Origin of the sequence: Actinospineispora eucalypti (assembly GCF_039543365.1) — a bacterium.
Taxonomy (GTDB): Bacteria; Actinomycetota; Actinomycetes; order Mycobacteriales; family Pseudonocardiaceae; genus Pseudonocardia; species Pseudonocardia eucalypti.
Window position 1 is genome coordinate 155,345 of sequence record NZ_BAABJP010000010.1, and the last position, 57,671, is coordinate 213,015.

At 71.5% G+C, this 57,671-nt stretch carries 49 protein-coding genes; 35 read left to right on the forward strand and 14 right to left on the reverse strand.

The features are described from left to right. Positions 1–1,236: 1,236 nt before the first annotated feature. The 6 genes from menE to ABEB12_RS14440 form a co-directional block, all read right to left on the reverse strand. Positions 1,237–2,358, reverse strand: coding sequence for an o-succinylbenzoate--CoA ligase (menE, locus tag ABEB12_RS14415; RefSeq protein WP_185063956.1), 1,122 nt, complete (start codon positions 2,356–2,358; stop codon positions 1,237–1,239). A gap of 171 nt (positions 2,359–2,529) precedes the next feature. Beyond that, positions 2,530–3,501: a LuxR C-terminal-related transcriptional regulator gene (locus ABEB12_RS14420; RefSeq protein WP_185063957.1), complete on the reverse strand. Its 972-nt coding sequence runs from the start codon at positions 3,499–3,501 to the stop codon at positions 2,530–2,532. A 36-nt stretch (positions 3,502–3,537) separates the two neighbouring features. Further along, positions 3,538–5,745: a N,N-dimethylformamidase beta subunit family domain-containing protein gene (locus tag ABEB12_RS14425; protein WP_185063958.1), complete on the reverse strand. Its 2,208-nt coding sequence runs from the start codon at positions 5,743–5,745 to the stop codon at positions 3,538–3,540. Next, positions 5,742–6,101: a hypothetical protein gene (locus tag ABEB12_RS14430; protein WP_185063959.1), complete on the reverse strand. Its 360-nt coding sequence runs from the start codon at positions 6,099–6,101 to the stop codon at positions 5,742–5,744. The genes ABEB12_RS14425 and ABEB12_RS14430 overlap by 4 nt, the downstream gene beginning before the upstream one ends. A gap of 59 nt (positions 6,102–6,160) precedes the next feature. Continuing rightward, positions 6,161–7,075 (reverse strand): 1,4-dihydroxy-2-naphthoyl-CoA synthase, encoded by a 915-nt coding sequence (locus ABEB12_RS14435; RefSeq protein ID WP_185063960.1) that lies wholly within the window; start codon positions 7,073–7,075, stop codon positions 6,161–6,163. 89 nt (positions 7,076–7,164) lie between these two features. Next, entirely contained in the window at positions 7,165–9,681 is a 2,517-nt protein-coding gene (locus tag ABEB12_RS14440) for a thermonuclease family protein (protein ID WP_185063961.1), read from the reverse strand. Positions 9,682–10,321: 640 nt separating this feature from the next. On the opposite strand from ABEB12_RS14440, the gene ABEB12_RS14445 reads away from it, so the two are divergent. The 5 genes from ABEB12_RS14445 (at position 10,322) to ABEB12_RS14465 (ending at position 16,784) form a co-directional block, all read left to right on the forward strand. Continuing rightward, a complete protein-coding gene (locus tag ABEB12_RS14445) occupies positions 10,322–11,020 on the forward strand; it encodes an FCD domain-containing protein (protein ID WP_185063962.1) in 699 nt (232 codons plus the stop codon). 94 nt (positions 11,021–11,114) lie between these two features. After that, on the forward strand, positions 11,115–11,927 hold the full coding sequence (locus ABEB12_RS14450) for an MBL fold metallo-hydrolase (RefSeq protein ID WP_185063963.1): 813 nt from the start codon (positions 11,115–11,117) through the stop codon (positions 11,925–11,927). Continuing rightward, complete coding sequence (locus ABEB12_RS14455) at positions 11,924–13,213, forward strand: iron-containing alcohol dehydrogenase (protein ID WP_185063964.1); 1,290 nt, start codon at positions 11,924–11,926, stop codon at positions 13,211–13,213. Before ABEB12_RS14450 ends, ABEB12_RS14455 begins: the two co-directional genes overlap by 4 nt. A 99-nt stretch (positions 13,214–13,312) precedes the next feature. Continuing rightward, the gene (locus tag ABEB12_RS14460) at positions 13,313–13,855 is read left to right on the forward strand and encodes an FmdB family zinc ribbon protein (RefSeq protein ID WP_185063965.1); all 543 of its coding nucleotides are present in this window, start codon (positions 13,313–13,315) and stop codon (positions 13,853–13,855) included. A gap of 4 nt (positions 13,856–13,859) precedes the next feature. Then, complete coding sequence (locus tag ABEB12_RS14465; protein WP_345702819.1) at positions 13,860–16,784, forward strand: FAD-binding and (Fe-S)-binding domain-containing protein; 2,925 nt, start codon at positions 13,860–13,862, stop codon at positions 16,782–16,784. Between the two features lie 4 nt (positions 16,785–16,788). Here ABEB12_RS14465 and ABEB12_RS14470 read toward each other — a convergent pair whose 3' ends face one another. Continuing rightward, positions 16,789–18,435 carry an ATP-binding cassette domain-containing protein gene (locus ABEB12_RS14470; protein WP_185063966.1) on the reverse strand — a complete coding sequence of 549 codons (1,647 nt, stop codon included), beginning with the start codon at positions 18,433–18,435 and terminating at the stop codon, positions 16,789–16,791. Between the two features lie 86 nt (positions 18,436–18,521). Here ABEB12_RS14470 and ABEB12_RS14475 point away from each other — a divergent pair, with 86 nt between their 5' ends. From ABEB12_RS14475 to ABEB12_RS14490, 4 genes are read left to right on the forward strand one after another with little or no spacing between them, the layout of a single operon-like run. Beyond that, entirely contained in the window at positions 18,522–19,349 is an 828-nt protein-coding gene (locus ABEB12_RS14475; RefSeq protein WP_185063967.1) for an aldo/keto reductase, read from the forward strand. A 27-nt stretch (positions 19,350–19,376) separates the two neighbouring features. Beyond that, entirely contained in the window at positions 19,377–19,922 is a 546-nt protein-coding gene (locus tag ABEB12_RS14480) for a YbaK/EbsC family protein (protein WP_185063968.1), read from the forward strand. A gap of 6 nt (positions 19,923–19,928) precedes the next feature. Then, entirely contained in the window at positions 19,929–21,620 is a 1,692-nt protein-coding gene (gene menD, locus ABEB12_RS14485; RefSeq protein ID WP_185063969.1) for a 2-succinyl-5-enolpyruvyl-6-hydroxy-3-cyclohexene-1-carboxylic-acid synthase, read from the forward strand. Between the two features lie 31 nt (positions 21,621–21,651). After that, positions 21,652–22,320 (forward strand): DUF3592 domain-containing protein, encoded by a 669-nt coding sequence (locus ABEB12_RS14490; protein ID WP_185063970.1) that lies wholly within the window; start codon positions 21,652–21,654, stop codon positions 22,318–22,320. Between the two features lie 6 nt (positions 22,321–22,326). On the opposite strand, the gene ABEB12_RS14495 is transcribed toward ABEB12_RS14490, so the two are convergent. After that, positions 22,327–23,148: an inositol monophosphatase family protein gene (locus tag ABEB12_RS14495; protein WP_185063971.1), complete on the reverse strand. Its 822-nt coding sequence runs from the start codon at positions 23,146–23,148 to the stop codon at positions 22,327–22,329. Between the two features lie 301 nt (positions 23,149–23,449). Between ABEB12_RS14495 and ABEB12_RS14500 the strand changes: the two genes are divergently transcribed. Both ABEB12_RS14500 and ABEB12_RS14505 read left to right on the forward strand, forming a co-directional pair. After that, entirely contained in the window at positions 23,450–24,586 is a 1,137-nt protein-coding gene (locus tag ABEB12_RS14500; RefSeq protein ID WP_185063972.1) for a glycosyltransferase, read from the forward strand. A gap of 11 nt (positions 24,587–24,597) precedes the next feature. Next, complete coding sequence (locus ABEB12_RS14505) at positions 24,598–25,704, forward strand: glycosyltransferase (protein WP_185063973.1); 1,107 nt, start codon at positions 24,598–24,600, stop codon at positions 25,702–25,704. Between the two features lie 8 nt (positions 25,705–25,712). Here the strand turns inward: ABEB12_RS14505 and ABEB12_RS14510 are convergent, their stop codons facing one another. Then, on the reverse strand, positions 25,713–26,138 hold the full coding sequence (locus ABEB12_RS14510; protein ID WP_185063974.1) for a PIN domain-containing protein: 426 nt from the start codon (positions 26,136–26,138) through the stop codon (positions 25,713–25,715). A 5-nt stretch (positions 26,139–26,143) separates the two neighbouring features. After that, complete coding sequence (locus ABEB12_RS14515) at positions 26,144–26,410, reverse strand: ribbon-helix-helix domain-containing protein (protein WP_185063975.1); 267 nt, start codon at positions 26,408–26,410, stop codon at positions 26,144–26,146. Positions 26,411–26,464: 54 nt separating this feature from the next. On the opposite strand from ABEB12_RS14515, the gene ABEB12_RS14520 reads away from it, so the two are divergent. The 19 genes from ABEB12_RS14520 to ABEB12_RS14610 all read left to right on the forward strand — a co-directional run bounded on the left by ABEB12_RS14520 (position 26,465) and on the right by ABEB12_RS14610 (position 47,810). Then, positions 26,465–27,157, forward strand: a complete 693-nt coding sequence (locus ABEB12_RS14520; RefSeq protein WP_185063976.1) for a demethylmenaquinone methyltransferase — start codon at positions 26,465–26,467, stop codon at positions 27,155–27,157. After that, a complete protein-coding gene (locus tag ABEB12_RS14525; RefSeq protein WP_185063977.1) occupies positions 27,154–27,876 on the forward strand; it encodes an alpha/beta fold hydrolase in 723 nt (240 codons plus the stop codon). Before ABEB12_RS14520 ends, ABEB12_RS14525 begins: the two co-directional genes overlap by 4 nt. Before the next feature lie 21 nt (positions 27,877–27,897). Further along, positions 27,898–28,902 carry an SMP-30/gluconolactonase/LRE family protein gene (locus ABEB12_RS14530; RefSeq protein WP_221498482.1) on the forward strand — a complete coding sequence of 335 codons (1,005 nt, stop codon included), beginning with the start codon at positions 27,898–27,900 and terminating at the stop codon, positions 28,900–28,902. 484 nt (positions 28,903–29,386) lie between these two features. Further along, positions 29,387–30,697 carry a geranylgeranyl reductase family protein gene (locus ABEB12_RS14535; protein ID WP_185063978.1) on the forward strand — a complete coding sequence of 437 codons (1,311 nt, stop codon included), beginning with the start codon at positions 29,387–29,389 and terminating at the stop codon, positions 30,695–30,697. Between the two features lie 100 nt (positions 30,698–30,797). Then, complete coding sequence (locus tag ABEB12_RS14540) at positions 30,798–31,163, forward strand: NADH-quinone oxidoreductase subunit A (RefSeq protein ID WP_185063979.1); 366 nt, start codon at positions 30,798–30,800, stop codon at positions 31,161–31,163. Positions 31,164–31,181: 18 nt separating this feature from the next. Beyond that, the gene (locus tag ABEB12_RS14545; RefSeq protein ID WP_185063980.1) at positions 31,182–31,730 is read left to right on the forward strand and encodes an NADH-quinone oxidoreductase subunit NuoB; all 549 of its coding nucleotides are present in this window, start codon (positions 31,182–31,184) and stop codon (positions 31,728–31,730) included. Positions 31,731–31,732: 2 nt separating this feature from the next. Further along, complete coding sequence (locus tag ABEB12_RS14550; protein WP_185063981.1) at positions 31,733–32,494, forward strand: NADH-quinone oxidoreductase subunit C; 762 nt, start codon at positions 31,733–31,735, stop codon at positions 32,492–32,494. Continuing rightward, on the forward strand, positions 32,491–33,813 hold the full coding sequence (locus ABEB12_RS14555) for an NADH-quinone oxidoreductase subunit D (protein WP_185063982.1): 1,323 nt from the start codon (positions 32,491–32,493) through the stop codon (positions 33,811–33,813). Before ABEB12_RS14550 ends, ABEB12_RS14555 begins: the two co-directional genes overlap by 4 nt. Beyond that, on the forward strand, positions 33,810–34,589 hold the full coding sequence (gene nuoE, locus ABEB12_RS14560) for an NADH-quinone oxidoreductase subunit NuoE (RefSeq protein ID WP_185063983.1): 780 nt from the start codon (positions 33,810–33,812) through the stop codon (positions 34,587–34,589). Before ABEB12_RS14555 ends, nuoE begins: the two co-directional genes overlap by 4 nt. After that, positions 34,589–35,893 carry an NADH-quinone oxidoreductase subunit NuoF gene (gene nuoF, locus ABEB12_RS14565; protein ID WP_185063984.1) on the forward strand — a complete coding sequence of 435 codons (1,305 nt, stop codon included), beginning with the start codon at positions 34,589–34,591 and terminating at the stop codon, positions 35,891–35,893. Before nuoE ends, nuoF begins: the two co-directional genes overlap by 1 nt. Further along, on the forward strand, positions 35,890–38,406 hold the full coding sequence (locus ABEB12_RS14570) for an NADH-quinone oxidoreductase subunit G (protein WP_185063985.1): 2,517 nt from the start codon (positions 35,890–35,892) through the stop codon (positions 38,404–38,406). Before nuoF ends, ABEB12_RS14570 begins: the two co-directional genes overlap by 4 nt. A gap of 1 nt (position 38,407) precedes the next feature. Further along, complete coding sequence (nuoH, locus tag ABEB12_RS14575; RefSeq protein WP_185063986.1) at positions 38,408–39,745, forward strand: NADH-quinone oxidoreductase subunit NuoH; 1,338 nt, start codon at positions 38,408–38,410, stop codon at positions 39,743–39,745. Beyond that, positions 39,738–40,280: an NADH-quinone oxidoreductase subunit NuoI gene (nuoI, locus tag ABEB12_RS14580; protein WP_185063987.1), complete on the forward strand. Its 543-nt coding sequence runs from the start codon at positions 39,738–39,740 to the stop codon at positions 40,278–40,280. Before nuoH ends, nuoI begins: the two co-directional genes overlap by 8 nt. After that, positions 40,277–41,095, forward strand: a complete 819-nt coding sequence (locus ABEB12_RS14585; protein WP_425572247.1) for an NADH-quinone oxidoreductase subunit J — start codon at positions 40,277–40,279, stop codon at positions 41,093–41,095. Before nuoI ends, ABEB12_RS14585 begins: the two co-directional genes overlap by 4 nt. Then, on the forward strand, positions 41,092–41,391 hold the full coding sequence (gene nuoK / locus ABEB12_RS14590; protein ID WP_185063988.1) for an NADH-quinone oxidoreductase subunit NuoK: 300 nt from the start codon (positions 41,092–41,094) through the stop codon (positions 41,389–41,391). The genes ABEB12_RS14585 and nuoK overlap by 4 nt, the downstream gene beginning before the upstream one ends. A gap of 264 nt (positions 41,392–41,655) precedes the next feature. Next, complete coding sequence (gene nuoL / locus ABEB12_RS14595) at positions 41,656–43,626, forward strand: NADH-quinone oxidoreductase subunit L (protein ID WP_425572251.1); 1,971 nt, start codon at positions 41,656–41,658, stop codon at positions 43,624–43,626. 7 nt (positions 43,627–43,633) lie between these two features. Then, positions 43,634–45,259, forward strand: coding sequence for an NADH-quinone oxidoreductase subunit M (locus ABEB12_RS14600; RefSeq protein ID WP_345702820.1), 1,626 nt, complete (start codon positions 43,634–43,636; stop codon positions 45,257–45,259). Then, positions 45,256–46,797, forward strand: a complete 1,542-nt coding sequence (gene nuoN / locus ABEB12_RS14605) for an NADH-quinone oxidoreductase subunit NuoN (protein WP_185063989.1) — start codon at positions 45,256–45,258, stop codon at positions 46,795–46,797. The genes ABEB12_RS14600 and nuoN overlap by 4 nt, the downstream gene beginning before the upstream one ends. 5 nt (positions 46,798–46,802) lie before the next feature. Further along, positions 46,803–47,810, forward strand: a complete 1,008-nt coding sequence (locus ABEB12_RS14610; protein ID WP_425572248.1) for a polyprenyl synthetase family protein — start codon at positions 46,803–46,805, stop codon at positions 47,808–47,810. 309 nt (positions 47,811–48,119) lie between these two features. Here the strand turns inward: ABEB12_RS14610 and rarD are convergent, their stop codons facing one another. Then, complete coding sequence (gene rarD, locus ABEB12_RS14615) at positions 48,120–49,055, reverse strand: EamA family transporter RarD (RefSeq protein ID WP_345702821.1); 936 nt, start codon at positions 49,053–49,055, stop codon at positions 48,120–48,122. A 95-nt stretch (positions 49,056–49,150) separates the two neighbouring features. On the opposite strand from rarD, the gene ABEB12_RS14620 reads away from it, so the two are divergent. Continuing rightward, positions 49,151–50,047, forward strand: coding sequence for an alpha/beta hydrolase (locus ABEB12_RS14620; RefSeq protein WP_185063991.1), 897 nt, complete (start codon positions 49,151–49,153; stop codon positions 50,045–50,047). Here the strand turns inward: ABEB12_RS14620 and ABEB12_RS14625 are convergent. Further along, on the reverse strand, positions 50,044–50,694 hold the full coding sequence (locus ABEB12_RS14625) for a WHG domain-containing protein (protein WP_185063992.1): 651 nt from the start codon (positions 50,692–50,694) through the stop codon (positions 50,044–50,046). The genes ABEB12_RS14620 and ABEB12_RS14625 overlap by 4 nt on opposite strands. A gap of 110 nt (positions 50,695–50,804) precedes the next feature. Here ABEB12_RS14625 and ABEB12_RS14630 point away from each other — a divergent pair, with 110 nt between their 5' ends. The 4 genes from ABEB12_RS14630 to ABEB12_RS14645 are packed head-to-tail and all read left to right on the forward strand — an operon-like array spanning position 50,805 to position 54,556. After that, complete coding sequence (locus tag ABEB12_RS14630; RefSeq protein ID WP_221498483.1) at positions 50,805–51,629, forward strand: ABC transporter permease; 825 nt, start codon at positions 50,805–50,807, stop codon at positions 51,627–51,629. A gap of 11 nt (positions 51,630–51,640) precedes the next feature. After that, positions 51,641–52,450: an ABC transporter permease gene (locus ABEB12_RS14635; protein WP_345702822.1), complete on the forward strand. Its 810-nt coding sequence runs from the start codon at positions 51,641–51,643 to the stop codon at positions 52,448–52,450. A 9-nt stretch (positions 52,451–52,459) separates the two neighbouring features. Next, the gene (locus ABEB12_RS14640; RefSeq protein ID WP_185063993.1) at positions 52,460–52,972 is read left to right on the forward strand and encodes a monooxygenase family protein; all 513 of its coding nucleotides are present in this window, start codon (positions 52,460–52,462) and stop codon (positions 52,970–52,972) included. A gap of 21 nt (positions 52,973–52,993) precedes the next feature. After that, on the forward strand, positions 52,994–54,556 hold the full coding sequence (locus ABEB12_RS14645) for a DHA2 family efflux MFS transporter permease subunit (protein ID WP_185063994.1): 1,563 nt from the start codon (positions 52,994–52,996) through the stop codon (positions 54,554–54,556). A 3-nt stretch (positions 54,557–54,559) separates the two neighbouring features. Here the strand turns inward: ABEB12_RS14645 and ABEB12_RS14650 are convergent, their stop codons facing one another. Together ABEB12_RS14650 and ABEB12_RS14655 are read right to left on the reverse strand one after the other, a co-directional pair. Beyond that, positions 54,560–55,630 carry a thiamine pyrophosphate-dependent enzyme gene (locus tag ABEB12_RS14650; RefSeq protein ID WP_185063995.1) on the reverse strand — a complete coding sequence of 357 codons (1,071 nt, stop codon included), beginning with the start codon at positions 55,628–55,630 and terminating at the stop codon, positions 54,560–54,562. After that, the gene (locus ABEB12_RS14655; RefSeq protein WP_185063996.1) at positions 55,627–57,591 is read right to left on the reverse strand and encodes a 2-oxoacid:acceptor oxidoreductase subunit alpha; all 1,965 of its coding nucleotides are present in this window, start codon (positions 57,589–57,591) and stop codon (positions 55,627–55,629) included. Before ABEB12_RS14655 ends, ABEB12_RS14650 begins: the two co-directional genes overlap by 4 nt. Positions 57,592–57,671: the final 80 nt, after the last annotated feature.

Sequence of the window (57,671 nt, forward strand, 5' to 3'; positions counted from 1 at the left end):
GGCTGGATGCGCTGGGTGGGGTGAGCGCGTCGGGTGGGCTGGAAACGTTGGGTGCGCCGGATGGGCTGGGGAGGGCGGGTTGGCCGGTGGCGGCCGGTACTCCGGTGTCGACCGGGACGGGGGTGTCGACGGGGACGGGGGTGTCGGCGGGGAGGGGAGTGTCGGTGGGTGGGGTGGTGAGGGCGGCCAGGTCGGTAGTGGGGGCGGTGCCCTTGGCGTCCACGGTGCTCAGCGGGCCGCCGGTCCACAGGTAGGTGACCTGCACCTTTACCGTGCCGCGCAGTTTGAGCGCGGCGTAGAGCGCGTCGGAAAGATCGATTCCGGCAGGGTTGAGCACCTCGCGGCCGCCGCCGTCCTCGCCGTCGTTGTGGTCGTCCTCGAACGCCGCCTGGGCCTGCGGCATCCCGCGCGGGAGGTCCTTGAAGCGTTCACGGTCCGCGTTCCAGTAGTCGTCGTCGATGTTCCACGGGCCGACGTCCCACACCGGCGCCCAGGCGCAGAAGCCGCCGGTCGCGCACACCTTCACCGAGTACTCGCCGCTGTCCCGCCCGGAGAGCGCGCGCTTGGAAGGCAGGGCTACGAAGTAGTCGTCGCGGGCGATCCGGTGGCCGTTCGCGGTGCGGCCGTTCACCAGGCCCTCCCGGGTGGCGAACACCGAGTAGCCGACCGGGCCGCCGTCACCGTCGGTGCCCGGCCCGCTGGCCGGTTCGGTGTGCACCGACAGCCCGCGCAGTTCGGTGTCGGCGCCGGCGTAACCGGCGCCCTGGGGCGGGCGTCCAGTCTGGCGCCCGCCGGTGAGCACCACCCGCAGCTGCAGTCGGACGCTCGGCCGGATCGCGGTGCCCGGCCCGTCGGGCTGGTTGGCCAGCCACTCCGTCCACCGGCCGTCGGCGAGCTGGCCGCGCACGTCCACGCGCACCGACGCGCCGGGCGGCACGGTGGCGTCCAGGCGGGTGGTCACCAGGCCGACGGGCTGGGGCGCCGGGTAGGCCGGGGTGAGCAGCATGCCGGTCGGTTCGGTGAGCCGCAGCGCCCCGCCGGTGAACGCCACGCCGACCGCCTGCCCGTGGGTCAGGTCCACCGTCCAGTCCGGCGCGTCGGCGGGACCGGTCGCGATCGCACTGGTCAGGGAGACCAATACGGAGAGCAATCGACCCAGCACGCGGGCCAGCACATATCACCAACGGATCAAGGTCAAAGCGACTCACCGCGACCATTAATCACCACATGGGTGAATCAGGTCGCTGTTTCGTCCAGTAGCCGGGTGACGGCGGCGCGGTCCGGCTTGCCGACGCCGCGCAGCGGCAGTTCGTCCAGCGTGCGCAGCAGGCGGGGCACGGCGGGCGCCCCGAGCTCGGTGCGCACCGCGTCGGCCAGCGCGGCGAGGTCCGGCGAGCCCTCGGCTACCAGTGCGGCCGCCACCAGCTGGCCCCATTCCGGGTCCGCCACGCCGACGACGCACGCGGCCCGTACCCCGGGTTGCGCGGCCAGCACCCGCTCCACGGCCGCCGGGTGCACCTTCTCGCCGCCGGTGGTGATCACGTCGTCGGCCCGGCCGAGCACCCGCAGCCGGCCGTCCGGGGTCCATTGGCCCAGGTCAGAGGTGCGGAAGCGGTCTTCGGCGAACGCGTCGGCGGTCATTTCCGGCAGTCCCAGGTAGCCGCTGGCCAGCACCGGGCCGGCCAGGGAGATCCGGCCGGTCTCGTCCAGGGAGACCACGACGCCGTCCAGCGGGCGCCCGTCGTAGACGCAGCCGCCCGAGGTCTCGCTCATGCCGTAGGTGGTGACCGCGTTGACCCCGGCCGAGCGGGCGGCGGCCAGCAGAACCGGGGGCGTTGCGGCGCCGCCGATCAGCACCCCGTGGAAGGTGCGCAGCGCGTCCAGCGCCGCGCCGCCGGCGGTCAGCACCCGGTGCAGCTGGGTGGGCACCAGCGAGGTGTACCGGCGCCCGTCGGGCAGGCGGTCGACGGCGGCCGCGAACCGCTCCGCGCGGAACCCGTCCCGGCTGTCCAGCACCACCGGCCGGTGGCCGGCCAGCAACCCGCGCACGATCACCTGCGCCCCGGCGACGTGGTGTGCGGGCAGCGCGAGCAGCCAGCACCCGGGGCCGCCCAGCCGGGCGTGCGTGGCCTCGGCGGACGCGCGCAGCGCGGAAGCGGGCAGGCAGACCCGTTTGGCCGCGCCGGTGCTGCCGGAGGTCTCGATGAGCAACGCCGCGCCCAACGGATCCGCGTCGGGCAGAGCGGGCGCCGCCCCGGCGTAAGGCACCACCGCCGCCCCGCCCTCCAGCGCCGCCTCCAGCGCATCCGCCAGCGCACCGGCCGACGCCGGCGAACCGTCGCACCCCACCAACCTCACCCGCCTACCCTACGGCGCACCACCCACCCGCCCGGCACAAGCGCCACCAGGCCGGCGCACGAGCCACCCGGCCGGCGCAGGAGCCACCCGGCCGCACACGCGCTTTGGCGCTGGCACACGTGCTGCAGAGCATGTGCCAGCGCCAAACGGTGTGTGTCGGTTTGGCCGTGGTCAGTCGGGGAGGAGGCGGAGGCCTTGTTCCACGGCCAGGCGGGCGGCGGAGGTGCGGCAGTCGGCGGCGAGCTTGTGCAGGATGTGCTCCACGTGGTGGGCGACGGTGCGCGCGCTGATGTCCAGCCGCCGGGCCACGGCCGCGTTGGGCAGGCCCTCGGTGATCAGTGTGAGCACCTGCAGCTCGCGTGCGGTGAGCGGGTGCGCCGGTTCGTCCGGTTCCACCACCAGCAGCGTTCCCGAGTCCAACCCGGCCACTTTGACCCGCAGCCAGCCGCCCGCGCCGAGGTGCCGGAACCGGCCCTCGCCCGCACCGGCCGAACGCCGGCGCAGCACCCGCCCGACCAGCGCTTCGTCCCAGTCGCCGGAGTCGGACAGCGGGACGACCTCGCCGGCCGGGGAGACCACCGCCGCCCGCCCACCGGGGGGCAGCTCGCCCAGGCCCAGCCGCAGCCGCCGGGTGACGTCCACCGAGGCGGCCAGCAGCGGCGCCGCGTGGTGCAGCGCGCGCAGCAGCTCGTCGGTGGGCAGCTCCACCGCCTCGGTGCTCACGTGCAGATCACCCACGTAGCGGCCGGAGCTGGTGACCAGCCGCGCGGTGGCCCCGCCGCCGTAGCCGGCCGGCCGCAGCACCCGGGTGGCCGAGCGGGAGGAGGGGTAGTCCACCGCCGCGTCCCGCCAGCCGCGCGCCCGGCGCTCCGGCTCCCGGCGCAGCAGCCGGTAGCCGACGTCGTCCACCAGGAACGCCGGCGAGCGCAGGAAGTCCAGGACCGGGCGCGGGTAGCTGGAGCAGAGCGCGCGGTGCCGCCCGGTGAACGGGTCGTACCGGACCAGCGCGGCCGCCACCACCGGCTCCGCCGCGCACAGCTCGCCCAGCACGTCCTGGGCGGCCAGTTCCGGATCGTCGCGGGCGTGCGCGGCGGTGGCCAACCGCAGCGAGAGGTCCAGGGCGGAAAACGGGCCGGCTGCCATAGGCGGCACCTCCGAGGGGTGAAGGTGCCGCTAAGCCTAGAGCGGTTCGAGGGGCTCCGGATCGGCGAAGCGGCGCAGGACGTTGCCGGTGAGACGGGAGATGTCGTTGTCGTACCCGTTGTGCGCCAGGCTTCCCGACCACGCGATGGAACCGGTGGAGAACACCCCGCCGCCGCCCGCCGTGGTGAAGTACACGACGTCCGCGCGCACCTGGAAGCTGTCCGTGCCGCCCATCCCGTCGAACGGGAAGTAGATGTCCTCGGCCACCAGCGGATAGTTGTCCGAGTGCCGGCCGGCACTGGTGGCCAGCAGCAGGGTGTGCGCCGGGGTGCCCAGGGCCAGGTCGTAGCGGTCGCACTCGTGGCCGGCCGCACCGCCGCCGACCAGCCCGTGCGCGCCGATCTCGGTCGCCCCCTCCAGCCCGGAGATCAGCCAGGAAACCCGGGGGTCGGCGAAGTCGGACAGCGTGCTGTACGGCACGGAGTGGTCCATGCCCTCGGTGGTGAAACCCACCCCGAACAGCTTCTGCGGGGCGCGCCCCCGGTTGCGCCAGATCCCGCCGCGCTCCCCGGTGAACGCCATGTGCAGCTCGCCCGGCCGCGCCTGCCAGGCCCGGCAGCCGGCCTCGCCCTTGCGCACCTCCAGCAGGTGCGGCTTGTCCGGGTGCTGGGCGGTGACCCAGTAGAAGCCGTTGCCGCCCAGGTACATGGCCCGCCCGCCGCCGCCCAGGTAGGCCTCCCAGGCGTCCAGCATGCGCGCCGAGTAGTACTCCGGGTGGCTGCCGGTGAGCACCACGTTGTACCGGCCCAGCAGGTCGGCGCCCTCGGCCTCCAGGTCCTCGTCGGTGGCCACGTCGAACTCCACGCCGGTACCGGTCAGCCAGTCCACGATGTGCAGGTCGGCGGGCAGCTGCCAGAGTGAACCGGTGGCGCTGCGGTAGCCGGGCCGCATGTTCGGCACCGGGCGCAGGCGGCTGGTGTGCGCCACCCCGCTGCCGTCCGCGTGGTGGTCGTAGGTGGACAGCCCGTACTCCGGGTGGGCCAGCAGGTGCAGGTCCGGGGCGGCGAGCACCGAGGTGTGTCCGAGGATCGACTGCGCGACCGGCACCTCCGGCACGATGTGGTCGTTGGCGTAGGCCAGGTAGCTGTGCGTGGGAAACAGCAGCAGCACCCGCGCGGTGGCGGTGCCCCGGGGCGGCAGCACCCAGAACGGAATGTGGTCGGTGGTGTCCGCGTAGCGCACCCGCAGCGCGTACACGCCGCTGGGCAGCCCGTCCGGGACCACCAGCGTCACGTCGGTCTCCCAGCCGGCGTCCTCCAGCGCGTCGGCGTGGAAGTGCAGCGCCCCGTACTGGTCGGGCGCGTGCCGGTAGTTCTCCTCCCGGCCGGTCCAGTTGTGGCCGGTCATGCCCCGGTAGGGGGAGTTGTGGCACCGGCCGTGCAGCCCGTGCGGGCCGGTGTCCGTGCACCGGTCGGTGGTGACGCCTTCGGAAGTGATGTCGGCGCCGAAGTCCCAGGCCGCGATCACGCCGCCGGGGCCGGAAACGGCGGGGGAGTCCAGCTTGCCGTTGTAGTAACCGACCGGACCGTCGATCCGGGAGTCCCAGGCCGCGCCGAGCACGGCCGGCGCATCGGCCGCCGTGGCCGACCCGGTGCCTTCCCCGGAGGTCGCGGCGGCCAGCCCGACGGCCGGGCTCCAGATGCTGTTGGTCGAGGTCAACGTGGGTTCGGCGCGGACCCGTGCGGTGCCGTCGGCCCAGCTCGCGGTGATCGCGTACCAGACCCAGGCGTGCAGCGGCTCGTCCGAGACGGTCTGGTGCACGGTCTCCCCGTCGCCCAGCCGCAGCGCCAGCCGGCCGCCGTCCACCAGGCCGACCCACCAGCCGCGCCGCGACGCCTCGTCCCACCGGGAGAGAAGCGCCTGCTCGCCCGCGCCGGGCAGGGTCGGTTGGGCGTACCCCCGCACCTCGCCGGCGCCCTCCAGCGCCAGCGCGCCGCCGCCGTCGGCCACGACGACCGCCGCGCCCGGCCGGATGACCTGGGTACGCGCCGGATAGTCGCCGGTCGCCGGGGTGGGCACGACCTCCTCGAGGAAGCCGGGGCCGGCGGGGTTGGTGTCGCCGTTGCGCAGCCGCACCACCTCGGCCCGGAACTCGCCGCCGCCGGAACAGCTGATCCTGAACTCGATCGGTTCGCCGGGGGCCACGGAGAACCGGTCGGCGTAACCGACCACTTCGACGGTCATCGCGCGACCGGCCCGGACTCGGACCGCAGCTCGGCCACCCGGCGCAGGAACACCGCGTGCATCGCCTCGGCCTCGGTGCCGTACGGCCCGTCGTCCAGCACGGCCGGCGCCTCGCCGCGCACCCCGCTGAACACGCCGATTCGGTACTCCCGCCAGGGGCGGGTGGCCACCACGACGTACTTGCCCGGCAGCGGGGCCCGGCGCAGGTGGCGCAGCACCCGTTGCAGCACGTCACCGTGCGGCCCGGTCGGGTTGGCCGCGTGCTCCGCGATCACCTCCTCGGTGACCAGTGCGGCCGTCCTGGCCCGCGCTCCCGCGTCGAACAGCTGGTACACCTCGAGCTCTCGGTCCCGCATGCGGTTAGCGAACCGTCCCGCGCGCCGGCCCTCAATGGGCAGGATTGCCCATCTGAACCTCAGTAGTACCAGGGGAAACGGGACCAGTCGGGTGCGCGCTTCTCCAGGAACGAGTCGCGGCCCTCGACCGCCTCGTCGGTCATGTAGGCCAGCCGGGTGGTCTCGCCGGCGAACAGCTGCTGGCCGACCAGGCCGTCGTCGATCAGGTTGAACGAGTACTTGAGCATCCGCTGGGCGGTCGGGGACTTGCCGTTGATCTCCTTGGCCCACTGGATGGCCCCGGCCTCCAGCTCGGCGTGCGGGAACACCTCGTTCACCGCGCCCATCCGGTGCATCTGCTCGGCCGAGTAGGTGCGGCCCAGGAAGAAGATCTCCCGGGCGAACTTCTGGCCCACCGCGCGGGCCAGGTAGGCCGAGCCGTAGCCGCCATCGAACGAACCGACGTCCGCGTCGGTCTGCTTGAACCGGGCGTGTTCGGCCGAGGCCAGGGTCAGGTCGCACACCGAGTGCAGGCTGTGCCCGCCGCCGGCCGCCCAGCCGTTCACCACGGCGATGACCACCTTGGGCATGAACCGGATCAGCCGCTGGCACTCCAGGATGTGCAGCCGGCCGGCGCGGGCGGGGTCGATGGTGTCCGCGGTCTCGCCGCTGGCGTACTGGTAACCCGTACGGCCGCGGATGCGCTGGTCCCCGCCGGAGCAGAAGGACCAGACGCCGTCCTTGGGAGCCGGCCCGTTGCCGGTGAGCAGCACGCAGCCGACGTCGGAGCTCATCCGGGCGTGGTCCAGGGCCCGGTACAGCTCGTCCACCGTGCCGGGGCGGAACGCGTTGCGCACCTCCGGCCGGTTGAACGCGATGCGCACGGTGCCGTGCTCGACGTGCCGGTGGTAGGTGATGTCGGTGAAGTCGAACCCGGGAAGCTCGCGCCAGGCGGCCGGGTCGAAGGTCTCCGAGACGGAGTCGTTGGCGGTCACGAAGGATCACCATATGGTGCTGCCCGAACCCGGCGGGGCCTGGCCGGGTTCGGGCAGCAGATTGGGGGTGCCCTCTGGGGGAGGGTTGACTAGCGGGGGCTCTCCTGCACGTTGGAGACCGTGCGGGCCGGCGGCTGGGTGCCGCCGGTCGAGGCGCGGGAGTTGCTGCCGGTACCCGTGCCGCCCAGCTTGCCGTTGCACGGCGTGCCCCAGAAGCCGGCCTTGTTGCTCTTGGCCTCTTCCTCGGCGGCCTTGATCTCCGCCGCCCTGGCCACCGGCTGCGGGCTCTCGTAGTAGCGGGCCATGCCGGCGCGCACCGCCATCTCCGAGTAGTCGCCGCCGTCGGCCAGCCGCACGAACGCCTGCTTGCGGCCGGACTTGTCGGTTGCCGCCTGGGAGGCGTCGGTAACCAGCGTGACCTGCGCGTTGTGCAGGGTCTTCACCGCGTAGGCCTTGGCCGCCGTGGCGCCGCACTGGTTCTTGTCGGCGCGCGGGGCGACGATGCCGAGCACCACCACCGGACCGGTCACCCCGGGGCCGGCCACCTCCACGGTCTCGCCGTCGATCACCTTGGTCACCGTGGCCGCCGTGCCGACCGGCTGGTCGATCGAGGCCGCCGGGGCCGGGCTCACCGGTGCGGCCACCGGCTGCGAGTTGGTGGAGATCAGCTTGGCGCTGCCGATCGCGGCCAGCCCGATCAGCCCGGCCGCGCCGGCGCCCAGCCAGATCCACTTCTTGGTGTTGCGGCCGGACGGCTTGGACGCGGGTCGCAGCGGCGTGACGTTGCCCGCCTTGTCCCCGTCCTTCTTGTCGGCCTTGTCGGTGGCGGCCAGCAGCGCGGTGCTCGACTCGGTGGCCTTGCCCTCCTTGGCGGCGCCCTTGCCGGCCGCTTCGGCCGGCGGCATCCGCCAGGTGATCGGCTTGGGCCGGTCGGCGGCGTCCGCGTCGTCCTTGAGCTCCGGCTCGTCGGTGCGCTGGGTGACCAGCTGGCTGACCGGCACCTCACCGGCGATCGCGGTGGGGCTGCCGATGGCGTCGGCGGAAACCGCGCTCGGCGGCAGCGGAGCCCCCGGCACCGGTGCGGCCGACGGCGCGAGCACCACCGGCTGCGGCTGGTTGGTGCCGCTGTCGGCCAGCATGGTGACCGGCACGGCGGCGGCGGTCAGCGCCTCCGCCGAACCGAACGCGGCCACGCGCTGCTCCAGCCCCTCCACACCGCCGGCCTGGGTCGGCACCGGGAAGACGGCGCTGCCCTGGGCCTGCGGGATGCCCACTGTGCTCGCCTGGGTCGGGAAACCCGCCTGCTGGGCCGGGAAGCCGCCGCGCGGCTGCCCGCCGCCGGGCTGTCCCTGCTGGCCGGGGAATCTCGGCTGCTGCGCCGGGAAGTTCCCGCTGGTGGGCTGCTGGGCCGGGAACCCGCCGCTCTGTGGCTGCTGGGTGCCGCCCTGCGGCTGCGCCGGGAAGCCCCCGCTGGCCGGCTGCTGAACGGGGAAGTTCCCGCTGGCCGGCTGCTGCGCGGGGAAGTTCCCGCTGGCCGGCTGCTGCGCGGGGAAACCCCCGCTGACCGGCTGCTGCGTGGGGAACGATCCGCTGGCCGGCTGCTGGGCCGGGAAGTTCCCGCTGGCCGGCTGCTGGGCCGGGAAGGATCCACTGGTCGGCTGCTGCGCGGGGAAGGATCCGCTGGCCGGCTGCTGGGCCGGGAAGGATCCGCTGGCCGGCTGCTGCGCCGCGTAGGATCCACTGGCCGGCTGCTGGGCGGGGTAGTTCCCGCCGGCCGGCTGCTGGGCCGGGAAGCCGCCGCTGGTGGGCTGCTGGGCCGGGAAGTTTCCGCTGGCCGGCTGTTGCGCCGGGAACTCGCCGCTCGGCGCCTGCGCTCCGAACGGGTCGCTCTGCGGCTGGGCCGCGAACGGGTCGCCCTGCGGCTGGGCCGCGAACGGGTCGTTCTGCTGGGCCGCGAACGGATCGCCCGGCGGCTGGGCACCGAACGGGTCACCCTGCGGCTGGGCCGCGAAGGCGTCGCTCCTCGGCTGCGCCAGGAAGCCGTCGCTGTTCGACTGGCCGGAGAAGCCGCCGGGTTGCTGCGCCGCCCAGGCGCCGCTCCACGGCTGCTCACCACCGGGCTGCCCCTGCTGGGCCGGGAAGCCACCGTGCGGCTGGCCCGGAAGACCTCCGGAGGCCGGCTGCTGCGCGGGGAAGCTCCCGCTCGCCGGCTGCGCCGGGTAGCCGCCCTGCGACGCCAGGCCGCTGAGCTGCTGCGCCGTACCCGCGGTGACGTGTACCGGGAAGCGGGTCTGTCCCGGGATGCCGGCAGGGTCCCCACCCGCCTGCACCGGGAAGCCACCGGACTCCAGCCCGGAGTGCTCCTCGCCGAACAGCTGCCTCGGTGCATTGCGGGCGATGAAGCCACGCAGCACGGCGACCACGTCGGCCCCGTCCGCCAGCGGCACGTCTCGCAGTTCGGCGACGCTGTTCGAGTCTCTGATGGTGATCGTCCCGGTGATCCCGTCGACCGTCCAGTCGGCTCCGGAGAGCCGCTCCACCGGGTAGCCCTCGCTGGCCTGCCCGCTCCGCCCGTCCCGCAGCAGCAGGACACGGTGGTTCGTCACGGCCAACAGTCCGGTGCCTGTCCCATAGACTCCGGACGTCATCCGTGCAACGGTCTCGCCATCCCTAAGGTAGGCGTCTAGCCGCCTGATCTCCCGGCTCACGTCGTGCCCGGAAGTCATGCGCACAGCAGCGGTCGCAATGTCGGACCTGAGCTCCATGGCGACTTCCCCCAATCGCATTGCTCGGGTCGGCCGCGTCTTGCTTGCGGCTCGACTTCATATGGAGTAACGACCAATTGCGGGCCTCGATACTGGCGACAATCCTTTCCCGAGCGTCATCGGAAAGTCGCGGAACGTGAACTCCGCCATCCGTGCCGTTAGGCCATTTGAATTAACGGATCGAATTTCACCGATGTAATTTAACAGCTGAGCAGGGGTTTTGCCCGCGATCTTTATGGCTGGATGTGACCGCGATCGCACATCATTCGCGCACGCAAGTCTCGATTCGGGGGTGTGTCGCTAGCGTGCCGAGGCTTTCGAAGCCAGCACATCACCCGAAAGGACTAGCGTGTCGTGTTGCGCAGCCCACAGTTGGAGCATCAACGGCCCGGCGGCCCGCCGGAGCACGCGCCACGCTGAGTGACCATGCCGGCGCGCAACCTTGGCCGGTGGCATGGCCCATGGCACGATTCTGACCCTGATGAAGCAGGTAGAGCCCACCGCAACAGTCAACGAGCAGGTGTTGGACGCCCTTCGCGCGGCCGTGATCACCGGTGAGCTCCCGCCGGGCACGCTTCACTCGGTGCACACGCTGGCCGAGCAGCTCGGCGTGTCCCGCACCCCGGTGCGCGAGGCGCTGATCAAGCTGGCCCAGCTGGGCATGGTCCGGTTCGAGCGGAACCGGGGCGTGCGCATCCTGCAGACCTCGCTGCACGACCTCGAGGAGGTCTTCGCGCTGCGCCTGCTGCTCGAGGTGCCGGCCACCCGGCGCGCGGTGCGGCTGCTCGGCTCGGACGGCCGGCGCGAGCTGCGCGCGGTGTTCGAGGCGATGCGCGGCGCGGCAGTGGCCGACGAAGAGTACGAGATGTGGCAGCACGACCGGCACTTCCACCGGGTGCTGCTGGAGGCCTCGGGCAACGGCCGGCTGGCCGAGTACGTGGACAGCCTGCGGGACATGGTGCTGCGCCGGGGCGCGTCCACCGCGCACCGGTCCCGCTCGCTGGACGACATCGTGGAGGAGCACCGCGCGGTCCTCCACCGGGTGGAGGCGGGCGACGCGGACGGCGCGGCCGACGCCATGCGGGCGCACATCCTGCACACCGCCGAGCTGCTGGTCGCCCAGGAGGCCGGTGAGGCGCCCGGCGCCGTCGACCTGGATCTCGGCTGGACCCGCCCCTGACGCAACCATCCCGCAACCATTGACGGGTGGCATGTGGCATGCCACCGTCGGGTGTTGCCGCTCACACCCTTTCAGCGCCGAAGGGACCCGCCACATGGCCACCGCGAACAAGGTCAGCATCATCCCGTGCGGGGCGATGTCCGCCGACCTGACCTGGCTGCTGCTCAAGCCGGGTCGTTCCATCACCGACCGGAGCCACAAGAACGACCCGGCGCCGTGGGTGGACGTGCCCACGCACTGCGTGCTGGTGGAGACCGACGAGGGCAAGCTGCTGTGGGACACCAGCTGCCCGAGGGACTGGGAGGAGCGCTGGGGCCCGACCGGGCTGCAGGAGTTCTTCCCCTACGACCGGGTGAGCGACGAGGAGTACCTGGACTCCCGGCTGAACCAGATGGGCGTGGGCCTGGACGAGATCGACTACGTGGTGCTCTCCCACCTGCACTTCGACCACGCCGGCAACGCCAACATGTTCAAGGAGACCAACGCCAAGCTGGTCTGCCACGAGCGGGAGAAGGAGTTCGCCTTCGGCTTCGACGGGCTGTTCACCGGCGCGCACCTGAAGACCGACTACGAGCAGCTGAACTTCCAGACCGTCAACGGGGACACCGAGCTCCTGCCCGGGGTCACCCTGATCGAGTCGCCGGGGCACACCGTCGGCTGCATGTCCATGCAGGTCGACCTGCCCAACAGCGGCACGATGATCTTCACGTCGGACGCGGTGTACATGGGCGAGAGCTACGGCCCGCCGGCCACCCCGGCGGCGATCGTGAACAACCTGGAGCAGTTCTACGCCTCGGTGGAGAAGCTGCGCGGCATCCAGGAGCGCACCAACGCGACCATGGTGTTCGGCCACGACGCCGAGCAGATCCACAAGCTGCGCACCGCGCCGGAGGGCTCGTACACGTGAGCGCCCCCGAGCTGACCGAAGAGACGATCTTCACCTGGGGTGCCCCGCCGCTGAAGTTCGGCGCCGGTGCGGTGGACGAGGTGGGCTTCGAGATGTCCGCCTACGGGGCACACCGGGTGCTGATCGTGACCGACTCCGGGGTGCACGGGCTGGGCATCCCGCAGCGCATCGCCGACAACCTGCGCCGGTACAAGATCGAGGCGGAGATCTTCGACGGCGTGCACGTCGAGCCGACCGACGACTCGATGAACAAGGCGGTGGAGTACGCCCGCGCGCAGGGTGACTGGGACGGGTTCGTCGCGGTGGGCGGCGGCTCGGCGATCGACACCGCCAAGGCGATCAACCTGCTGACCACCTGTTCCGGCGAGCTGATGGACTACATCAACCCGCCGATCGGCAGCGGACGGGTGCCGGACGGGGCGCTCAAGCCGCTGATCGCCATCCCCACCACGGCCGGCACCGGCTCGGAGTCCACCGCGATGTGCGTGCTGGACATCCTGTCGATGAAGGTGAAGACCGGGATCAGCAGCTGGCGGCTGCGGCCCACCCTGGCGGTGATCGACCCGCTGCTCACCCTGTCACTGCCGCCGCAGGTCACGGCGGCCTCCGGGATGGACATCGTGTGCCACGCGGTGGAGTCCTACACCGCGCGCTGGTACACCACGTTCGACCGGAAGCAGCCGGAGCAGCGGGTCACCTACTGCGGCTCCAACCCGGTGTCCGACCTGTGGTGCGAGCGGGCCATGCAGCTGCTGGCGCGTTCCTTCCGGCGGGCGGTGCACGAGGGCGCGGAGAACCTCGAGGCCCGCTCGGACATGATGATGGCGGCCACCTTCGCCGGCATGGGGTTCGGCAACTCCGGGGTGCACATCCCGCACGCCAACGCCTACCCGATCGCCGGCATGGTGAAGGACTACATCCCGGAGGGCTACCCGCCGGACGAGCCGATGGTGCCGCACGGCCAGTCGGTGTCGCTGACCGCGCCGGAGGCCTTCCGGTTCTCCTTCGAGAGCGCGCCGGAGCGGCACCTGAAGGCCGCCGCGCTGATGGACCCGGACGCGGAGAAGCACAACGACCCGCGCGAGCAGCTGCCCTCCGTGCTGATCAGCCTGATGCGGGACATCGACATCCCGAACGGCATCGGCGGCGTCGGCTACACCGAGTCCGACGTGCCCGACCTGGTCCCTGGCACCATGAAACAACAGCGCCTCCTGGCCACCTGTCCGCGCACACCGACGGAGGAGGACATCGCCGCCATCCTCACCAAGTCCGTCCAAAACTGGTGATTCAGTGCCTTCAGCAGGGTGATTCAGTCACTTCAGCACAGTGATTCAGTGCGTTCAGCAGGGTGACTCAGTCACTCCAGCAGCGTCGAAGGGGCTCGCATGCCGATCTACGTCTACCGGTGCGCGCCGTGTGAGCTGCGCTTCGAGCGGCTGGCCACGTTCGACGCGGACGCGCCCGGCTGCCCGTCCTGCGGCGGCGACACCCGGAAGGTGCCGGCCGGATTCAGCCTCGGCGGGCAGGCCGAGCGGTCCGGCGCCGGCGGGCTGAGCCGGGACCAGATGCCGCAGACCTGGCGCGGCACTTTCAACGGCAACCGGGAGTACGTGACCGGGTTGCGCCGGCAATGGGACCGCCGGCAGCGGCTGGAGGCCAAGTACCCGGAGATCGCCGGCGACCAGCGGCCGATCCTGGCCCACGAGGGCCGCTACCACGACGTCCCGCTGCGCGCCGGTGACCCGGTGCTCGGCGCCTCGGAGCAGCCGCCCGCCACCGGGCACGGGCATGGACACGGACACGGACACGGCCATGGTCACGGACCCGGCGCCGGGAACGGTCAGGGACATTCGGCCCCTGACCAGGGAAAGACCGGAAATTCCTCGGAGGGGTCGGTGAAGCCGCGATCGACCGGGGACGCACACTGAGCAGGTGAGTACCCCCGTTTCAGACCAGGATGCCCGCGCCCTCCGGGCGGATCTCGCCGCCCGGGTGGCCGGGGAGGTGCGGTTCGACACCGCCAGCCGGGCCATGTGGTCGGCCGACGCGTCTAACTACCGCCGGATTCCCATCGGCGTGGTGCGCCCGCGCGACACCGCCGACGCGGAGGCCGCGATCGCGGTCTGCCGGGAGCACGGCGTGCCGGTGCTGCCCCGGGGGGCCGGCACGTCCATCGCCGGCCAGGCGGTGAACACGGCGGTGGTGCTCGACTACGCCAAGCACTGCAACCGAATCCTGGAGATCGACCCGGACGCCCGCACCGCGCGGGTGGAGCCGGGCGTGGTGTGTGACCAGCTGCGCGACGCGGCCCGCCCCTACGGGCTGACCTTCGGGCCGGACCCGTCCACGCACAACCGCTGCACCCTCGGCGGGATGATCGGCAACAACGCCTGCGGCTCGCACTCGGTGGCCTGGGGCAAGACGGTGGACAACGTGCACGCGCTGGACGTGCTCACCTACCGGGGGGAGCGCCTGCTTCTCGGCCCCGGCGGCACCCTGCCCCGCGGCGCCGACCCGTTGCATATTTCCACGCAGAGCCATAGCGACGCCGAGAGCATCCCCGATGCATTGCGTCAGTTGGGTGAACGGCTGGGCGACGACGTGCGTGCCGCGTTCCCCGAGCTGACCCGCCGGGTGTCCGGTTACAACCTGGACCAGCTGCTCCCGGAGAACGGGTTCGACCTGGCCAAGGCGCTGGTCGGCACCGAGGGCACCTGCGTCACGGTGCTCGGCGCCACCATGCGCCTGGTCGAGTCGCCGCCCGCTCGCGCGCTGGCCGTGCTCGGCTTCCCGGACGCTTACACCGCCGCCGACAACGTGATGGTGGTGCGCGAGCACAACCCGCTGACCATCGAGGGCATGGACGCCGGCCTGATCGCCGCGCTGCGGGCGCACAACCCCAACGAGACGACCAGCCGTGCGCTGCCCGAGGGCGGCGGCTGGCTGTACGTGGAGACCGGCGGCGCCACCCGCGAGGAGGCGGAAGCGGCCGCGCACGCCGTGGTGAAGGCGATGAAGCCGTACGGGCAGACCGGCAGCGTGGTGGTTTCCGACCCGGTCCGGATGCGCGCGCTGTGGCGGGTGCGGGAGGACGGCGCCGGCATCCTGACCCGGTCCCCGGACGGCGGCGAGGCGTGGCCCGGCTGGGAGGACGCGGCCGTGCCGCCGGAGCGGTTCGGCGCCTACCTGCGGGAGTTCGACCAGGTGCTGGCCCGGCACGGCCGGCGGGGCGTGTACTACGGGCACTTCGGGGACGGCTGCCTGCACGTGCGGATCGACTTCGACCTGTTGACGCGGGAAGGCATCGCCAACTTCCGTTCCTTCATGGAAGACGCGGCGGACGCGGTCGTCAAATACGGCGGGTCGCTGTCCGGCGAGCACGGCGACGGGCAGGCCCGGGCCGAGCTGCTGCCCCGGATGTACCCGAAGGAGATCATCTCCGGGTTCGAGGAGTTCAAGGCGATCTGGGACCCGGACGACGCGATGAACCCGGGCTGCCTGGTTCGGCCCAAGCGGATGGACGAGGACCTGCGCATCTTCGTCGGCATGCCCCGGCTTTCCGGCAAGCCGGAGCTGGCCTTCGCGCACGACCGGGGGGACTTCGGCCGGGCCGCCCGGCGCTGCCTCGGGGTGGGCCGCTGCGTGACCGGTTCCGGCGGCGTGATGTGCCCCAGCTACCGGGCGACCGGGGAGGAGATGCACTCCACCCGGGGCCGGGCCCGGCTGCTGTTCGAGATGGCCAACGGCGAGGTGATCACCGACGGCTGGAAGTCCCCCGAGGTGGCCGAGGCGCTCGACCTGTGCCTGTCCTGCAAGGGCTGCAAGCGGGACTGCCCGGTCGGCGTGGACATGGCCGCCTACAAGACCGAGTTCCTGGCCCAGCGCTACAAGAACCGCCCCCGCCCCCTGACCCACTACTCCATGGGCGCGCTGCCCCGCTGGCTCCGCCTGGTGGCCCGGGTACCCGGGTTGCCGCGCGCCCTGAACGCGGCGGCCCGCCGCCCCCGCCTCGCCGCGGTAGCCAAGCGCCTGGGCGGCATAGCCCCCGAACGCGCCATCCCGCCCCTGGCCGAGCGGCCCCTGCGGGCATCCCGGCGTTCCTTCGGCGAGACCGGTACCCGGGGTCGGGTGGTGCTCTGGCTGGACACGTTCACCGGGCACTTCGACCCGGTGATCGCCGGCGACGCGGTGGCCGTGCTGACCGCGCTGGGGTACCGGGTGGAGCTGCCGGCGGGCGAGGTGTGCTGCGGGCTGACCTGGTTCTCCACCGGGCAGCTGGGCGCCGCCCGGCGGGTGCTGCGCCGCACGCTGGACACCCTGCGGCCGTGGCTGCGGGAATCGGTGCCGGTGGTCGCCCTGGAGCCCAGCTGTGCCGCCGCGCTGCGCGCCGACCTGCCCGAACTGCTGCCGGACGAGCCCGACGCGAAGGCCCTGGCCGGCGCCGTGCGCACCTTCGCCGAGGTGCTCGCGCCGCACGCCGCCGAGCTCACCGAGCTGGCCGACCGGGCCGGCCCGCCCGCCACCGGCCGCCGGGCGCTGGTGCAGACCCACTGCCACCAGCACGCCGACCTGGGCAACGAGGCCGACCGGACGGTCCTGGGCGCACTGCGGGTGGACGCCGAGGTGCTCGACTCCGGCTGCTGCGGCCTGGCCGGCAACTTCGGCTTCGAGAAGGGGCACTACGAGGTGTCCATGGCCTGCGCCGAACGGGTGCTCCTCCCCGCCGTCCGCGCCGCCGACCCGGACGTCGCCGTCCTGGCCGACGGCTTCTCCTGCCGCACCCAACTCCGCCAAGCGGGAACCCGGGAGCCCGTCCACCTAGCCCAGCTGGCCGCCGACGCCCTCGGGTTGCGCTGAGCGGTCAGGACTCGGTCAGGTGGCCGGCGGTTAGGTGCCAGTGGCGGGTGGTGCGGACGGTGTCGAGCATGCGGCGGTCGTGGGTGACCAGGAGCACCGTGCCGGGGTAGGAGTCCAGGGCGGACTCCAGCTGCTCGATGGCGGGGAGGTCCAGGTGGTTGGTGGGCTCGTCCAGGACCAGGAGGTTCACCTCGCGGGCCTGGAGCAGGGCCAGCGCGGCGCGGGTGCGCTCGCCGGGGGAGAGGGAGTCGGCGGGGCGCGGGGCGTGCGCGGCGGTGAGGCCGAACTTGGCCAGCAGGGTGCGCACGTCCGACTCCGGCCAGTCCGGCACCTGGGCGCGGAACGCGTCGGTGAGCGGCTCGCCGCCGAGGAACAGGCCCCGGGCCTGGTCCACCTCGCCGACCCGCACCGACGGACCCAGCGTCGCGGTCCCCGAGGTCAGCGGCAGCCGGCCGAGCAGCGCGCCGAGCAGGGTGGACTTGCCGGAGCCGTTGGCCCCGGTGATGGCGATCCGGTCGGCCCAGTCCACCTGCGCGTCGACCGGCCCGAGCTGGAACTCACCCCGCCGCACCACCGCGCCGCGCAGCCCGGCCACCACCGCCCCGGCCCGGGGGGCCACCGCGATGCTCATCCGCAGCTGCCATTCCTTGCGCGGTTCCTCGACCTCTTCCAGGCGTTCGATCATGCGGTCGGTCTGCCGGGCCTTGGCCGCCTGCTTCTCCGCGGTGGCGCCCGCGTGGTGACGGATGAACTTGTCCCGTTCGGAGCCGTCGGCGATCTTGCGGCGGGCATTGCGGACGCCCACGCTGGCCCAGTTGCGCTGCATCCGGGAGCGCGCCTTCAGCGAGTGCAGGGTGTCCGAGTACTCCTCGTACGCCTCCCGGGCGTGCCGCCGCGCGACCTCCCGCTCGTCCAGGTAGGCCTGGTATCCGCCCTGGTAGACGCCCACCCGCTGCTGCGCCAGGTCCAGCTCCACCACCCGGTTGACGGTGCGCGCGAGGAACTCCCGGTCGTGGCTGACCAGCACGGTCGGCGCGCGCAGCCCGGTGACGAAGCCCTCCAGCAGGGCCAGCCCGGCCAGGTCCAGGTCGTTGGTCGGCTCGTCCAGCAGTAGCACGTCGTAACGGGACGCGAGCAGTGCGGCCAGCCCGGCGCGGGCCGCCTGGCCACCGGAGAGGTCGGTCATCGCGGCGTCCGCGCCGGCGGAAAGGCCGACCTCGGCGAGCACCCCGTCCACCCGGTCGTCCAGGTCCGCCCCGCCGAGGGCCAGCCAGCGCTCCAGCGCGGTGGCGTAGGCCTCGTCGGCGCCCGGGCTGCCCTCGGTGAGCGCGGCCGTGGTCGCCTCCAACACGGCGGCGGACTCGGTCACCCCGGTGCGGCGGGCCAGGTAGGCGCGCACGGTCTCGCCCGGGATGCGCTCGGGCTCCTGGTGCAGCAGGCCGACGGTGGCCTCCGGCGGGGCCAGGGTGACCCGGCCGTGCTCCGGCCGGTCGGCGCCGGCGAGCAGGCGCAACAACGTCGACTTCCCGGCGCCGTTGGCGCCGACCAGGCCCACGACGTCGCCCGGGGCGACGATCAGGTTGAGATCGCTGAACAGGGTGCGGTCGCCGTGCCCGGCGGCCAGCTCCACTGCCTGCAGAGTGGCACTCACCGCGCCCAAGCTAGTCGACCACCCCGGATTGGGGGAAAAGATTGCTTGCGCGGGTAACAGGCGTGTGGCCGGGTAGGCTGGTCGACATGACACAGGTACCCGGTTTTCGGCTGAACAATGGTGTGGAGATCCCTCAGCTCGGCTTCGGTGTGTTCCAGGTCCCGCCGGACGAGACGGCGCGGATCGTCGGGGAGGCCTTCGCCGCTGGTTACCGGCACATCGACACCGCCCAGATGTACCGCAACGAGGAGGGCGTCGGACGGGCCATCGCCGACTCCGGCCTGGCCCGCGACGAGGTGTTCGTCACCACCAAGCTGAACAACGGCGCGCACGGCTACGACGAGGCCATCGCCGCACTGGAGGACAGCCTGACCAAGCTGCGACTGGACCACGTGGACCTGTTCCTGATCCACTGGCCGCTGCCGCACCAGGACCGCTACGTGGACACCTGGAAGGGCTTCGAGAAGCTGCTGGCGGACGGCAAGACCCGGGCCATCGGGGTGTCCAACTTCCAGCCCGCGCACCTGGACCGGCTGGCCGCCGGGACGGACACCGTGCCGAGCGTGAACCAGATCGAGCTGCACCCCCGGCTCACCCAGGACGAGCTGCGCAAATACCACTCCGCGCACGGCATCGCCACCGAGGCGTGGAGCCCGATCGCCAAGGGCGAGGTGCTGGATCACCCGACCGTGGAGGCGTTGGCCCAGAAGTACGACCGCACCCCGGCGCAGATCGTGCTGCGCTGGCACCTGCAGATCGGCAACGTGGTCATCCCCAAGTCGGCCAACCCGACCCGGATGCGGGAGAACTTCGACGTCTTCGGCTTCGAGCTGGCCGACGACGACCTGGCCGAGATCGAGGCGCTGAACGAGGACTACCGCACCGGTCCGCACCCGGACACCTTCGGCCGCTGAAACCGGTCTGGGGAATCATGTGACACCGTGAGCTACGCACTGACCCTGGTACCCGCGCTGGACCGACCGGACCTGCTGGCCCCGCCGGTGGCCGACGTCATCGCCGGGCTCGGTCCGGCGGCTGCCGGGATCCAGGTGGCCGAGATCGACCCCGAGCTGGCCGACACGGCCGCGTTCTGCGAGCGCTACCAGGTGCCGCTGGACGAGTCGGCGAACTGCGTGCTGATCGCCGGCAAGCGGGCCGGCGAGAGCCGCATGGCCGCCGCGCTGGTGCTGGCCACCACCCGGGCGGACGTGAACGGCGCGGTCCGGCGGCTGCTGGACGTGCGCAAGGCCTCATTCGCCAGCCGGGACGCGGCCACCGGCGGGACCGGCATGGAGTACGGCGGCATCACCCCGCTCGGGCTGCCCGCCGAGTGGCCGGTCTACCTGGACGCCGCCGTGGCGGCGGCGCCCCGCGTGGTGATCGGTTCGGGGGTCCGGCGCAGCAAACTGGTGATCTCCGGCGCGACGCTGGTCGGACTGCCCACGGTCACCGTGGTCGACGAGCTCGCCGTGCCGGTGGCACCGTAGAGCGTCGTGAACGACTCCCAGGCGCTGGCGGAGGCGCTGGTCGACGAGCTGGTGGGGTGCGGCGTCACGGACGCCGTGCTCTGCCCGGGCTCGCGCAACGCGCCGCTGTCCTTCGCCCTGCACCGGGCCGACCGGGCCGGCCGGCTGCGCCTGCACGTGCGGATCGACGAGCGGGGCGCCGGGTTCCTCGCGCTGGGCCTCGCGCTGGGTTCCGGGCGCGCGGTGCCGGTGGCCTGCACCTCCGGCACGGCGGCGGCGAACCTGCACCCGGCGGTGCTGGAGGCCAGCTATGCCGGGGTCCCGCTGCTCGCGCTGACCGCCGACCGGCCGCCGGAGATGCTCGGTACCGGCGCCAACCAGACCATCGTGCAGACCGGGTTGTACGGCCCGGCCCCCCGGCTCGCCCACACCCTGGACGCGGCCGAAGGCCCGCCCGCCTGGCGCGCGTGGACCTCCCGCGCGGTAGCGGTCGCGGAAGGCCGGGCGGGCGACGGCCGGATCGGCCCGGTTCACCTGAACCTCCCCTTCGCCGAACCCCTGGTGCCCCAAACCCCGCGAGTTGGCGTTCCCAGCACACCGAGTCGGCGTTCTGAGCACACCGAGTCGGCGTTTGCCGGCATGCACACCGAGTCGGCGTTCGCCGGCGTGGACGCCGACCCGTTGGCGATGGACCCGGCCGCGCCGACCCTCGTGGTGGGCGGCTCGGTGCCGTGTGGCCCGGTGCCCGGGGTGGAGACGGCGGACGGCCCGCCGCCCCCGGTGGTGGCCGAGCCGAACTCGCCGCTGTGGCCGGCCGCGATGCGCACCGGGGCGTGGTTGCTCGGCGGCCCGCTGCCGGACGGGATGCGGCCCCGCCAGGTTCTGCTGCACGGCCGGCCCACGCTGCACCGCTCGGTGAGCCGCCTGCTCGCCGACCCGGAGGTGGCGGTGTACGCGGTGGCCGGGACGGCCGGCGTGACCGGCCCGGTCGCCGGGGAGCTGCCCGACTCGGTTCGTGCGGTCGGGATACCGCCGCCGTTGCGCCCGCCGCCCGAGTGGAGCGCCGGTTGGTGGCGGGCGGACCACAGTGCCTCGATCGCGCTGGACAAGGCGCTCGCCGAGCCGGCCGCGCCGACCGGCTTGCGACTGGCCGCCGCGCTGGTCGGCGCGCTGCCGGCCGGGGCGCTGCTGCAGCTCGGCTCGTCCAACCCGGTGCGGGACGTCTCGCTGGCCGCGGTGCCGCGCGCCGGGCTGACCGTGCGAGCCAACCGGGGGGTGGCCGGCATCGACGGCACCCTGTCCACGTCAATGGGTGCGGCGCTCGGACACGGCGGGCCTGGGTACGCCCTGCTCGGCGACCTGACCGCGCTGCACGACCTGACCGCGCTGGTGCTCGGCCCCGACGAACCGCGCCCGGACCTGACCCTGGTGGTGCTCAACGACGGCGGCGGCGGCATCTTCTCCCTGCTGGAACAGGGCGCGCCGGAGTACGCGTCCGGCTTCGAGCGGGTGTTCGGCACGCCGCACCGGGTGCGCCTGGACGCGCTGTGCACCGCGTTCGGGGTGACGCACCATCGAATAGCGCCGGACCTGGCCCAGCTGGTCGAGGCGTGCGCTCCGGCGTCCGGGCCGCGCCTGATCGAGGTCCCCGCCGAGCGGGCGGACCTGCGTTCCGGCCATGCGGCGCTGCGCGCCGCCGTCAATGCCACCCTCGCGTGACGTCCGGATCCGGATCCGTAGAATTCACCCGGTGAGCAGCCCGTCCACCACACCATCAGGCAGTGCTCCGGGAACCGCGCCCGCCGCCGTTCCCGCCGCGGCACCGGCCAACCAGGGTGCCGGGGGCCGCCTGCTCGACGAGGCGCGCGGGCTGCTGCTGCCGGTGGTCATGCCGGTGGTCCGGCGGCTCCCGGCGATCATCCTCAGCACCGCCGGCCTGGTCACCCTGGTCGGGGCGTTGGTGCTGGTCGGCGCGGCCAAGGACGACGCACTGATCGCGGCCAACTCCGCCGTGGCCACCGCCGAGGTGCTGCCCGGGTCGGACATGAGCCGCACGTTGATCAGGTTCACCACCGACGACGGCCAGACGGTGATCCCCGAGCGGGGCGTGTTCTACCCGCGCGGGCTGGAGCCCGGCCAACTGGTCAAGGTGGAGTACGACAGCACGCACCCCGACCGGGTCCGGGTGCTCGGCCGGGACGTGTCCATCGGCTACTGGCCGATCGGGCTGATGATCGCCATCTTCTGCGCGGTCACCCTGCCCATCGCGTTCCACCTGCGCGGACGCCAGCTGCGCCGGCTGGAAGAGGTGCGCGAGACGGCCGAGCGGATGGCCAAGGAGAAGGCCGAGCAGCTGGTCGAGGAAGAAGCGGCGCAGAAGCGCGACCAGATGCGCGCCGAGGCGGACCAGCAGAAGTAACACCGGTCAGCCGGGCCGCCACCAGCCGAGTACCTCGGTGACGGCGGAGGGGACGGCCACCAGCAGGCCGTCGGTGGCGAACGGGTTCGGGCGGCCGTGCCGGTCCAGCACCACCGCGCCGGCCTCCAGAGCCAGGGCCAGCCCGGCGGCCACGTCCCAGGCCCGGTACTCCTCCAGCACCGCCGCCGCCGCGTTGCCCAGCGCGACCTGGGTGATGGCCAGCGCCGCCGAACCGAGCACCCGCACCTCGCGGCGGGCGGCGCACGCGCTGGCCAGCGTGCCGGGGTCCACACAGACCGGGTAGCCCGACCCGGGGTCGGGCCGGCCGGGTTGCCGGGCCACCCGCACCGGCACGCCGTTCACCCGGGTGCCCCGGCCCCGGGCGGCCGCGTAGATCTCCGCGCGGGTCGGGTCGGAGATCACTCCGACCACGGGCCCGGTCGCGTCCAGCAGGGCCAGGCTGTACGCGTACCAGGGCAGCCCGGCCAGGTAGTTGAGCGCGCCGTCCACCGGCGCGACCAGCCAGCGGTAGCGGGAGGTGGCGCTCTCGTCGCCGGGGTAGTCGGTGCCGATCACGGGGCCGAGGACCGGGATGTCCGGGAACTCGGCGGCGAGCACGCGGCGGGTGTGTCGCTCCAGCGTGTGGTCGGTGTGGGTGACCCAGTCGAACAGGTGACGTTCCGTGCGGCTGCCCGTCCGGCCGGCACGGTCCGTGGTCGCGGCGAGCACCTCGGCGGCATCGTTGGCCAACCGCCCGCCGACCTCCAACGCGCGGGACAGCAGCCCCGGGTCGACCGGATCGGCGGGTGGAGGGTGCAACACCGTCATACCGCCCTAGCGTGTCCCTGCCCGGTGACCCGGGCGCGTCCGGCGGGTGACGCGTCGCCCGCGCGCGAAAGAATTCACGCTCGGTGAGTCGGCAACCCAGACCCGGCGAGTCGGGCTTTCGTGCACGGTGAGTCGGCGATCCAGGCCCGGCGAGTCGGGGATCCGGGTACGGCGAGTCGGGGATCCGGGTACGGCGAGTTGGGGATCCGGGTACGGCGAGTCGGGATGTTGTCGCGGTGTTCGGCCGCTGGCCACGCCCCTGTCGGCTCGCCGGCCGATCACCAGGGCATGGTTCGTAAACGTGCGAGTGGCGATTGTGACGGAGTGTTTCCTGCCCACGGTCAACGGCGTGACCAACTCGGTGCTCCGGGTGGTCGAGCACCTGCGCCGGGCCGGGCACCGGGCGCTGATCATCGCGCCGGGTACCGAGCGCGAGGAGTACCTGGGCACCCCGGTGGTGCGGGTGCCGGCGATGGAGCTTCCCGTGGTGAACTCGATGCCGGTGGGCCTGCCCACCCGCCGGGTGCTCACCGCGCTGCGCGAGTTCGCCCCGGACGTGGTGCACCTCGCCTCGCCGTTCGTGGTCGGGGCCAGGGGACTGGCCGCCGCGCGCCGGCTGCACATCCCCACCGTGGCCGTCTACCAGACCGACATCGCCGGCTTCGCCACCTCCTACGGCCTGGCGCTCACCGCGCGCGCGGCGTGGCGCTGGACCTGCCGGCTGCACTCCCTCGCCGACCGCACCCTGGCCCCGTCGACCTGGGCGGCCGAGGCGCTGCGCTCGCGGGGCGTGCCCAGGGTCCACGCGTGGGCCCGGGGCGTGGACATCTCCCGTTTCCGCCCGTCCCGGCGCAACCCGCGCTGGCGCAAGCGCGCCGCCAACGGCGACATGCTGGTCGGCTACGTCGGCCGGCTGGCCCCGGAGAAGCAGGTCGAACGGCTGGCCGCGCTGCGCGACGTGCCCGGGGTGAAGCTGGTCGTGGTGGGCGACGGCCCGAGCGCGCCCAAGCTGCGCGAGATGCTCCCGGACGCCGAGTTCCTGGGTTTCCGGGACGGCACCGAGCTGGCCGAGATCTACGCCTCGCTGGACGTGTTCGTGCACACCGGCCCGTCCGAGACGTTCTGCCAGGCCGTGCAGGAAGCGCTGGCCAGCGGCGTGCCGGTGATCGCGCCGGACGCCGGCGGACCGCGTGACCTGGTGATCCCCGGGCGCACCGGTTACCTGGTACCCACCGGCTCACACCCGCACGACCCCGAAGCGGCGCGCGCGCTGCGCGAGGCGGTACGCGCACTGGCCGACCCCGAGACGCGGAGGAAGGCCGGGCTGGCCGCCCGCCGCTCGGTGCTGCGCCGGGACTGGACGACCGTGTGCGACGAGCTGATGTGCCACTATGCCGACGTGGTGGACGCGCAACCCGGGCATCGCCAAGCGGCCTGACGCGTCAAGGCATGCACATCGTCCAACTGGCCAACTTCTACGGGCCGCGCTCCGGTGGGCTGCGCACCGCGCTGCACCACCTGGGCGCCGGCTACGTGGACCGGGGTCACCGGGTGACGCTGGTGGTACCGGGTGGACGGCACACCGACGAGCGGCTGGCCACCGGGATCCGCCGCGTCACCCTTCCCGCGCCGAAGCTGCCCGGCACCGGGGGTTACCGCGCGGTCGACCCCTGGCGGGTGTGCCGGCTGCTGGAGGCGCTGCGGCCGGACGCGATCGAGGTGTCCGACCGGCTCACCCTGCGCGGACTGGGTGCCTGGGCGGCCAGGCGGGACATCCCCAGCGTGGTCATCTCGCACGAGCGGCTGGACCGGCTGCTCGAGCAGTTCCTGCTGCCCGGGCCGGCGGCGCGACGCTGGGCGGACTGGGCCAACCGGCGGATGGCGGCCAGCTACGACACCGTGGTGTGCACCACCGGGTTCGCCCGCGCGGAGTTCGACCGGATCGGCGCGGACAACGTGTTCCGCGTGCCGCTGGGCGTGGACCTGGCCGCGTTCACCCCGTCGCGCCGGGACGTGGCGCTACGCGGCCAGCTGGTCGGCGGGGCCGAGCACCTGCTGGTGCACTGCGGGCGGCTGTCCGTGGAGAAGCACGTGGAGCGCAGCGTGGACACGGTCGCCGCGTTGCACGAGGCCGGCCAGCGGATCCGCCTGGTGGTGGCCGGCGACGGGCCGCGCCGGGCGGCCCTGGAACGGCGCGCGCGGTCGCTGCCGGTGACCTTCCTGGGCTTCGTGGCCGAACGGTCCGCCGTGGCCACGCTGCTCGCCACCGCCGACGTGGCGCTGGCCCCCGGCCCGCACGAGACCTTCGGGCTGGCCGCCTTGGAGGCGTTGGCCAGCGGCACGCCGGTGGTGGTGTCGCGCTCGTCCGCGCTGGTGGAGATCGTCCGCCCGGGTTGTGGCGCCGCCGTGGCGGACGACCCGACCGCCTTCGCCGGCGCGGTGCGCGAGCTGCTCGCCGACGAGGAGGCCCTGCGCCGGGCCCGGGCGCGAGCCCGCGCCGAGGAGTTCACCTGGCCGTCGGCCGTGCGCGGCATGCTCACCGCGCTCGCCCGGTAGCGGAGCGCTCAGTGTTTGAGCAGGGCACGCACCAAGTCCTCGTCGAGCGGGTCGATTCGGCGTAGTCGGTCACACTCGTCAAAGGCCCGGTCCGTAGTGATGATCGCTTCACAGCCGACCTCGGTCGCTACCGCCACATGCAGACGGTCCGCCGGGCCCAGACCGGATGGTTCCATCGCCATTGCCGCCCGAAGATGATCGCGCCGGAGGTCGATCACCAGCGGAAACAGCTCTGCCGCCCGCATCGCGGTGCCAGCAGGCAGCGGTGGGCGCCCGCGATGCTCCAGGTGCCAGGTCTCCTCCAGTACGAGGACCGACGTCGCCGCCGGCAGCCGGCCCTGTGCCACCCAGGTCATGATCTGTTCGCAGGCGGGCTGCTGTGGCGCCTGGTACCGCGAGTAGGCGATAACGGCGGTGTCGATGAACGACAGCATCCGCTTCAGCCCGACGGAGGCGGGAGAAACTTGTCGGTCCGCTCGTCGAGTATCGCCTCGAGTTCCTCCGGGGTCGGTGCGGGGCTCACCTTCGGCAATGCTTTGAACTCCTCGAGCGCGGCGAGGCGCTCTGGCGCGCGTGGATAGGGGATGGCTTGGTCTATCGCGTCGCGCACTAGCTCGGTGACCGGAACGCCTTTGGCGCGAGCGGCATCGCGCAACCGTGCCGCCTGCTCCGGGCGGAGCAGGATCTGCAGCCGCTCCATCGTCATACACACAGGCTACACACTGTCCGTGCCGAAACACGACCGCGTAGCCTTCCGGACGTGTCGCGAGCCAGCCTGGACAAGGACCCGCGCGACGTCGCGCGCATGTTCGACGCGGTCGCCCGCCGCTACGACCTGACCAACACGCTGCTCTCCGGCGGCCAGGACAAGCTGTGGCGGATGGCCACCCGGCGGGCGCTGGCGCCCCGCGCCGGGGAAAAAATCCTCGACCTGGCCGCCGGGACCGGCGTGTCCACCGTGGAGCTGGCCCGGGACGGCGCCTGGTGCCTGGCCGCCGACTTCTCCCTGGGCATGCTCCGGTCCGGCCGCCACGCCGGCCGGGACGTGCCGATGGCCGCCGCCGACGCGCTGCACCTGCCGTTCGCCGACGCCAGCTTCGACGCGGTGACCATCTCGTTCGGCCTGCGCAACCTGGTCGACCCGGTGGCCGGGCTGGCCGAGATGGCCCGGGTCACCCGGCCCGGCGGGCGGCTGGTGGTGTGCGAGTTCTCCACGCCGACGTTCGCCCCGTTCGCGGCGGTCTACCACAACTATCTGATGCGCGCGCTGCCGGCGATCGCCACCCGGGTGAGCAGCAACCCGGAGGCGTACGTGTACCTGGCCGAGTCCATCCGCGCCTGGCCGGACCAGCCGGGGCTGGCCGCCAAGATCGCCGAGGCTGGCTGGGGCGAAGTGGCGTGGCGGAACCTGACCGGCGGCGTCGTCGCGCTGCACCGCGCGGTCAAGCCGTGACCACGAGCTACCTGCTCATCCCCGGCGCGGGCGGCGAGGCCTGGTACTGGCACCGGGTCGCCCCGCTGCTGGCCGAGCGCGGACATCGAGCCATCCCGGTGGACCTGCCGGCCGACGACCCGGGCGCCGGCCTGGCCGAGTACACCGAAACCGCCCTGGCCGCCCTCGAATCGAGCGGGCATGAAGAGGGCGACGAGCTGATCGTGGTCGCGCAGTCCATGGGCGGGTTCACCGGCCCGCTGGTGGCCACCCGGACCAGGGTGGACCTGCTGGTCATGCTGGCCGCGATGGTGCCCGCGCCCGGGGAGACCGGCGGAGCCTGGTGGGCCGACACCGGCCAGCCGGAAGCCGCCGCGGCCGCCGCCGAGGAGGGCGGCTACCGGTACCCCGGCGGCGAGAACGGCGAGTTCGACCTGGACGTGTTCTTCCACGACGTGCCGGACGAGGTCCGCGCGCGGGCCGTCGAGCGGGGCGAGCGGGACCAGTCGGACGCGCCGTTCGGCACGCCCTGGCCGCTGGAGAAGTGGCCGGAGGTGCCCACCCGGTTCCTGCTCTGCCGGCACGACCGGCTGTTCCCGGCCGAGTTCCAGCGGCGGGTGGTCCGCGAGCGGCTGGGGATCACTCCGGACGAGATGGACGGCGGCCACCTGCCGGCCCTGGCGCACCCCGATGACCTGGTAGAACGCCTGGAAACCTACCGCGAGACGCTGGCCGTCTGACACCCGTTAGGGTCACCATCCGTGGACAGGCGCGCGGTGTTGGTCACGCTGTTGGTCGGGCTGGTGCTCACCGTGACGGGGTGCACGATCGTGCCCGAGCCGTCCGAGATGCCGGCCGAGCCGCTGCCCGCGCCGCCGGCCTCCCCGCCCACCCGCCTGGCCGACCTGCCGGCCAACGCCCCCGACCTGGTCAAGCTGCCCAACGGGTTCGCCCCGGAGGGCCTGGCCATCGGTCCCGGGCCGACCGGCTACCTCGGCGACCGGGCGAACGGCGCGATCTACCGGGTCGACCTGGCCACCGGCCGGGGCATGGTGCTCAGCCCGCCGACCGGGCGGGGTGTGCAGGGCCTGAAGCTGAACCGGGACCGGCTCTACGCCGCCGGCGCCGACACCGGGGACGCCCGGGTGTACGACCTCGGTACCGGCCGGCTCCTGGTGAGCCTCCCGCTGGTCAAGCAGCCGAACAAGGACACGATGGTCAACGACGTGCTGCTGACCGAGGACGCCTGGTGGCTGACCGAGTCGCACGGCAACGTGCTGTACCGGGTCGGGCTGCCTCCGGATGGCGCCCTGCCCACCCAGCGGGACGTCCGCGCCGTGCCGCTGACCGGCGACTTCCACCCCCGCCCCGGGACCAACGCGAACGGCATCGCCCCCACCCCGGACGGCAAGGGGCTGTTGGTCATGCAGTCGAACACCGGCCGGTTGCTGCGGGTGGACCCGGACACCGGCCGGGCCACCGGCGTGGACCTCGGCGGCGCGACCCTGCCGGACGGCGACGGCCTGCTGCTGGAAGGGCAGACCCTCTACGTCGCACTGAACGACGGCAACGCGGTGGCCGCCATCCAACTGGACGCCACCGCCGGCAAGGGCCGCCTGACCAGGCGAATCACCGACCCCCGCTTCGACAAGCCGACCACTCTGGCCGCCGTCGGCGACCGCATCTACCTCCCCCAGGCCCGCTTCGACGCCCCTACCACCCCGGCCACCGCGTACACCGTCATCGCCGTCCGCCCGGCCAAATAGCCCGTCGTCGCGGCTCCCACCGCCGGGGGCTGGGTGCCGCGTCGTGGGTTCGGCGTCGGGCCGGGTCAAAGGCGGTTTGGACGGCGCGGTGTGGGTGGTCTGCCGCGGCTCCGGTTCGGCCTGTTGCGTTCCGGTCGAGCGGCGGTGCCGGCGGTTTCCATGGTCATCAGGACACCAGGGCCGCCCGGAGCGACCCGAAGCAGCCGCCATGTCCTGATGACCATGAAATCGGGGGGTGTGAAGGGGTGATCGCGGTTGCTGGTGGTTTAGCCTCGAAAATCGACGCTGAACCGCCAGAACCGGCGATCACCCTCGGCGGCACCCAACCGCGGCGGCGCAGACCCGCGACACCCGCCCCGGAAACCGATTCCGCCGAGCCTGTTGGGCGAACCCGGGGGGTGCGGCTTACACTCGCGAGCGGACTTCGTGAATCCGTTCACAAGCAACTGAGTACGCGTACCACCACACGCACCGGAGAGCCCGCATGGCGCAGTCGCCCGCATCCCGAGCCACGTCGAGCGACCACTCAGCGGATGTGATCGTCGTCGGCGCAGGCCCGGCCGGTTCCACCGCGGCGACCTATCTGGCCCGGGCCGGACTGGACGTGCTGCTGCTGGAGAAGTCCAGTTTCCCCCGGCCCAAGGTGTGCGGCGACGGGTTCACCCCGCGCGGCATGAAGCAGATCATCGACCTGGGCATCGACTGCTCGGAGCAGAACGGCTGGCTGCACAACAGGGGCCTGCGGGTGCTCGGCGGCGGGGTCAGCCTGGAGCTGGACTGGCCGGACCTGGCCACCTTCCCCAACTACGGGGCGGTCCGCCCCCGGCAGGACTTCGACGAGCTGCTGGTGCGCAACGCCGAGAAGGCCGGCGCCCGGCTCTACGAGGAACACAGCGTCACCGGGGCGATCACCGACGCGAGGACCGGAAGGGTCACCGGCGTCACCGCCACCGTGGGGAAGGGCAAGGACAAGCAGGAGCGCACCTTCACCGCGCCGCTCACGCTGGCCTGCGATGGCGTCACCGCCAAGGTCGCGCGCAGCCTGGGCCTGGACAGCCGGGACGACCGGCCGATGGGCGTCGCGGTGCGCCGCTACTACACCAGCCCGCGCACCCACGACGACTACCTCGAGTCGCACCTGGAGCTGTGGGACCGGTCCGACCCGCGCGACCCGAAGCTGCTGCCCGGCTACGGCTGGATCTTCGGCATGGGCGACGGCACCAGCAACGTGGGCCTGGGCATCCTGTCCACCAGCCGCGCGTTCGGCTCCACCGACTACCGCGCGCTGCTGAAGTCCTGGCTGGACGGCACCCCGGAGGAATGGGGCTACCGGGACGAGAACGCCGTCGGCACGGTGGGCGGCGCGGCGCTGCCCATGGGCTTCAACCGCACCCCGCACTACCGGCCGGGCCTGCTGCTGGTGGGTGACTCCGGCGGCATGGTGAACCCGTTCAACGGGGAGGGCATCGCGTACGCCATGCAGTCCGCGTCCATCGCCTCGGCCTCCGCGATCCAGGCGCTGGCCCGCTCGGGCAGCTCGGCCGAGGCCGCGCTGCGCGGCTACCCGCTGGCCATGCGCCAGGCGCTGGGCAGCTACTACCGGATGGGCAACCTGTTCTCCAAGGCCATCGGGAACCCGACCGTCATGCGCCTGGCCACCAGGCACGGGCTGCCCCGCCGCACGCTGATGGCGTTCCTACTCAAGCTGCTGGCCAACCTGTACGACCCCAAGGGCGGCGACGCCACGGATCGACTGATCAATGCAATGACGAAAATCACCCCGGGACTCAGGTAAGCGAGTAAGGGTCGCCTCACCTGGGGACTGGGCCGAACGGCTGATTAGGGTCAGCAACGAGTGCTGACCCTGGATAACAGACCGCCTACCGGAGGAGAAAATGCTCCAGCCCTACCTCCCGCTGGTGTTGTTGTTCGCGCTGGCCGGAGCGTTCGCGCTGTTCTCCGTGACGATGGCGCCGATGGTCGGCCCGCGCCGGTACAACAAGGCCAAGCTGGACGCCTACGAGTGCGGCATCGAGCCTTCCCCGCAGCCGGTCGTCGGCGGCGGCCGGATGCCGGTGGCCTATTACCTCACCGCGATGCTGTTCATCCTGTTCGACATCGAAATGGTGTTCCTCTACCCGTTCGCGGTCACCGCCGACTCGCTCGGCCTTTTCGGGCTGGTCGAGATCGTGCTGTTCATCGCCACCGTCGGTTTCGCCTACATCTACGTGTGGCGGCGCGGCGGCCTGGACTGGAACTGAAGGGGGCTCACGCTCGACATGGGACTCGAAGAGAAACTGCCCAACGGCGTCCTGTTGGCCAACGTTGAGAAGCTGGTCAACTGGACCCGCCGGTCATCGCTGTGGCCGGCCACCTTCGGGCTGGCCTGCTGCGCGATCGAGATGATGACCACCGGCGCGCCGCGCTACGACCTGGCCCGGTTCGGCATGGAGGTGTTCCGCGCCTCCCCCCGCCAGGCCGACCTGATGATCGTGGCCGGCCGGGTCAGCCAGAAGATGGCCCCGGTGCTCCGGCAGATCTACGACCAGATGCCCGAACCGCGCTGGGTGCTGGCGATGGGCGTGTGCGCCTCCTCCGGCGGCATGTTCAACAACTACGCGATCGTGCAGGGCGTGGACCACATCGTGCCGGTCGACATGTACCTGCCCGGCTGCCCGCCCCGGCCGGAGATGCTCATCGACGCGATCCTGAAGATCCACGCCAAGATCGCCGACGAGCCGCTCGGCCCGAAGCGCGCCGCCGAGCTGGCGGCCAGCGGCCACCGCACCGAACTGATCCCGTCCTCCATCAAGTACGCGAAGAAGTGAACATGAGCGACGAGACCACCCCCGGCCCGGGCGAGGAGCAGTCCTCGGCCGAGCGCCCCACCGAGAACGGCCTCACCGCGCACGAGCCGAGCGGCGAGCCCCCGGTGGTCGCCGGGCACGAGCGCCTCGGCATGTTCGGCGTGAACGACAGTGGCGACACCTCCGGTTTCGGCGGGCTGCGGCTGCCGGCGTACGCGCCGGCCCCGGCGGAGCGGCCGTACGGCGGCTGGTTCGACGAGTTCGCCGACGAGCTGGGCGCCACCCTGGCCGAGCGGGACATCCCGTCCAACGCCGTCCGCCAGGTCACCGTGGACCGGGGCGAGATCACCATTTACGTGCACCGGGACCGGATCCTGGAGCTGTGCCGGACGCTGCGCGACGGCGAGGGGCTGCGGTTCGAGCTGCTGTCCAGCCTGTCCGGGGTGGACTACGGCGAGAACGTGGAAGAGCGCCTGCACGTGGTCTACCACCTGACCTCCATGACCTTCCGCCGGCGCATCCGGCTGGAGGTCGCGGTGAGCGTGGCGGACCCGCACGTGCCCAGCGTGGTGGAGGTCTACCCGACCGCCGACTGGCAGGAGCGGGAGACCTGGGACATGTTCGGGGTGATCTTCGACGGGCACCCCGCGCTGACCCGGATCCTCATGCCGGACGACTGGGACGGCCACCCGCAGCGCAAGGACTACCCGCTCGGCGGGATCGCGGTGGAGTACAAGGGCGGCGCCGAGATTCCCCCGCCCGACCAGCGGAGGAGTTACTCATGAGCGCCGACCCCTACGCCGCCGAAGCCCGGCAGACCACCGAGGGCCCGGTCTACACGGTCACCGGTGGCGACTGGGACCAGATCGTGGACGCCGTGCAGAGCGACCACGACGAGCGGATCGTGATCAACCTCGGCCCGCAGCACCCCTCCACCCACGGCGTGCTCCGCCTGGTGCTGGAGCTGGAGGGCGAGACGGTCACCCAGGCCCGCTCGGTGATCGGCTACCTCCACACCGGCATCGAGAAGAACTGCGAGTACCGCACCTGGACCCAGGGCGTCACCTTCGTCACCCGGTGTGACTACCTGTCCCCGCTGTTCACCGAGACCGCCTACTGCCTGGGCGTGGAGAAGCTGCTCGGCATCGAGGCGCCCCGCCGCGCCCAGCTGGGCCGGGTGCTGCTGATGGAGATCAACCGGATCTCCTCGCACCTGGTCGCGCTGGCCACCGGCGGCATGGAGCTGGGCGCGCTGACCGGCATGACCTCCGGCTTCCGCGAGCGGGAGGTGGCGCTGCACCTGCTGGAGCACCTCACCGGCCTGCGGATGAACCACGCCTACATCCGCCCCGGCGGCATGGCCCAGGACTTCCCGGAGGACTACCGGGAAAAGGTCATGGAGTTCGTCGACTGGATGGACGAGTACCTGCCGTCCTACGACAAACTGCTCACCGGCCAGCCCATCTGGCGCAACCGGCTGGCCGGCGTCGGCTACCTGCCGGTCGATGGGTGTCTGGCGCTGGGCGCGACCGGGATCATCCTGCGCGCCGCCGGGCTGCCCTGGGACATGCGCAAGACCGAGCCGTACAGCTGCTACGACGAGTTCGACTTCGAGGTGCCGGTCGAGACCGACGCGGACTGCTTCGCCCGCTACAAGCTGCGGGTGGCCGAGATGCACGAGTCCCTCAAGATCATCCGGCAGTGCCTGGACAAGCTGGAGCCCGGCCCGGTGATGGTGGAGGACAAGAAGGTCGCCTGGCCGGCGCAGCTGTCCCTGGGCGCGGACGGCCTGGGCAACTCGCTGGAGCACGTGCGCAAGATCATGGGTCAGTCGATGGAGTCGCTGATCCACCACTTCAAGCTGGTCACCGAGGGCTTCAAGGTGCCGGCGGGGCAGAGCTACACGGCGGTCGAGTCGCCGCGCGGCGAGCTCGGCGCGCACCTGGTCTCCGACGGCGGCACCCGGCCGATGCGGGTGCACCTGCGCGAGCCCAGCTTCATCAACCTGCAGACCATGCCCGCGATGTCCGAGGGCGGCATGATCGCCGACGTCATCGCGGCCGTGGCGAGCATCGATCCGGTGATGGGGGGATGTGACCGGTGAGTGCCGAAGTACCGCGCGCGGTTCCGGAGAGCGCGCAACCACAGGCCGAGCAGGAGCTCGCCGACCCGTTCGACGAGGTCACCCGCCAGCGGGCGAAGCTGATCGTCGCCCGCTACCCGGAGTCGCGCTCGGCGCTGCTGCCGATGCTGCACCTGGTGCAGTCGGTGCAGGGCTACGTGAGCCAGGCCGGCATCCAGTTCTGCGCCGAGCAGCTGGAGCTGGCCACCGCCGAGGTCAGCGCGGTGGCCACGTTCTACACCATGTACAAGCGCCGGCCCGGGGGTGAGCACCTGGTCAGCGTGTGCACCAACACGCTGTGCGCGGCGCTGGGCGGGGACGCCATCTACAAGCGGCTGGGCCAGAAGCTGGGCTCCGACGGCAAGGCCCTGGGCCACGAGCAGACTTGCGGCGAGCCGGGCAGCACCGGCTCGATCACCCTGGAGCACGCCGAGTGCCTGGCCGCCTGCGACCTGGCCCCGGTCATCCAGGTGAACTACGAGTACTTCGACAAGCAGACTCCCGAGTCGGCGACCGAGCTGGTGGAGTCGCTGCGCCGGGGCGAGAAGCCGCACCCCACGCGGGGCGCCCCGCTCACCGACTGGCGCACCGTGGAGCGCGAGCTGGCCGGGTTCTTCGACGACCTGCCCACCTCGGCGGAGGGCGCATCGGCCTGCGCGGAGACGCTGATGGGCGCGCACCTGGCCGAGCGGAACGGCTGGACCCAGCCGACCAGGCCGGACAACCCCGAGTTCCCCCCGGTTCCGGAGAAGAAGTGATGGTTGACCAGCTGACGCCTGTTCTCACCAAGCGGTGGACCGCCGACCGGTCCTGGGCCAGGGAGGTCTACGAGCGCCAGGACGGTTACCAGGCGCTGCGCAAGGCCCTGGCCGCCCACCCCGACCAGCTGATCCAGCTGGTCAAGGACTCCGGCCTGCGCGGGCGCGGCGGCGCCGGGTTCCCCACCGGAATGAAGTGGGGCTTCATCCCGCAGGGCGACGGCAAGCCGCACTACCTGGTGATCAACGCCGACGAGGGCGAGCCGGGGACCTGCAAGGACATCCCGCTGATGATGGCCGACCCGCACTCGCTGGTCGAGGGCTGCATCATCACCAGCTACGCGATCCGGGCCAACTTCTGCGCCATCTACGTGCGCGGCGAGGCGCTGCACTGCATCCGCCGGATGCAGCACGCGGTGCGCGAGGCCTACGAGGCCGGCTACCTGGGCACGGACATCCTGGGCAGCGGCTTCGACCTGGACATCGTGATCCACGCCGGCGCCGGCGCGTACATCTGCGGCGAGGAGACCGCGCTGCTCGACTCGCTGGAAGGTCGCCGTGGTCAACCCCGCCTGAAGCCTCCCTTCCCGGCCACCGCCGGCCTGTACGCCGCGCCCACCGTGGTGAACAACGTGGAGACCATCGCCAGCGTTCCCGACATCGTGCTCGGCGGCAGCGAATGGTTCCGGGCCATGGGCACCGAGCGCAGCCCCGGCCCGAAGATCTACTCGCTGTCCGGGCACGTGGAGCGGCCGGGCCAGTACGAGGCGCCGCTGGGCACCACCCTGCGCCAGCTGCTCGAGCTGGCCGGCGGCATGAAGGACGGCATCCCGCTCAAGTTCTGGACCCCGGGCGGCTCGTCGACCCCGTTGTTCACCGCGGAGCACCTGGACGTTCCCCTGGACTTCGAGGGCGCGGCGCAGGCCGGGTCCATGCTGGGAACCACCGCTGTGATGATCTTCAACGAGACCGTCTCGGTGCCCTGGGCCGTGATGAAGTGGACCGAGTTCTACAAGCACGAGTCCTGCGGCAAGTGCACGCCGTGCCGCGAGGGCTGCTACTGGCTGCTGCAGATCCTGCAGCGGATGGTGGCCGGCGAGGGCACCGAGGCCGACATCGAGACCATGCTCGACATCTGCGACAACATCCTCGGCCGGTCGTTCTGCGCCCTGGGTGACGGCGCCACCAGCCCGATCACCAGCGGGATCAAGTACTTCCGCCAGGAGTTCCTGGACCTGTGTAAGGCGCAACCGGCCGTGCAGCGGCCGGAGCAACTCGGCGATCTAGTTGGGGCAAAGGCATGACGCTCACCGAGAACGTCACCGGCACCGGCTCCCGGCCGGTACCCGAGGGTCACGTCCGGCTGACCATCGACGACATCGAGGTGGACGCCCCCAAGGGCGAGATCCTCATACGCACCTGCGAGCGCCTCGGCATCATCGTGCCCAGGTTCTGCGACCACCCGCTGCTGGACCCGGCCGGCGCCTGCCGCCAGTGCCTGGTCGAGGTGGAGCTGGGCGGCCGCCCGATGCCCAAGCCGCAGGCCTCCTGCACGATGACCGTGGCCGACGGCATGGTGGTGCGCACCCAGCACACCTCCAAGGTGGCGGACAAGGCGCAGCAGGGCGTGATGGAGCTGCTGCTGATCAACCACCCGCTGGACTGCCCGATCTGCGACAAGGGCGGCGAATGCCCGCTGCAGAACCAGGCGATCTCCAACGGCCGGGAGGACTCGCGGTTCATCGACCGCAAGCGCACCTTCCCCAAGCCGCTGCCGATCTCCACCCAGGTGCTGCTGGACCGCGAGCGGTGTGTGCTGTGCCAGCGGTGTACCCGGTTCTCCGAGCAGATCGCCGGCGACCCGTTCATCGAGCTGCTGGAGCGTGGCGCGCAGCAGCAGATCGGGGTGGCGGAGGACAAGCCGTTCCAGTCCTACTTCTCCGGCAACACGATCCAGATCTGCCCGGTCGGTGCGCTGACCAGCGCCGCCTACCGGTTCCGCTCCCGCCCGTTCGACCTGGTGTCCACCCCGTCGGTGTGTGAGCACTGCTCGTCCGGTTGCGCGCAGCGCAACGACACCCGCCGCGGCCAGGTCATGCGCCGCCTGGCCGGCAACGACCCGGACGTCAACGAGGAGTGGAACTGCGACAAGGGCCGTTTCGCCTTCCGCTACCTGACCAGCAAGAACCGCATCACCCGCCCCCTGGTCCGCAACGCCCAGGGCGCCCTCGAGGAAGCCTCCTGGACCGACGCCCTCCGCGCCGCCGCCGAAGGCCTCCTGGCCGCCCGTGAAGGCACCCTGCCGAAGCCCGAGACGGCCGCCGAGGACGAGGCGGACGCTCCGGCGGCGAAGGGCGTGGGGGTGTTGGCCGGCGGCCGGCTGACCTATGAGGACGCCTACGCGTACGGGAAGTTTGCCCGGGTGGCGGCGCGCACCAATGACGTGGACTTCCGGGCGCGGGCGCACTCCGAGGAGGAGCTGGAGTTCCTGGCCGCGCACGTGGTGGGTACCAGCCCGGAGCGCGGCGGGGTGACCTTCGGCGCACTGGAGACCGCGCCGGCCGTGCTCTGTGTGGCGCTGGACCCGGAGGAGGAAGCCGGGATCGTGTTCCTGCGGCTGCGCAAGGGCGCCCGCAAGCACGGCCTGCGGGTCTTCCACCTCGGCCAGTGGACCACCCCCAGCGTCAGCAAGACCAACGCGACCCTCATCCCGGCGGTGCCGGGCGAGGAGGCGTCGGTGCTTGAGCGACTGGGCGAGAACAATTCAGCCGTGCTGGACCTGCTCGGCCAGGACGGCGGGGTGATCCTGGTCGGCCAGCGGGCCGCCGAGGTGCCCGGCCTGTTCGGTGCGGTCTCCGCGCTGGCCGGGCGGACCGGCGCCAAGATCGCCTGGGTCCCCGGGCGGGCCGGTGAGCGCGGTGCCCTGGACGCGGGCGCGGTGCCCAACCTGCTGCCCGGCGGCCGCCCGGTCGCCGACGCCTCCGCCCGTGCGGCGGTGGCCGAGGCCTGGGGCTTGGCCGGCGCGGACGAGTTGCCCGCCGAGCCGGGCCGGAGCACCTCGGAGATCCTGGCCGCCGCCGCGAGCGGTCAGCTGGCCGGCCTGGTGGTCGGCGGGCTGGACCCCTACGACCTGCCCGACCCGGAGGCCGCGCTCGAGGGACTGCGCGGCGCGGGCTTCGTGGTCAGCCTGGAACTGCACGAGTCGGCGGTGACCGAGCTGGCCGACGTGGTGCTGCCGGTCGCGCCGGACGCGAACCGGGACGGCGCCTACCTGAACTGGGAGGGCCGCATCCGCGAGTTCGGGGTGAGCCTGGCCGAGCCGGGCATGCTGCCGGACTGCCGGGTGCTGGACACCCTGGCCGTGGAGATGGACGTCGACCTGTTCACCCAGACACCAGCAGCGTCTCGAGCCGAGCTGCTGCGCCTGGAGGCGCAGCCCGTGAGTGGCGAGTACCGCTATAGCGTCACTCCGCACTCACGAGGCCAGGCCGAGCCGCCTGCGGGGCAGGCCGTGCTGGCCACCTGGCGCCAGGCGCTGGACGTGTTCAGTCTGGGGGTCGACGAGCCGCACCTGGCCGGCACCGCGCGGGCCCCGGAGGCCAGGGTGAACGCGGCCACCGCCGAGGCGCTGGGCCTGACCGAGGGCGCGCCGGCCGTGGTGGGCACCGAACGAGGCGCGATCACCGTGCCGGTCCGGCTGGCCGACCTGCCGGACGGCGTGGTCTGGCTGCCGGCCAACTCACCGGACTGCCGGGTGGGCGTCACGCTGGGCGCCGCGCACGGCGACCTGGTCACCGTCACCGGGGGAGCTAACTGAAATGATCACGACCCCGCTGCTCGCCGTCACCCAGCAGCGCGCCGAAGAGCTGCTCGCGGACGACCCGATCTGGCTCATCCTGATCAAGATCGTGGCGCTGTTCCTGTTCGCGCTGATCATGCCGACGTTCTTGGTCGCCTGGGAGCGCAAGGTGGTCGGCCGGATGCAGCACCGGCCCGGCCCCAACCGGGTCGGCCCGAACGGCTGGCTGCAGGCCCTGGCCGACGCGCTGAAGATGGCGTTCAAGGAAGACATCATGCCGGCCAAGGCCGACAAGGTGGTGTTCTTCCTGGCGCCGGTGATCGCGGCCATCCCGGCCTTCCTGGCGCTGTCCGTGCTGCCGTTCGGCCCCGAGGTGTCCATCTTCGGCGAGCACACCGTGCTGCAGCTGGTGGACCTGCCGGTGGGCGTGCTGCTGGTGCTGGCCTGCTCCTCCATCGGGGTGTACGGCATCGTGCTGTCCGGCTGGTCGTCCGGCTCGCCGTACCCGCTGCTCGGCGCGCTGCGCTCGGCGGCGCAGGTGATCTCCTACGAGATCGCCATGGGGCTGTCCATCGTGGCGGTGATCCTCTACGCGGGCACGCTGTCCACCGCCGGGATCGTGGACGCCCAGCAGGGCGGCTGGTACTGCTTCCTGCTGATCCCCAGCTTCGCGGTCTTCTGCATCTCCATGGTCGGCGAGACCAACCGCGCCCCGTTCGACCTGCCGGAGGCGGAGTCCGAGCTGGTCGGCGGGTTCCACACCGAGTACTCCGCCTCGCTCAAGTTCGCCATGTTCTACCTGGCCGAGTACGTGAATATGGTGACCGTCTCGGCGATGGCCACCACGCTGTTCCTCGGCGGCTGGCACGCCCCGTGGCCGATCAGTGCGATCTGGGCCGGGGCGAACACCGGCTGGTGGCCGATCATCTGGTTCATGGGGAAGGTGCTGGCCTTCCTGTTCGTGTTCATCTGGCTGCGCGGCACGCTGCCCCGGCTGCGCTACGACCAGTTCATGCGGCTGGGCTGGCGCGGCCTGGTGCCGATGAGCCTGCTGTGGATCCTGATGATCTTCGCGGTGCGGGTGTGGAACTCGGCCGACCGGCCGTTCAGCGGGCCGATCGCGCTGGTCGCCGCCGGCATCCTGCTGGTCGCGCTGCTGGTCTTCGTGTCGATCATTCCCGAGCAGCGCAAGGCCGGGTCGCCCGAGGTGGAGCCGGTGTCCGACTACCCGGTGCCGCCGCTGGATCTCAAGGTGCCGACCACCCGGCCCCGGCACCGGCTGCGCGCCGCCGAGGCCACCGAGGCCGGTACGCCCGAGGCGCTCGCCGCCAGTTCGGGAGGAAAAGACGATGTTTGATTCGATCAAGGGCTTCGGCGTCACCTTCAGCACCATGTTCAAGAAGGTGGTCACCGAGGAATACCCGGAGGAGTTCTACCCCACGGCGCCCCGCTACCACGGCCGTCACCAGCTGAACCGGCATCCGGACGGGCTGGAGAAATGCGTGGGCTGCGAGCTGTGCGCCTGGGCCTGTCCGGCCGACGCGATCTTCGTGGAGGGCGGGGACAACACCGAGGAGGAGCGCTTCTCCCCGGGTGAGCGGTACGGCAAGGACTACCAGATCAACTACCTGCGCTGCATCGGCTGCGGGCTGTGCGTGGAGGCCTGCCCGACCCGATCCCTGACGATGATCAACTTCTACGAGCTGGCCGACGACGACCGGCAGCGGTTGATCTACACCAAGGAAGACCTGATGGCCCCGCTGTTGCCCGGGATGGAGCAGCCGCCGCACCCGATGCGCCTGGGTGACGACGAGCAGGCGTACTACGTGCAGGCCCCGGCCCAGGCAGCGGACCCGAACGTCGAAGACCAGGTAGGGGAGCAGGTCAAGTGATCACCACGCTGCTTGCCCAGGCCGCCGCGGTGGACACCGGCGGCCCGGTCGGCCTGGGCGAGGCCATCGCCTTCTGGGTGCTCGGCCCGGTGGCCCTGCTCGGCGCGCTGGGCATGGTGTTCGCCCGCAACGCGGTGCACTCCGCCCTCTTCCTGGTGCTGACCATGCTCTCGCTGGGCATGCTCTACCTGGTCCAGCAGGCGCCGTTCCTGGGCATGGTGCAGATCATCGTCTACACCGGCGCCGTGATGATGCTGTTCCTGTTCGTGCTGATGCTGGTCGGCCGGGACAGCTCGGACTCGGTGGTGGAGGTGCTGCGCGGGCAGCGGCTGGCCGCCGCCGTGTTCGGCATCGGGCTGATCGCGCTGCTGGTCGGCGGGCTGGCCGGGTCGCTGGTCTCGGTCACCCCGCGCGGGCTGGCCGGCCCCAACGGCAGCACCGCCGGCAACGTGGGCAGCATCGGGCAGCTGGTGTTCACCAAGTACCTGTTCGCCTTCGAGCTGACCTCCGCGCTGCTGATCACCGCCGCGCTGGGCGCCATGGTGCTGGCCTTCTCCCAGGCCCGGCACGAGGCCAAGCGCGACCAGCGGGCCATGGTCACCGCCCGGCTGCGCGGCGAGCACGCGCGGGTGTCCCCGCTGCCCGGCCCCGGCGTGTTCGCCACCGCCAACTCGGTGGCCACCCCGGCGCTGCTGCCGGACGGCTCGATCGCCCCGGAGTCGCTCTCCGAGATCATCGAGACCACTCCCGCGGAGATTCCAGCGATCCCCGAGGCGCCCGACGCGCACGCGCTCACCGGACGGGACAAGGCATGACCCCCACCTATTACCTGCTGCTCTCCGCGCTGCTGTTCGCCATCGGCGCGGTGGGCGTGCTGGTGCGCCGCAACGCCATCGTGGTGTTCATGTGCATCGAGCTGATGCTGAACGCGGTGAACCTCACCCTGGTCACCTTCGCGCGGATCAACGGCAACCTGGACGGCCAGGTCATGGCGTTCTTCGTGATGGTGGTGGCCGCGGCGGAGGTGGTGGTCGGCCTGGCCATCATCATGTCCATCTTCCGCACCCGCCGCTCGTCCTCGGTGGACGACTCGAACCTGCTCAAGTACTGACATGCCCCCATCCCATATCGCGGGTTCCCACACCCCATGTCGCGGGTTCCGCCAGTCCATGTCGCGGATTTCCGCGGCCTCGGGCCGGGTAGCGCGTCGTGCCTTCGGCGTCGGGCCGGGCTCGCCGTCCAGGCCGATCTTTGAACCCGACCCCGCGCTCAACGCCCGCCGCGGCACTCAACCGGCAGCGGTGAAAATCCGCGACATGGGCCGGCGAAACCCGCGATATGGCGAGTTTGTAGACACTCGAGGAGTCAACGCGTGATCAGCTCCCCAACACTCCTGGCGGCCGCCGAGGTCGCGCCGGCACACGGGGTCGGCTCGCTCGCCTGGCTGCTGTTCGTGCTGCCCGGGGCGAGCGCCGCCATCCTGTTCCTGGTCGGGCGCCGGGCCAACGCCTGGGGGCACCTGCTCGGCTGCCTGTCCGTGCTCGGCGCGTTCGCGGTGGGCGTCGCGCTGTTCCTGCAGTCGCTGGGCGCGGCCCCGGAGCAGCGGTCCACCGAGCTGAAGCTGTTCTCCTGGATCGCGGTCAGCTCGCTGCACGTGGACTTCGGGCTGCGCCTGGACCCGCTGTCGCTGACCTTCGTGCTGCTCATCACCGGGGTCGGCTCGCTGATCCACATCTACTCGATCGGCTACATGAGCCACGACGAGGGGCGGCGGCGGTTCTTCGCCCAGCTGAACCTGTTCGTCGCGGCCATGTTGCTGCTGGTCCTGGGCAACAACTTCGTGATGCTGTACCTGGGCTGGGAGGGCGTGGGCCTGGCGTCCTACCTGCTCATCGGCTTCTACCAGAACCGGCCCTCGGCGGCCACGGCGGCGAAGAAGGCCTTCCTGATGAACCGGGTCGGCGACGTCGGCCTGGCGCTGGCCATCTTCCTGATCTGGCAGCACCTGGGCACCGTGCAGTACACCGAGGTGTTCGCCCGGGTCGGCGAGCTGGGCTCCGGCACCACGCTGGCCATCTGCGTGCTGCTGCTGCTCGGCGCCTGCGGCAAGTCCGGCCAGTTCCCGCTGCAGGCGTGGTTGCCGGACGCCATGGAGGGCCCGACGCCGGTCTCCGCGCTGATCCACGCGGCAACCATGGTCACCGCCGGCGTCTACCTGGTCGCCCGGTGCAACCCGATCTACAACGTGTCGGCCGACGGGCGGTTGATCGTGGCCCTGATCGGCACGATCACCCTGGTGATCGGGGCGATCATCGGGTGCGCCTATGACGACATCAAGAAGGTGCTGGCGTACTCCACGGTCAGCCAGATCGGCTACATGATGCTCGGCGTGGGCCTCGGCCCGGCCGGCTACGCGCTGGGCCTGATGCACCTGCTCACCCACGGCTTCTTCAAGGCCGGACTGTTCCTCGGCGCCGGCTCGGTGATGCACGGCATGAACGACAACGTGGACATGCGCCACTACGGCGGGCTGTGGCGCCACATGCCGGTCACCGCGGTCACCTTCGGGCTGGGCTACCTGGCGCTGATCGGGTTCCCGTTCCTGTCCGGGTACTACTCCAAGGACGCGATCATCGAGGCGGCCGCCGCCCAGCCCGGCTGGCGCGGCGTGCTGATGGGCGGGCTGGCCATGCTGGCCGCCGGGCTCACCGCGTTCTACATGACCCGCCTGGTGTGCATGACCTTCTTCGGCGAAAAGCGCTGGAAGGACCTGAAGTCGCCGGACGGCAAGGAGTACCACCCGCACGAGTCTCCGGCCGTGATGACCCTGCCGATGGTGCTGCTGGCCTTCGGCTCGGTCGGCGCCGGCGCGTTCTTCTTCTTCGACGAGCGGCTGGCCACCTGGCTGGCCCCGACCGTCGGCGAGCTGCAGGAACAGCACGGCCACGCGGTGCTCTCGCACAGCACGGTGGCCAACGGCACGCTGGTGCTGTCCGCGCTGGGCGTGGTGGTCGCCTACCTGCTGATCGGCCGGCGGGCCGTTCCGGTGGAACGGCCGGAGCCGGTGTCCCTGCCGGTGCGCGCCGCCCGCAAGGACCTGTACGCCAACGCGATCAACGAGGCGCTCATCGCCCGCCCCGGCACCTGGCTGACCCGGGCGCTGGTGTTCGTGGACAACAAGGGCGTCGACGGGCTGGTGAACGGGATCGCCGCGCTGCTCGGCGGCACCTCCGGCCGGATGAGACGCTTCCAGACCGGATTCGTGCGCTCCTACGCGATGACCATGCTCGGCGGCGGGGTGCTGCTCATCGCGGCGCTGATGGCCGTCCGCTTCGGGATCCAGTGAGGCATTGGTGACTCAAACGCAGAACTACCTGTTGCTGGTCCTCCTGCTGCTGCCGCTGGTCGGCTCGGTGGTGGTGGCCCCGATGCGGGACCGGCCGGGCGCCGCCAAGGCGGTCGCGCTGACCATCGCCCTGGGCGAGCTGGCGCTCACCGCGCTGGCCTGGTTCTCCTACTCGGTGAGCGCTGCGACCGCCGGCACCCGCTTCCAGCTGGTGTTCGACATCCCGTGGATCCCGGCCTTCGGCACCCGGATCACCCTGGGCATCGACGGCATCGCGCTGGTCATGCTGGCGCTGATCGCGGTGCTGGTGCCGATCGTGATGGGCTCCTCCTGGGCGGACAAGCTGCCCGAGGGCCGCACCCCGGCCGGCTTCTACTCGCTACTGCTGGCCACCCAGGCCACCCTGGTCGGCGTCTTCGCGGCCACCGACGTGTTCCTGTTCTACGTGTTCTTCGAGGCCATGCTGATCCCGATGTACTTCCTGATCGGGCGGTTCGGCGGCCCGAAGCGGCAGTACGCGGCGGTCAAGTTCTTCCTGTACTCGCTGCTCGGCGGGTTGATCATGCTGGCCTCGGTGATCGGGCTGTACGTGGTCTCCGGCAGCCGGCTGCCGGACGGCGGCACGTTCAGCTGGAGCGAGCTGCAGCGGCTGGCCGCTTCGGTGCCGGAGTCGGTGCAGATCTGGCTGTTCATCGGCTTCTTCGTGGCGTTCGCCATCAAGGCGCCGCTGGTGCCGCTGCACACCTGGCTGCCGGACGCCGGTGCCGAGGCGCCGATCGGGGCCGGCGTGCTGCTGGTCGGCGTGCTGGACAAGGTCGCCACCTTCGGCTTCCTGCGCTACTGCCTGCCGCTGTTCCCGGCCGCGTCCAAGACGCTGGCGCCGCTGGTGCTCACCCTCTCGGTGATCGGCATCATCTACGCGGCGCTGCTGGCTACGGGGCAGAACGACCTGAAGCGGTTCGTGTCGTACACCTCGATCGCCCACTTCGGGTTCATCGCCATGGGGATCTTCGCGTTCTCCACCCAGGCGTTCGCCGGCGCGGTGCTGTACATGGTCAACCACGGCATCACCACCGGCATGCTGTTCATCACGGTGGGCATGCTGATCGCCCGGGGCGGCTCCCGCCTGATCTCCGACTACGGCGGCGTGGTGAAGCTGACCCCGGCGCTGGCCGGCGCGTTCCTGGTCGCCGGGCTGGCCTCGCTGGCGCTGCCGGGCACCAACTCGTTCGTCAGCGAGTTCCTGGTGTTGATCGGGTCCTTCCCCCGCGAGCCGGTGTACACGATCATCGCCACGGTCGGCATCATCTTCGCCGCGCTGTACGTGCTGTGGGTCTACCAGCGGGTGTTCCAGGGGCCGGTGCGGGGTGACGCGGTGCTGGCCTCGGTGCCGGGCCCCGGCACGATGACCGACCCGGCCGCGCCGGCGACGAGGAGCACCTTCACCGACCTGGACAAGCGCGAGCTGGGAGTGCTCACCCCGCTGGTATTGCTGGTGCTGCTGCTCGGCTTCTTCCCCGGCCCGGTGCTGGACGTGATCAATCCTTCGGTTACCGCCACGATGCACGAGGTCGGCCTGGCCGATCCGGTGCTCGCCAGCGCGGGACACATCCTCAATGGGGGAAACCGGTGAACCTGACCATTCCTTCGGTCGCGTACTTCGCGCTGTCACCGGTGCTGGTGGTGCTCGGCGCGGCGTGCCTGGGCGTGCTGGTGGAGGCCTTCCTGCCGCGCCCGCAGCGGTGGGCGGTGCAGGTCACGCTGACCCTGTCCGCGCTGGTCGCGGCGGGTGTGCTGCTCGGCGCGTACGCCTCGCAGGGCGGCCCGCCGGTGAAGACGCTGTCCGACGCGCTGGCCATCGACCCGCCCACGCTGTTCATGTGGGGAACCCTGCTGGCGTTGTCGCTGGGTGGGGTGCTGCTCATCGCCGACCGCTCGGTGGAGCCGGGCGGGGCGTTCATCACCGACGCGGCCGGTGCGCCGCCGGCCGGTGCGCCCCAGGACCGGATCACCGCCGGCCGGTTCGGCATGCAGACCGAGGTGCTGCCGCTGACCCTGTTCGCCATCGGCGGCATGATGACCTTCTGCGCCGCCAACGACCTGCTCACCATGTTCGTCGCCCTCGAGGTGCTGAGCCTGCCGCTGTACCTGATGTGCGGCCTGGCCCGGCGGCGCCGGCTGCTGTCCCAGGAGGCGGCGGTCAAGTACTTCCTGCTCGGGGCGTTCGCCTCGGCGTTCTTCCTGTACGGGCTGGCGCTGCTGTACGGCTACGCCGACTCGGTGAAGCTGTCCGACATCGCCACCGCGTCCGCCGCCACCGACCGTTCGGACACGCTGTTGTTCGGCGGGCTGGCGCTGCTGCTGATCGGGCTGCTGTTCAAGGCGGCGGTGGGGCCGTTCCACACCTGGACCCCGGACGTCTACCAGGGCGCGCCCACGCCGGTGACGGCGTTCATGTCGGCGGCGACCAAGGTGGCCGCGTTCGGCGCGATCCTGCGGGTGCTGTCGGTCGGCTTCGCGGCCACCCGGTGGGAGTGGCGCGGTGTGCTGTGGGCGGTGGCGATCATCTCGATGGTGATCGGCGCGGTGATCGGTCTCACCCAGACCGACGTGAAGCGGATGGTCGCCTACTCGTCCATCGCGCACGCCGGGTTCATCCTGATCGGCGCGATCGCGATCACCGAGAAGGGGCTGTCGGGGACGCTGTTCTACCTGCTCACCTACGGGTTCACCTCGCTGGCCGTGTTCGGCGTGATCTCGTTGGTGCGGGACGGCAACGGCGAGGCCACCCACCTGTCCCAGTGGGCCGGGCTGGCCAAGCGCTCGCCGGTGACGGCGGCGGTCATGTCGTTCCTGTTGCTCGCTCTGGCCGGCATCCCGCTGACCAGCGGGTTCACCGGCAAGTTCGCGGTGTTCTCGGCGGCGCTGGCCGACGGCATGGTGCCGCTGGTGATCGTCGCACTGATCGCCAGCGCGGTGGCCGCGTTCTTCTATCTGCGGGTGATCGTGCTGATGTACTTCTCCGAGCCGGCGGCCGACGGCCCCACGGTGACCGTGCCCGGCGCGTTCACCACCGCCGCGATCACCCTCGGCGTACTGATCACCTTGGTCCTCGGCGTCGCGCCGACGCTGGCCTTAACGTGGGCCGGCGGCGGCCAGTTCGTAAGCTGAACGGCGTGCAGGCTTCCAACGGGATCTACCGCGTTTCCGGGATCGACTTCGTCGACCCGGGGTTGGCCGAGGCGATCGACAGCGGATTGAAGCGGGTCGAGGATCTGCTGCACGCGGAGGTGCAGAGCGGGTTCGAGTTCGTCACCGAAACCTCTCTGCACCTGATCTCGGCCGGGGGCAAGCGGTTCCGGCCGCTGTTCACGCTGCTCTCGGCGCAGATCGGGCCGCGTGGCGACTCGCCCGACGTGGTCACGGCGGCCGCCGCCGTCGAGCTGGTGCACCTGGCCACGCTGTACCACGACGACGTGATGGACTCGGCCACCATGCGCCGGGGCGCGCAGAGCGCCAACGTGCGCTGGGACAACTCGGTGGCCATCCTCACCGGGGACTACCTGTTCGCCCATGCCTCCCGGCTGGTCGCCGACCTGGGGCCGGACGCGGTGCGGGTCATCGCGGAGACGTTCGCCGCACTGGTCACCGGGCAGATGCGGGAAACTCGCGGACCCGGCTCCGGGGACGACGCGGTGGAGCACTACCTGGCCGTGGTCGCGGAGAAGACCGGTTCGCTGATCGCCACCGCCGGCCGGTACGGCGGCACGTTCTCCGGCTGCCCGCCGGAGCAGGTCGCCGCGCTGCACCGGTTCGGCGAGATCATCGGCACCGCGTTCCAGGTGTCCGACGACGTGATCGACATCGCCTCGCCGGAGGAGAGCTCGGGCAAGACCCCGGGCACCGACCTGCGCGAGGGCGTGGCCACGCTGCCCATGCTGTACGCGCTGCGCGAGCCCGGAGCGGACCGGCTGCGCGAGCTGCTCGCCGCCCCGATCACCGAGGACGCGCTGGTGGACGAGGCGCTCGACCTGCTGCGCACCGGCAAGGGCCTGGACCAGGCCCGCGAGACCCTGGCCGAGCAGGCCGCCGCCGCCCGTACCGAGCTGGAAACCCTTCCCGCCTGCCCCGCCCGCGACGCACTGGCCTCGCTCACCCACTACGTGGTCGACCGCACGGGCTGAACCGGCCCGGCTCTCCCCACCCCGCGAGTCGGGGATTGGGGTACGGCGAGTCGGGGATTCAGGTACGCCTGGCGCGGGTTGTTGAGGCGAACGCTGTGGCTGTCCGATCATGGTGACCGCGTCCATCGTGTCTATCTCGGCGAGCAGGCCCGTTCCAAGCTGAACCGAGCCGAGCACGCTTCCCCAGGTTCTCGATGAAGGCGCACCGCACCCATGCGGCCCCGTACCTGAATCCCCGACTCGCTGTACCCCAATCCCCGACTCGCTGTACCTGAATCCCCGACTCGCGGGTCTGGGTCGGGGATTGGGCTAGACCTGGGGTGGTGGGGTTGCGCGGGCGCGGCCCAGCCAGAGGTCGATGGTGAAGATGACCAGGGCCGTCCAGACCAGGGCGAAGCCGGCCCACTTGAGCGCCGGCACCGGCTCGTGGTTGACCAGCCAGCCCCAGAGGAACTGCATGGTCGGGGTCAGGTACATCAGCGTGCCCAGGGTGGCCAGGGGGATCCGCCGGGCCGCCGCGCCGAACAGCAGCAGGGGAACCGCCGTGACCGGCCCGCCGGCGATCAGCAGCGCGGTGTGCCAGGCGCCCTCCCCGAAGGTCGAGTGTCCGGCCGTGCCGAGCCAGGCCAGGTAACCGAAGGCGACCGGGCCGAGCACCAGGCCCTCGGCGGTCAGGCTGGCCGTGGACGGCAGCGGCACGGTCTTCTTCAGCAGCCCGTAGACGCCGAACGACGTGGCCAGCGCGAGCCCGAGCCAGGGCACCCGCCCGTTCTGCACGGTCAGCACGACCACCGCCACGAACGCCAGCCCCAATGCCACCCACTGGCCCGCGCGCAGCCGCTCCCGCAGCACCAGCAACCCGAGCAGGACGCTGACCAGCGGGTTCATGTAGTAGCCCAGGGCGACCTCCACGACGTGGTTGATCTGCACGCCGTAGATGAACACGCCCCAGTTCACCGCGATGGCCAGCGCCGACGCGGTCACCACCAGCCAGCCCCGCGCGGACAGCCGCCGCACCTGGGGCCAGCCGCGCAGCAGCGCCAGCACCCCGGCCATGAGGATCATGGTCCAGGCGATCCGATGCGCCAGGATCTCCCACGGCCCGGCCGGCGCCATAAGCGCCCAGAACGCGGGGAACAGGCCCCACATCGCGTAGGCGGCGGCCCCGAGTCCGACGCCTCGGGCGTCTACTCCGCCGGCGGATCGGGTGACGGGTTGGAGGTCCGTGCGCGAAGAACTGGCCACGGTCTCCATCGGAACACGCCGGGCCGGGCGTTGTCGCCGTGATTCGTGCGGCTAAGGTACCGCCCGTAGCGAGCGGATCACCCTGGGTGAGGGCGGTGGCGATGGTGCGTCGTTGGACGGTGTTCGCCCTGGCGGTGATTTTCGTGCTGCTGGCCGCCCCGGGGCAGGCCGCCGCCGCGCCGCCGCTCGGCCACCCCCCGGCGGGCGGCGAGATCGAGCAGCGCTACACCGAGCCCGGCCCGTACGAGGTGACCCGCGAGGACGTCACCGACCCGGCCAGCGGCGGCCGGTTCGCGCTGTTCCTGCCCGAGGGCGGTGACCACAAGTACCCGATCGTCACCTGGGGCAACGGCACCGGCGCGCGACCGGACAACTACGAGTCGGTGCTGCGGCACCTGGCCTCGTGGGGTTTCGCGGCGATCGACTCGTACAGCTCGCAGACCGGCTCGGGCACCGAGATCCTGGCCGGCGCGAAGTACCTGCTGCGGCGCAACGACGACGGCGATGACCCGCTGCACGACCGCCTGGACCCGGACCGGGTCGCGGCGGTCGGCCACTCCCAGGGCGCGACTGGCGTCCTGAACGCCAACCGGTTGGCCGACGGCGCCATCATCACCACCGTGCCGATCGGGCTGCCGACCGCGGCCAGCGGCGCCGGCCTGGTCCCGCTGCCGGCGAACGTCCATGACCTGACCGGGCCGACGTTCTTCATCGCCGGCGGCCTGGACCTGTTGATCTGCCCGCCGTCCGGCATCCTCGCCGCGTACCGGGACACCGACGGCCCGGCGGCGGTGGCCACCCGGCGCGAGGCCGAGCACATCCTGCTGGTGCAGACCACGGTCGGCTACGTCACCGCCTGGCTGCGCTACCAGCTCGCCGACGACCCGGACGCGGCGCGCGCCTTCGTCGGCTCCTCGCCGGAGATCCGGCACAACCCGCTGTGGACCGACCAGGCCAGCAAGGACCTGCCGCCGGCCGGGGAGACCGACTAGCCTTCCGCCGCTCGCCCGGCGGTGCCGGTGGTTCGGGCCATCCGGGTGAGCAGGGTGTCCAGCATCGAGTCGTCGGCCGGCCAGGGGAAGTATGGGACGGTGAGCCGCAGGGTGGCGTAGCCGTGCAGGCCGACCCACAGCGCGGTGGCGTCGGCGACCGGGTCATGGCTGGCGGACTGCCCCGCCGCGGCGCAGTCCTCGATGCCTTCGACCAGGATGCCGAACGCCTTGCCGCCGATCATGGTGCGCACGGAGTCGGCTTTCGGGATGCCGTCGGCGCTGCGGTTGCGGCCGAAAAGCACCTGGTAGCGGCCGGGTCGCTGCTCCGCGAAGGCGAGGTAGCCGGCGCAGTGGGCCCGCAGCCGGGCCGTCGGGTCGGTCACGCCCACCCCGGCCCCGCTGACCGCCGTGTAGAGGTCCACGAACGCCTCCTCGACCACGGCTTCCAGGATCGCCTCGCGGTGCGGGAAGTGGGCGTAGATGGCGTTCGCGGAGATTCCGACCTCGCGCGCCACGGCCCGCAGCGTGATCGCGTCCTCCGATCCGCTCCGCTCCAGCAACTCGGAAGCCCCGGTGAGGATGTCCTCGCGCAACTGTGCGCCTTCCCCTCGGCGGTTGCGCTGCCGCCTGGGGGTGGATGACTTCACGCCCGTGACTTTACACCCGTGAAGTTGTCCTCTACTGTACGTGCGTGTATTCACAGCTGTGAAGTTATCGATGGCTCACGCGCGTCCCGACGGAGTGAACGGAGCGGAGCATGCTCGACCAGGTCAAAGTCGATCAGACGCGGGCACTGGGCCCGTTGGACGTGCTGTCGCGGGCGCTTGCGCAGGCCGGCGAGATGACGCTGTTGTTCGGGTCGGTGGCGCGCAGCATCGCGGTACGGCCGGTGGGGTTCTGGGGCGAGGTGCTCGACCTGATGATCCAGATCCTGCGGCGGTGCTGGCTGCCGATGGTGATATCGACGACGGCGTTCGGGTTCGGCGCCCCGGGCCTGCAGGCCGCGAACTTCTTCACGCTGTTCGGGATACCGGAGCGGCTCGGCGCCTTCTTCATCATGGCCAGCGTGCGGGAGTTCGCTCCGTGGATCAATGCCATGGTGGTGGCCGGGGTGGTGGGTACCGCGATCACCGCCGACCTGGGCGCCCGGCGGATTCGCGAGGAATTCGACGCGATGGAGGTGCTCGGGGTCGACCCGATCCGCTCGGTGATCGTCCCCAGGGTCGTCGCGGTCACCTTGATGACCGGCCTGATGGACATCGTCGCGCTGGTGTTCGGCGTACTCGGCGGGTGGTTGGCCGCCATCTGGATGGGAGCCAGCTCGGCCGCCTTCTACGCGAACTTCTGGGCCAACTCCACGCCCACCGACCTCTGGGGCGGCGTGGTGAAGACGTTCCTCTTCGGCCTCATCATCGCCGTGGTGTGTTGCTACAAGGGCTATCGCGCCGTGGGCGGGCCGGCCGGGGTCGGCCGTGCGGTCAACCAGGCGGTGGTCATCGCGTTCGCCGCGATCTACGCGACCAACTACGTGTTCACCGCCCTGCTGCTCGGACTCAACCCGTACATCCAGGTCTACCGATAGGGGTGGCGACCGTGACCAGAATCGACGACGCGTCCCGCCCGGCGTCGGCCGCGCGTGAGGTGGTCGCGTCAACCGGCGAGGTCATCCGTTTCGCCGGGACGGTGCTGCGTGATCTGCCGAAGGTGCGCGGGTTCGGCGCCGAGGTGCTGCAACAGGCGGCGGTGTTGGTGCTGTCCAGCGGACTGATCATCTGGGCGATGGAGTTCATCATCGGCACGATGTGCGGCACCGAGGCCAGCTACACGCTCAAGCAGATCGGTGCGCCGCTCTATTCCGGGGTGTTCAACGCCTGGTGCGGCCTGCGCGAGCTCGCCCCGTACATGTGGGGCTACATATTTGCCGCGAAGGTCGGCTGCGGACTGGTCGCCGAACTGGGCTCGATGCGGATCGCCGACGAGATCGACGCGATGGAGGTCATGGGCATCAACGCCCGGGTCTACCTCGTGGGCACTCGTGTCCTGGCGTCCTGGCTGGCGATCCCGTTCCTGTTCACCGTCGGCATAGGCGTCATGTTCGTCGCCGAGTACCTGGTCACGGTGGCCATCCTGGGAGATGTTTCGCCGGGCGGTTACCTGTACAACTTCTGGCTGTTCCAGAATCCCGCCGACTTCCTGTACTCCCAGGCCAAAGCCCTGGTCATGGGCACCGTCATCGTGCTGGTCGGCTGCTACTACGGGTTCACCGCCAGCGGCGGCCCCAACGGGGTCGGCGGGAACACCGCCAAGTCAATGATGGTCAACATGGTGCTCATTCACATCGTCGGTGTTCTCGGAACCCAGCTGTTCTGGGGCGCCGACCCCAACGCACCCATCTCCAACTGAGGGAGACCCGTGTCGGAAAACGCCGTGCGCAATGGTCGCTACACCGCCGAACTGGACGACGAGGGCATCGTCGTTCTCCTGATCGGCATGCGATTCAACCGCTGGTGGCGAATGGACAAATGGTGGTTCGTCGTCGCCGGCATGTACCGCATGGTCCAGTACCTGCGTCAGGCCGACGACGGCCTCCTCAACACCCACGTGTGGGTCGGCCGCACCCCGTTGCTCGTGCAGTACTGGCGCAGCCTCGACGAGCTGAACGCCTTCGCCGCCGACCCGCACGCGCCGCATGCCAGGACGTGGCGCGACTTCAACCGGCGCGTCGCCGGTGACGGTACGGTCGGCATCTTCCACGAGACCTACCGGATCGTGCCCGGGCAGTCCGAAGCGATGTACGTCAACATGCCCCGGTTCGGCCTCGGCGGGGCGGCCCGGTCCGTGGCGGTCGACGCCACGCGGCACACCGCGCGGCAGCGGATGGACCGGCAGCGCCGCTCGGTGCGCACTGATATATCGAACCCTTGAGTAGTCTTATACGCTTATGTGGTGAGCACAACTAAGGGAACTGCCCAAGGCTGGGCGCTCCCGCTGTCGGTGCTCATCATCGGCACGTTCATGTCGGTGCTGGACACCACGATCGTGAACGTCGCCATCCCGAAGATGCAGACCGGGCTTGGCGCCCCGCCGGACGACATCGAGTGGGTGGCCACCGGCTACACGCTGGCCCTCGGCGTGGTCGTGCCGCTCACCGGCTGGCTGGGCGACCGCATCGGCAAGACCAACCTGTACATCTGGGCGATGGTCGGGTTCGCCGCCACGTCGGTGCTCTGCGGGCTGGCCTGGGACCTGCCCAGCATGATCGCTTTCCGCATCCTGCAGGCGATCCCCGGCGGCCTGCTGCCGGTGGTGTCGATGACCCTGCTCTACCAGATCGTGCCGCCGGCCCGGATAGGTTCGGCGATGGGCATGTACGGGCTCGGCGTGGTGGTCGCGCCGTCGGTCGGGCCGGTGCTCGGTGGTTATCTGGTGCAGTACGTGGATTGGCGGCTGATCTTCTACATCAACGCGCCGGTCGGGCTGCTCGGCACCGCCGCCGCGCTCGCCGTGTTGCCCCGGAGCCGGCCCACCCAATGGCCCCGGTTCGACCTGTGGGGCTTCGTCACCATCGCCTACGGGCTGTTCGCGCTGCTCCTGGTGACCTCGGAGGGGCAGAGCTGGGGCTGGGACGGCTACCGCATCCGCATGCTGCTGATCAGCGGCGTGCTCAGCCTGGCCACCTTCGTGGTGATCGAGCTGGAGGTGGACAACCCGCTGATCGACCTGCGGGTCTTCCGCCGCTGGCCGTACCTGAACTCGATCCTGCTGATGAGCATCATGATGGTGGGCAGCTTCACGGCGATGTACTTCATCCCGCAGTTCCTGCAGAACGTGCAGGGACTGCAGGCGCTGGACGCCGGGCTGACCATGGTGCCGTCGGCGCTGGTGCTGCTGGTGATGATGCCGGTCGCCGGGCGGTTGTACGACCGGTTCGGGCCGCGCTGGCCGGTAGTGATCGGGGTGTCCGTGGCCGCCTACGCCTCGTTCCTGCTGGCCGGGCTGACCCCGGGCACGCCCCGGTTCGACGTGATCATGTGGACCTGCATCCGCAACTTCGGCACCGGCCTGGCCATGATGTCGGTGATCACCTCGGGGCTGGCCTCGCTGGCTCCGGCGCTGACCGCCTCGGCCAGCGGCATGAACAACATCATGCAGCGGGTCTCGTCCAGCGTGGCGGTGGCGGTGTTCAGCAGCCTGGGCGTGGCCGCGTCCGCCCAGCTGATGAGCGACCGGAGCGCGCTGCTGGACACCGGGGCGCAGGCGTTGCCCGAGGTCGCCGCCGCCACCGAGCGCGGCCCCGAGGGCCTGATGGGGCTCTACCAGATGCTGCACCGGGGCGTGCAGACCGAGACCTACAACAACGGCTTCTACATCGCCGCACTGATGAGCACCGCCGGCATCCTGCTCGCCCTGACCCTGCGCTCCGGCCCGGCGCGCAGGACAACCGCCCAGCCGACCGGCCCGGCGGGTGCCCCGGAGACCCGCGCCGAACCGGCCGCCGTGGAAGCCTAGGGGCTAGTCGACGGTCCAGGTGTCCTTGCCGCGCAGCAGCGCGGACAGGTCGGCCGGCTTGGTGGCCTTGGCCTCGGCGACCTGAGCGCGGGCTCCGTCGTCGTAGGCGGGCCGCTGCACGGAGCGGAACACGCCGGTGACGGTGTGGGTGAGGTCCTGGTCGGACAGGCGCGACAGGGCGAACGCGAAGCTCGGGTCCTCCCGGGTGGCGTCGTGCACGACGATGGCGTCCTCGCCGACCTCGGCCACCGGGGCCACGCGCAATCCGTAGCCGTCCTCGGACCGGACCACGCCGAACTCGCCGTCCGCGCCGAACCGGATGGGCTCGCCGTGCCGCAGCGGGATGAGCCGCTGCTTGGACTCCTCGCCGCCCCGGCGGATCACGTCGAACGCGCCGTCGTTGAAGATCGGGCAGTCCTGGTAGATCTCCACGAACGAGGTGCCCCGGTGCTGCGCGGCGGCGCGCAGGATCTCGGTCAGCTCGGCCCGGTTGGCGTCGATGGCCCGCGCGGCGAACGAGGCCTCCGCGCCGAGGATCAGCGACAACGGGTTGAACGGCTGGTCCAGCGAACCCATGGGGGTGGACTTGGTGACCTTGCCGACCTCCGAGGTCGGCGAGTACTGGCCCTTGGTCAGCCCGTAGATCCGGTTGTTGAACAGCAGCACGGTCATGTTCACGTTGCGCCGCACGGCGTGGATGATGTGGTTGCCGCCGATGGACAGCGCGTCCCCGTCACCGGTGACCACGAACACCGACAGGTCCGGCCGGGTCACCGCCAGCCCGGTGGCGATCGTCGGCGCGCGCCCGTGGATGGAGTGCATGCCGTAGGTGTCCAGGTAGTACGGGAACCGCGACGAGCAGCCGATGCCGGAGACGAACACCATGTTCTCCCGGCGCAGCCCCAGCGAGGGCAGGAAGGAGCGCACGGCGGCCAGCACGGCGTAGTCGCCGCAGCCGGGGCACCAGCGCACCTCCTGGTCGGACGTGAAGTCCTTGGCGGTCTGTTTCTCGTCGGTGGTCGGGATTCCTTGCAGGCCGCCGATCGACGGCAGGCCCAGCTCCACAGCGGTCACAGGAGGTCCCCCTTGAGTGCGTCCAGGAACAGGTCCTGCAGTTCCTCGGCCTTGAACGGCAGCCCGGACACCTTGGTGTAGGACTTGATGTCGACCAGGTAGCGGCCGCGCAGGAGCAGCGCCATCTGGCCCAGGTTCATCTCCGGGACCAGCACGGTCTTGTAGGCGCGCAGCACCTCGGCCAGGTTGGCCGGCATCGGGTTGAGGTGGCGCAGGTGGGCCTGCGCAATGGAGTGGCCCAGGCCGCGCACCCGCCGGCAGCCGGCGCCGATCGGGCCGTAGGTGGAGCCCCAGCCGAGCACCAGCAGTTCGGCGTCGCCGTCCGGGTCGTCCACGGTCAGGTCGGGCACCGGGATATGGTCGATCTTGGCCTGGCGCAGCCGGGTCATCCGGTCGTGGTTGTCCGGATCGTAGGAGATGGAGCCCTTGCCGTCGGCCTTCTCCAGGCCGCCGATGCGGTGCTCCAGGCCCGGCGTGCCGGGGATCGCCCACGGCCGGGCCAGGGTGTCGTCGTCCCGCTTGTACGGCCAGAACTCACCGGAGTCGTCGGGTGCGTTCGGCTCGGTGGCGAAGCCCGGGTCGATGCGCGGCAGCGCCTCCACGTCCGGCACCCGCCACGGCTCGGAGCCGTTGGCCAGCGAGCCGTCGGAAAGGATCATCACCGGGGTGCGGTAGGTGACCGCGATCCGGGTGGCCTCCAGCGCCGCGTCGAAGCAGTCGCCGGGCGAGCGGGGCGCGATGATCGGCAGCGGCGACTCGCCGTTGCGGCCGTACATGGCCTGCAGCAGGTCGGACTGCTCGGTCTTGGTGGGCAGCCCGGTGGACGGGCCGCCGCGCTGCACGTCCACGATCAGCAGCGGCAGCTCCAGCGCCACGGCCAGGCCGGCTGCCTCGGACTTCAGCGAGATGCCCGGGCCCGAGGTGGTGGTCACGCCCAGCGCGCCGCCGAACGAGGCGCCGATCGCCGAACCGATGCCGGAGATCTCGTCCTCGGCCTGGAACGTGGTCACGCCGAAGGCCTTGTGCTTGGACAGCTCGTGCAGGATGTCCGAGGCCGGGGTGATCGGGTACGAGCCGAGGAACACCGGCAGCCCGGACTGCTGGCCGGCCGCCACGATGCCGTACGCGAGCGCGGTGTTGCCAGTGATCTGCCGGTAGGTGCCGGTGTCCAGCCGGGCCGGCGCCACCTCGTAGGTGACCGCGAAGGCCTCGGTGGTCTCGCCGTAGTTCCAGCCGGCCCGGAAGGCCAGGATGTTCGCCTCGGCCAGGTCGGGGCGGCGGGCGAACTTCTCCCGCAGGAAGCGCTCGGTGCCCTCGGTCGGCCGGTGGTACATCCAGCACAGCAGGCCCAGCGCGAACATGTTCTTGGACCGCTCGGCGTCCTTCTTGGACAGCTCGGTGTCGGCCAGTGCGCCCCGGGCCAGGGTGGCCATCGCCACGCTGTACACGGTGTAGGCGGACAGCGAGTCGTCCTCGAGCGGGTTGGCGTCGTAGCCGACCTTGGTCAGGTTCCGCTTGATGAAGTCGTCGGAGTTGGCGATCAGGATCCCGCCGTGCGGCAGGTCGTCGATGTTCGCCTTCAACGCCGCCGGGTTCATCGCCACCAGCACGTCCGGCCGGTCGCCCGGGGTCAGGATGTCGTAGTCGGCGAAGTGCAGCTGGAACGACGACACGCCGGGCAGGGTGCCCTGTGGGGCGCGGATCTCGGCCGGGAAGTTGGGCAGTGTGGCCAGGTCGTTCCCGAATGCGGCCGCCTCCGAGGTGAACCGGTCGCCGGTCAGCTGCATGCCGTCACCGGAGTCACCGGCGAACCTGATCACCACCCGCTGGCGCTTCTGCACCTCCCGGCGGTGGCCGTTGGTGCTTCCAGCGACATCGGCAGGGCGGGAGTTCCCGTTGGACGCGGGGCCACCGGTATCAGACTCTGCGTCGGCCTCGACGGTGCTGTCCGGGATGCTCATGGTGTCGTCTTCCAGTAATCGGTTGTAACGAGGACGCCTACTTTCGAGGGTAGTCCTCGCTAACTTGGGTGTCGGTATCG

Excerpts from the sequence above, each read along its gene's own strand:
- ABEB12_RS14475 (WP_185063967.1), top strand. The coding sequence starts at position 18,522 with ATGACACAGGTACCCGGTTTTCGGCTGAACAATGGTGTGGAGATCCCT.
- ABEB12_RS14450 (WP_185063963.1), top strand. The coding sequence starts at position 11,115 with ATGGCCACCGCGAACAAGGTCAGCATCATCCCGTGCGGGGCGATGTCC.
- ABEB12_RS14545 (WP_185063980.1), top strand. The coding sequence starts at position 31,182 with ATGGGACTCGAAGAGAAACTGCCCAACGGCGTCCTGTTGGCCAACGTT.
- nuoI (WP_185063987.1), top strand. The coding sequence starts at position 39,738 with ATGTTTGATTCGATCAAGGGCTTCGGCGTCACCTTCAGCACCATGTTC.
- ABEB12_RS14460 (WP_185063965.1), top strand. The coding sequence starts at position 13,313 with ATGCCGATCTACGTCTACCGGTGCGCGCCGTGTGAGCTGCGCTTCGAG.
- ABEB12_RS14655 (WP_185063996.1), bottom strand. The coding sequence starts at position 57,591 with ATGAGCATCCCGGACAGCACCGTCGAGGCCGACGCAGAGTCTGATACC.
- nuoF (WP_185063984.1), top strand. The coding sequence starts at position 34,589 with ATGGTTGACCAGCTGACGCCTGTTCTCACCAAGCGGTGGACCGCCGAC.
- ABEB12_RS14445 (WP_185063962.1), top strand. The coding sequence starts at position 10,322 with ATGAAGCAGGTAGAGCCCACCGCAACAGTCAACGAGCAGGTGTTGGAC.
- ABEB12_RS14630 (WP_221498483.1), top strand. The coding sequence starts at position 50,805 with ATGCTCGACCAGGTCAAAGTCGATCAGACGCGGGCACTGGGCCCGTTG.
- ABEB12_RS14510 (WP_185063974.1), bottom strand. The coding sequence starts at position 26,138 with ATGCTGTCGTTCATCGACACCGCCGTTATCGCCTACTCGCGGTACCAG.
- ABEB12_RS14540 (WP_185063979.1), top strand. The coding sequence starts at position 30,798 with ATGCTCCAGCCCTACCTCCCGCTGGTGTTGTTGTTCGCGCTGGCCGGA.
- ABEB12_RS14430 (WP_185063959.1), bottom strand. The coding sequence starts at position 6,101 with ATGCGGGACCGAGAGCTCGAGGTGTACCAGCTGTTCGACGCGGGAGCG.
- ABEB12_RS14535 (WP_185063978.1), top strand. The coding sequence starts at position 29,387 with ATGGCGCAGTCGCCCGCATCCCGAGCCACGTCGAGCGACCACTCAGCG.
- ABEB12_RS14555 (WP_185063982.1), top strand. The coding sequence starts at position 32,491 with ATGAGCGCCGACCCCTACGCCGCCGAAGCCCGGCAGACCACCGAGGGC.
- ABEB12_RS14505 (WP_185063973.1), top strand. The coding sequence starts at position 24,598 with ATGCACATCGTCCAACTGGCCAACTTCTACGGGCCGCGCTCCGGTGGG.
- ABEB12_RS14570 (WP_185063985.1), top strand. The coding sequence starts at position 35,890 with ATGACGCTCACCGAGAACGTCACCGGCACCGGCTCCCGGCCGGTACCC.
- ABEB12_RS14420 (WP_185063957.1), bottom strand. The coding sequence starts at position 3,501 with ATGGCAGCCGGCCCGTTTTCCGCCCTGGACCTCTCGCTGCGGTTGGCC.
- ABEB12_RS14425 (WP_185063958.1), bottom strand. The coding sequence starts at position 5,745 with ATGACCGTCGAAGTGGTCGGTTACGCCGACCGGTTCTCCGTGGCCCCC.
- nuoK (WP_185063988.1), top strand. The coding sequence starts at position 41,092 with ATGACCCCCACCTATTACCTGCTGCTCTCCGCGCTGCTGTTCGCCATC.
- nuoH (WP_185063986.1), top strand. The coding sequence starts at position 38,408 with ATGATCACGACCCCGCTGCTCGCCGTCACCCAGCAGCGCGCCGAAGAG.
- ABEB12_RS14495 (WP_185063971.1), bottom strand. The coding sequence starts at position 23,148 with ATGACGGTGTTGCACCCTCCACCCGCCGATCCGGTCGACCCGGGGCTG.
- ABEB12_RS14515 (WP_185063975.1), bottom strand. The coding sequence starts at position 26,410 with ATGACGATGGAGCGGCTGCAGATCCTGCTCCGCCCGGAGCAGGCGGCA.
- ABEB12_RS14550 (WP_185063981.1), top strand. The coding sequence starts at position 31,733 with ATGAGCGACGAGACCACCCCCGGCCCGGGCGAGGAGCAGTCCTCGGCC.